Origin of the sequence: Ralstonia chuxiongensis, assembly GCF_024158925.1 — a bacterium.
GTDB classification, from domain to species: domain Bacteria; phylum Pseudomonadota; class Gammaproteobacteria; order Burkholderiales; family Burkholderiaceae; genus Ralstonia; species Ralstonia chuxiongensis.
Map to the genome: position 1 here is coordinate 56,744 of NZ_JAMYWC010000004.1, position 56,808 is coordinate 113,551.

At 63.1% G+C, this 56,808-nt stretch carries 54 protein-coding genes, 1 tRNA gene and 1 riboswitch (2 of these 56 only partly in view); of the genes, 25 read left to right on the forward strand and 30 right to left on the reverse strand.

What is annotated here, in order from left to right; genetic code table 11:
* The 15 genes from nuoG to NKG59_RS13770 form a co-directional block, all read right to left on the reverse strand.
* A protein-coding gene (gene nuoG, locus NKG59_RS13700) for an NADH-quinone oxidoreductase subunit NuoG (RefSeq protein ID WP_253537686.1) crosses the window boundary here: on the reverse strand, window positions 1–962 show its 5' portion. The gene continues 1,390 nt to the left of window position 1, outside the view; the window shows 962 of its 2,352 coding nt (coding positions 1–962); its start codon is at window positions 960–962; its stop codon lies beyond the left edge, outside the window.
* A 12-nt stretch (window positions 963–974) separates the two neighbouring features.
* Complete coding sequence (nuoF, locus tag NKG59_RS13705; RefSeq protein WP_004630799.1) at window positions 975–2,270, reverse strand: NADH-quinone oxidoreductase subunit NuoF; 1,296 nt, start codon at window positions 2,268–2,270, stop codon at window positions 975–977.
* Window positions 2,271–2,774 (reverse strand): NADH-quinone oxidoreductase subunit NuoE, encoded by a 504-nt coding sequence (gene nuoE, locus NKG59_RS13710; RefSeq protein WP_045206189.1) that lies wholly within the window; start codon window positions 2,772–2,774, stop codon window positions 2,271–2,273. It lies immediately after the preceding gene.
* Window positions 2,775–2,889: 115 nt separating this feature from the next.
* Window positions 2,890–4,143 (reverse strand): NADH-quinone oxidoreductase subunit D, encoded by a 1,254-nt coding sequence (locus NKG59_RS13715; protein ID WP_024975292.1) that lies wholly within the window; start codon window positions 4,141–4,143, stop codon window positions 2,890–2,892.
* A 13-nt stretch (window positions 4,144–4,156) separates the two neighbouring features.
* Window positions 4,157–4,759 carry an NADH-quinone oxidoreductase subunit C gene (locus NKG59_RS13720; protein WP_253537689.1) on the reverse strand — a complete coding sequence of 201 codons (603 nt, stop codon included), beginning with the start codon at window positions 4,757–4,759 and terminating at the stop codon, window positions 4,157–4,159.
* Between the two features lies 1 nt (window position 4,760).
* On the reverse strand, window positions 4,761–5,243 hold the full coding sequence (locus NKG59_RS13725; RefSeq protein ID WP_004630808.1) for a NuoB/complex I 20 kDa subunit family protein: 483 nt from the start codon (window positions 5,241–5,243) through the stop codon (window positions 4,761–4,763).
* A 6-nt stretch (window positions 5,244–5,249) separates the two neighbouring features.
* On the reverse strand, window positions 5,250–5,609 hold the full coding sequence (locus NKG59_RS13730; protein WP_004630810.1) for an NADH-quinone oxidoreductase subunit A: 360 nt from the start codon (window positions 5,607–5,609) through the stop codon (window positions 5,250–5,252).
* 163 nt (window positions 5,610–5,772) lie between these two features.
* Window positions 5,773–5,857: transfer RNA gene (locus NKG59_RS13735), tRNA-Leu, on the reverse strand.
* 179 nt (window positions 5,858–6,036) lie between these two features.
* Window positions 6,037–6,399: a preprotein translocase subunit SecG gene (gene secG / locus NKG59_RS13740; RefSeq protein ID WP_045206187.1), complete on the reverse strand. Its 363-nt coding sequence runs from the start codon at window positions 6,397–6,399 to the stop codon at window positions 6,037–6,039.
* Window positions 6,400–6,461: 62 nt separating this feature from the next.
* The gene (gene tpiA / locus NKG59_RS13745) at window positions 6,462–7,208 is read right to left on the reverse strand and encodes a triose-phosphate isomerase (protein ID WP_045206186.1); all 747 of its coding nucleotides are present in this window, start codon (window positions 7,206–7,208) and stop codon (window positions 6,462–6,464) included.
* Between the two features lie 79 nt (window positions 7,209–7,287).
* Window positions 7,288–8,292 (reverse strand): NAD(P)H-quinone oxidoreductase, encoded by a 1,005-nt coding sequence (locus tag NKG59_RS13750; protein ID WP_253537692.1) that lies wholly within the window; start codon window positions 8,290–8,292, stop codon window positions 7,288–7,290.
* A gap of 39 nt (window positions 8,293–8,331) precedes the next feature.
* Window positions 8,332–9,285, reverse strand: coding sequence for an HAD family hydrolase (locus NKG59_RS13755; protein WP_253537695.1), 954 nt, complete (start codon window positions 9,283–9,285; stop codon window positions 8,332–8,334).
* 100 nt (window positions 9,286–9,385) lie between these two features.
* Complete coding sequence (gene pnp / locus NKG59_RS13760; RefSeq protein WP_253537698.1) at window positions 9,386–11,554, reverse strand: polyribonucleotide nucleotidyltransferase; 2,169 nt, start codon at window positions 11,552–11,554, stop codon at window positions 9,386–9,388.
* Window positions 11,555–11,886: 332 nt separating this feature from the next.
* Window positions 11,887–12,156, reverse strand: a complete 270-nt coding sequence (rpsO, locus tag NKG59_RS13765; RefSeq protein ID WP_012436069.1) for a 30S ribosomal protein S15 — start codon at window positions 12,154–12,156, stop codon at window positions 11,887–11,889.
* 163 nt (window positions 12,157–12,319) lie between these two features.
* Window positions 12,320–13,579 carry a branched-chain amino acid ABC transporter substrate-binding protein gene (locus tag NKG59_RS13770; RefSeq protein ID WP_253537701.1) on the reverse strand — a complete coding sequence of 420 codons (1,260 nt, stop codon included), beginning with the start codon at window positions 13,577–13,579 and terminating at the stop codon, window positions 12,320–12,322.
* 160 nt (window positions 13,580–13,739) lie between these two features.
* Here NKG59_RS13770 and NKG59_RS13775 point away from each other — a divergent pair, with 160 nt between their 5' ends.
* Entirely contained in the window at window positions 13,740–14,207 is a 468-nt protein-coding gene (locus tag NKG59_RS13775) for a hypothetical protein (protein ID WP_253539079.1), read from the forward strand.
* Window positions 14,208–14,451: 244 nt separating this feature from the next.
* On the opposite strand, the gene NKG59_RS13780 is transcribed toward NKG59_RS13775, so the two are convergent.
* From NKG59_RS13780 to NKG59_RS13805, 6 genes are all read right to left on the reverse strand, one after another.
* Entirely contained in the window at window positions 14,452–15,993 is a 1,542-nt protein-coding gene (locus NKG59_RS13780) for a 2-isopropylmalate synthase (RefSeq protein ID WP_253537705.1), read from the reverse strand.
* Between the two features lie 317 nt (window positions 15,994–16,310).
* Window positions 16,311–17,183 carry a CDP-diacylglycerol--serine O-phosphatidyltransferase gene (pssA, locus tag NKG59_RS13785; RefSeq protein ID WP_024975283.1) on the reverse strand — a complete coding sequence of 291 codons (873 nt, stop codon included), beginning with the start codon at window positions 17,181–17,183 and terminating at the stop codon, window positions 16,311–16,313.
* Between the two features lie 13 nt (window positions 17,184–17,196).
* Entirely contained in the window at window positions 17,197–17,844 is a 648-nt protein-coding gene (locus NKG59_RS13790; RefSeq protein WP_004630830.1) for a phosphatidylserine decarboxylase, read from the reverse strand.
* A gap of 150 nt (window positions 17,845–17,994) precedes the next feature.
* Entirely contained in the window at window positions 17,995–19,011 is a 1,017-nt protein-coding gene (ilvC, locus tag NKG59_RS13795; protein WP_004630832.1) for a ketol-acid reductoisomerase, read from the reverse strand.
* A gap of 55 nt (window positions 19,012–19,066) precedes the next feature.
* A complete protein-coding gene (gene ilvN, locus NKG59_RS13800) occupies window positions 19,067–19,558 on the reverse strand; it encodes an acetolactate synthase small subunit (protein WP_004630835.1) in 492 nt (163 codons plus the stop codon).
* Window positions 19,558–21,315 (reverse strand): acetolactate synthase 3 catalytic subunit, encoded by a 1,758-nt coding sequence (locus NKG59_RS13805; RefSeq protein WP_045206179.1) that lies wholly within the window; start codon window positions 21,313–21,315, stop codon window positions 19,558–19,560. Before NKG59_RS13805 ends, ilvN begins: the two co-directional genes overlap by 1 nt.
* Before the next feature lie 359 nt (window positions 21,316–21,674).
* On the opposite strand from NKG59_RS13805, the gene NKG59_RS13810 reads away from it, so the two are divergent.
* From NKG59_RS13810 to NKG59_RS13860, 11 genes are all read left to right on the forward strand, one after another.
* On the forward strand, window positions 21,675–22,241 hold the full coding sequence (locus tag NKG59_RS13810; protein ID WP_253537708.1) for an RNA polymerase sigma factor: 567 nt from the start codon (window positions 21,675–21,677) through the stop codon (window positions 22,239–22,241).
* Window positions 22,238–22,678 (forward strand): DUF3619 family protein, encoded by a 441-nt coding sequence (locus NKG59_RS13815; protein ID WP_253537723.1) that lies wholly within the window; start codon window positions 22,238–22,240, stop codon window positions 22,676–22,678. Before NKG59_RS13810 ends, NKG59_RS13815 begins: the two co-directional genes overlap by 4 nt.
* An 11-nt stretch (window positions 22,679–22,689) precedes the next feature.
* Window positions 22,690–23,529, forward strand: a complete 840-nt coding sequence (locus tag NKG59_RS13820; protein ID WP_253537726.1) for a DUF3106 domain-containing protein — start codon at window positions 22,690–22,692, stop codon at window positions 23,527–23,529.
* A gap of 97 nt (window positions 23,530–23,626) precedes the next feature.
* Window positions 23,627–24,151 (forward strand): RDD family protein, encoded by a 525-nt coding sequence (locus NKG59_RS13825; RefSeq protein WP_253537729.1) that lies wholly within the window; start codon window positions 23,627–23,629, stop codon window positions 24,149–24,151.
* A 30-nt stretch (window positions 24,152–24,181) separates the two neighbouring features.
* A complete protein-coding gene (locus tag NKG59_RS13830) occupies window positions 24,182–25,198 on the forward strand; it encodes an esterase/lipase family protein (RefSeq protein WP_253537732.1) in 1,017 nt (338 codons plus the stop codon).
* Window positions 25,199–25,441: 243 nt separating this feature from the next.
* On the forward strand, window positions 25,442–26,392 hold the full coding sequence (locus tag NKG59_RS13835; protein WP_253537735.1) for a UDP-2,3-diacylglucosamine diphosphatase: 951 nt from the start codon (window positions 25,442–25,444) through the stop codon (window positions 26,390–26,392).
* 86 nt (window positions 26,393–26,478) lie between these two features.
* A complete protein-coding gene (locus NKG59_RS13840; protein ID WP_253539082.1) occupies window positions 26,479–27,522 on the forward strand; it encodes a glycosyltransferase family 4 protein in 1,044 nt (347 codons plus the stop codon).
* Window positions 27,523–27,534: 12 nt separating this feature from the next.
* Complete coding sequence (locus NKG59_RS13845) at window positions 27,535–27,999, forward strand: diacylglycerol kinase (protein ID WP_253537738.1); 465 nt, start codon at window positions 27,535–27,537, stop codon at window positions 27,997–27,999.
* Window positions 28,000–28,134: 135 nt separating this feature from the next.
* The gene (locus NKG59_RS13850) at window positions 28,135–28,845 is read left to right on the forward strand and encodes a TetR/AcrR family transcriptional regulator (RefSeq protein ID WP_253537741.1); all 711 of its coding nucleotides are present in this window, start codon (window positions 28,135–28,137) and stop codon (window positions 28,843–28,845) included.
* A complete protein-coding gene (locus tag NKG59_RS13855) occupies window positions 28,842–29,426 on the forward strand; it encodes an LOG family protein (protein ID WP_045206171.1) in 585 nt (194 codons plus the stop codon). The genes NKG59_RS13850 and NKG59_RS13855 overlap by 4 nt, the downstream gene beginning before the upstream one ends.
* Before the next feature lie 6 nt (window positions 29,427–29,432).
* The gene (locus NKG59_RS13860; RefSeq protein ID WP_045206170.1) at window positions 29,433–30,029 is read left to right on the forward strand and encodes a LysE family translocator; all 597 of its coding nucleotides are present in this window, start codon (window positions 29,433–29,435) and stop codon (window positions 30,027–30,029) included.
* 19 nt (window positions 30,030–30,048) lie between these two features.
* Here the strand turns inward: NKG59_RS13860 and NKG59_RS13865 are convergent, their stop codons facing one another.
* The 4 genes from NKG59_RS13865 to NKG59_RS13880 are packed head-to-tail and all read right to left on the reverse strand — an operon-like array spanning window position 30,049 to window position 34,807.
* Window positions 30,049–30,627 (reverse strand): DUF924 family protein, encoded by a 579-nt coding sequence (locus NKG59_RS13865; RefSeq protein ID WP_253537744.1) that lies wholly within the window; start codon window positions 30,625–30,627, stop codon window positions 30,049–30,051.
* Window positions 30,628–30,676: 49 nt separating this feature from the next.
* Window positions 30,677–31,081, reverse strand: coding sequence for a group II truncated hemoglobin (locus NKG59_RS13870; protein WP_253537747.1), 405 nt, complete (start codon window positions 31,079–31,081; stop codon window positions 30,677–30,679).
* A gap of 34 nt (window positions 31,082–31,115) precedes the next feature.
* Complete coding sequence (locus tag NKG59_RS13875; RefSeq protein ID WP_253537750.1) at window positions 31,116–33,650, reverse strand: ABC transporter permease; 2,535 nt, start codon at window positions 33,648–33,650, stop codon at window positions 31,116–31,118.
* Window positions 33,651–33,706: 56 nt separating this feature from the next.
* Window positions 33,707–34,807, reverse strand: a complete 1,101-nt coding sequence (locus NKG59_RS13880; RefSeq protein WP_253537767.1) for a substrate-binding domain-containing protein — start codon at window positions 34,805–34,807, stop codon at window positions 33,707–33,709.
* A 158-nt stretch (window positions 34,808–34,965) separates the two neighbouring features.
* Here NKG59_RS13880 and NKG59_RS13885 point away from each other — a divergent pair, with 158 nt between their 5' ends.
* Window positions 34,966–35,814: an ABC transporter substrate-binding protein gene (locus NKG59_RS13885; protein WP_414708550.1), complete on the forward strand. Its 849-nt coding sequence runs from the start codon at window positions 34,966–34,968 to the stop codon at window positions 35,812–35,814.
* 40 nt (window positions 35,815–35,854) lie between these two features.
* Here NKG59_RS13885 and NKG59_RS13890 read toward each other — a convergent pair whose 3' ends face one another.
* Window positions 35,855–36,802 (reverse strand): LysR substrate-binding domain-containing protein, encoded by a 948-nt coding sequence (locus NKG59_RS13890; RefSeq protein WP_024975264.1) that lies wholly within the window; start codon window positions 36,800–36,802, stop codon window positions 35,855–35,857.
* 213 nt (window positions 36,803–37,015) lie between these two features.
* On the opposite strand from NKG59_RS13890, the gene xdhA reads away from it, so the two are divergent.
* From xdhA to NKG59_RS13920, 6 genes are all read left to right on the forward strand, one after another.
* A complete protein-coding gene (xdhA, locus tag NKG59_RS13895) occupies window positions 37,016–38,530 on the forward strand; it encodes a xanthine dehydrogenase small subunit (RefSeq protein WP_253537773.1) in 1,515 nt (504 codons plus the stop codon).
* Between the two features lie 4 nt (window positions 38,531–38,534).
* Window positions 38,535–40,901, forward strand: coding sequence for a xanthine dehydrogenase molybdopterin binding subunit (gene xdhB, locus NKG59_RS13900; RefSeq protein WP_253537777.1), 2,367 nt, complete (start codon window positions 38,535–38,537; stop codon window positions 40,899–40,901).
* Between the two features lie 13 nt (window positions 40,902–40,914).
* Window positions 40,915–41,949: a xanthine dehydrogenase accessory protein XdhC gene (gene xdhC / locus NKG59_RS13905; RefSeq protein ID WP_253537780.1), complete on the forward strand. Its 1,035-nt coding sequence runs from the start codon at window positions 40,915–40,917 to the stop codon at window positions 41,947–41,949.
* Between the two features lie 2 nt (window positions 41,950–41,951).
* Window positions 41,952–42,989: an adenosine deaminase gene (locus NKG59_RS13910; protein WP_253537783.1), complete on the forward strand. Its 1,038-nt coding sequence runs from the start codon at window positions 41,952–41,954 to the stop codon at window positions 42,987–42,989.
* A 17-nt stretch (window positions 42,990–43,006) separates the two neighbouring features.
* Window positions 43,007–44,341: a guanine deaminase gene (gene guaD, locus NKG59_RS13915; RefSeq protein WP_253537786.1), complete on the forward strand. Its 1,335-nt coding sequence runs from the start codon at window positions 43,007–43,009 to the stop codon at window positions 44,339–44,341.
* Between the two features lie 13 nt (window positions 44,342–44,354).
* Window positions 44,355–44,524: riboswitch (yybP-ykoY riboswitch) on the forward strand.
* A gap of 54 nt (window positions 44,525–44,578) precedes the next feature.
* Window positions 44,579–45,151, forward strand: coding sequence for a TMEM165/GDT1 family protein (locus tag NKG59_RS13920; protein ID WP_045206159.1), 573 nt, complete (start codon window positions 44,579–44,581; stop codon window positions 45,149–45,151).
* Window positions 45,152–45,366: 215 nt separating this feature from the next.
* Here the strand turns inward: NKG59_RS13920 and NKG59_RS13925 are convergent, their stop codons facing one another.
* The gene (locus NKG59_RS13925; RefSeq protein ID WP_253537789.1) at window positions 45,367–46,614 is read right to left on the reverse strand and encodes a urate hydroxylase PuuD; all 1,248 of its coding nucleotides are present in this window, start codon (window positions 46,612–46,614) and stop codon (window positions 45,367–45,369) included.
* A gap of 17 nt (window positions 46,615–46,631) precedes the next feature.
* Entirely contained in the window at window positions 46,632–46,985 is a 354-nt protein-coding gene (gene uraH / locus NKG59_RS13930) for a hydroxyisourate hydrolase (protein WP_253537792.1), read from the reverse strand.
* Between the two features lie 376 nt (window positions 46,986–47,361).
* Between uraH and NKG59_RS13935 the strand changes: the two genes are divergently transcribed.
* From NKG59_RS13935 to NKG59_RS13960, 6 genes are all read left to right on the forward strand, one after another.
* Window positions 47,362–48,120: a GntR family transcriptional regulator gene (locus NKG59_RS13935; protein ID WP_045206157.1), complete on the forward strand. Its 759-nt coding sequence runs from the start codon at window positions 47,362–47,364 to the stop codon at window positions 48,118–48,120.
* A gap of 216 nt (window positions 48,121–48,336) precedes the next feature.
* Complete coding sequence (locus NKG59_RS13940; protein WP_253537795.1) at window positions 48,337–49,746, forward strand: nucleobase:cation symporter-2 family protein; 1,410 nt, start codon at window positions 48,337–48,339, stop codon at window positions 49,744–49,746.
* A gap of 4 nt (window positions 49,747–49,750) precedes the next feature.
* Window positions 49,751–51,169, forward strand: coding sequence for an 8-oxoguanine deaminase (locus tag NKG59_RS13945; protein WP_009241105.1), 1,419 nt, complete (start codon window positions 49,751–49,753; stop codon window positions 51,167–51,169).
* Between the two features lie 111 nt (window positions 51,170–51,280).
* Complete coding sequence (gene puuE, locus NKG59_RS13950; RefSeq protein WP_253537797.1) at window positions 51,281–52,243, forward strand: allantoinase PuuE; 963 nt, start codon at window positions 51,281–51,283, stop codon at window positions 52,241–52,243.
* Entirely contained in the window at window positions 52,240–52,764 is a 525-nt protein-coding gene (gene uraD / locus NKG59_RS13955; RefSeq protein WP_253537801.1) for a 2-oxo-4-hydroxy-4-carboxy-5-ureidoimidazoline decarboxylase, read from the forward strand. Before puuE ends, uraD begins: the two co-directional genes overlap by 4 nt.
* Before the next feature lie 151 nt (window positions 52,765–52,915).
* A complete protein-coding gene (locus tag NKG59_RS13960; protein ID WP_253537803.1) occupies window positions 52,916–53,986 on the forward strand; it encodes a porin in 1,071 nt (356 codons plus the stop codon).
* A gap of 98 nt (window positions 53,987–54,084) precedes the next feature.
* Here NKG59_RS13960 and NKG59_RS13965 read toward each other — a convergent pair whose 3' ends face one another.
* Window positions 54,085–56,406, reverse strand: a complete 2,322-nt coding sequence (locus NKG59_RS13965; protein ID WP_253537806.1) for an NADP-dependent malic enzyme — start codon at window positions 56,404–56,406, stop codon at window positions 54,085–54,087.
* Window positions 56,407–56,699: 293 nt separating this feature from the next.
* On the reverse strand, window positions 56,700–56,808 hold the 3' end of the coding sequence (locus NKG59_RS13970) for a DUF4136 domain-containing protein (RefSeq protein ID WP_253537809.1). 536 nt of this gene lie beyond the right edge of the window; only the last 109 of its 645 coding nucleotides appear in the window; its start codon lies off the right edge, out of view; the stop codon is at window positions 56,700–56,702.

Genomic DNA, 56,808 nt, shown 5'->3' on the forward strand with positions numbered 1-56,808 from the left:
CTGTGCGGGCTGGCCAATGCACCAATCTGCTCAGCGCCATGGTCACGCTTGATTTCGTTCAGGCCGTTGGCGACGTATTCCAGCGCCGTAGTCCAGTCGACGGCTTTCCACTGACCGCCTTGCTTGAGCATCGGCTGGGTCAGACGATCGTCGCTGTTCACGCCTTCATAGGCGAAGCGATCCTTGTCGGAAAGCCAACATTCGTTGATGGCTTCGTTGTCCAGCGGCAGAACGCGCATGACGCGCTGGTTCTTGGTCTGGACGATCACGTTCGCGCCCAGGCCGTCGTGCGGCGACACCGACTTGCGGCGTGCCAGCTCCCACGTGCGGGCCGAATAACGGAACGGCTTGCTGGTCAGCGCGCCGACCGGGCACAAGTCGATCATGTTGCCCGACAACTCGGAGTCAACGGTTTGACCAACGAACGTCGTGATCTCGGAATGCTCGCCACGGTTGAGCATGCCCAGTTCCATCACGCCGGCAATTTCCTGACCAAAGCGGACACAACGCGTGCAGTGAATGCACCGCGTCATCTCTTCCATGGAGATCAGCGGGCCCACGTTCTTGTGGAACACCACACGCTTCTCTTCCTGGTAGCGCGATTCAGACTTGCCGTAACCCACGGCCAGATCCTGCAGTTGGCACTCGCCACCCTGATCACAGATCGGGCAATCCAGCGGGTGGTTAATCAGCAGGAATTCCATCACGGACTTCTGCGCCTTCACCGCCTTTTCGGAGTTTGTGAAGACCTTCATGCCCGCAGTGACGGGCGTGGCGCAGGCGGGCAGCGCCTTGGGCGCCTTCTCGACTTCGACCAGGCACATCCGGCAGTTGGCCGCGACCGACAGTTTGCGGTGATAGCAGAAGTGAGGAATGTAGGTGCCCGTCTGGCGAGCCGCCTCCATCACCAGGCTGCCTTCGGCAACCTCAACCTTCTTGCCATCGATTTCGATTTCAACCATGTTCTGCCACGCTTAAATGTAGGTGGGCACCATGCACTGCTTGTGTTCGACGTGATACGCGAACTCATCCCAGTAGTGCTTGAGCATGCCACGGACCGGCATCGCGGCGGCATCGCCGAGCGCGCAGATGGTCCGACCCATGATGTTTTCGGCCACGTTGTTCAGCAGGTCCAGGTCTTCCTGGCGGCCCTTGCCGTGCTCGATGCGGTCGACCACGCGGTACAGCCAGCCGGTGCCTTCACGGCACGGCGTGCACTGGCCGCACGACTCTTCGAAATAGAAGTACGACAGGCGCAGCAGCGACTTCACCATGCAGCGCGTTTCGTCCATCACGATCACAGCGCCCGAGCCCAGCATCGAACCAGCCTTGGCGATCGAGTCGTAGTCCATGTCGGAGGCCATCATCAGGTCGGCCGGCACCACCGGCGCCGACGAACCACCCGGGATGACCGCCTTGAGTTTCTTGCCGCCGCGCATGCCGCCGGCCAGCTCCAGCAGCTTGGAGAACGGCGTGCCGAGCGGAATCTCGTAGTTGCCCGGACGCTCCACGTCGCCGGACACAGAGAAGATCTTCGAGCCGCCGTTGTTCGGCTTGCCCATCTTCAGATAATTGTCCGGACCGATGGCCAGCAGGAACGGCACCGCAGCAAAAGTTTCGGTGTTGTTGATGGTGGTCGGCTTGCCGTACAGGCCAAAGCTCGCCGGGAACGGCGGCTTGAAGCGCGGCTGGCCCTTCTTGCCTTCCAGCGACTCAAGCAACGCGGTCTCTTCGCCGCAGATGTACGCGCCATAGCCATGGTGCGCATGCAGTTGGAAGTTGAAACCAGAGCCCAGGATGTTGTCGCCCAGGAAGCCCGCAGCACGCGCTTCTTCAAGCGCCTGCTCAAAGATCTTGTATTCGTTCCAGATTTCGCCGTGGATATAGTTGTAGCCCACGGTGATACCCATCGCGTAACCGCCGATGGCCATGCCTTCGATCAACGCGTGCGGGTTGTAGCGGATGATGTCGCGATCCTTGAACGTACCCGGCTCGCCTTCGTCGGTGTTGCAGACCAGATACTTCTGGCCCGGGAACTGGCGCGGCATGAAGCTCCACTTCAGGCCGGTCGGGAAACCTGCACCGCCACGGCCGCGCAGGCCCGACGCTTTCACGTCAGCAATGACCTGTTCGGGGGTGATCTTCTCGGTAAGGATGCGCTTGAGCTGTTGATAGCCGCCGCGCTTGACGTAATCTTCAAGATGCCAGTTGTCGCCGTTCAAGCCGGCGAGAATCAACGGCTGGATATGTCGATCGTGCAGAGAGGTCATTTACTTGCCTGCTCCGGTGGTCGGCGCCTTCGACTGGAGGTCAGCGATCAGCGCGTCGAGCTTCTCGTTGCTCATGAAGCTGCACATGTGGGTGTTGTTGACGATCATGACCGGCGCATCACCGCACGCGCCCATGCACTCGCCTTCCTTCAGCGTGAAGTTGCCGTCGGCCGTGGTTTCGTTGAAACCGATGCCGAGCTTCTTTTTCAGGTAATCGGCCGCGCGCTCGCCGCCTGACAACGCACACGGCAAGTTCGTGCACACCGACAGCTTGAAGCGGCCCACCGGCTTGGTGTCATACATGTTGTAGAACGTCGCCACTTCCTCGACCCACACCGGCGGCATTTCGAGGTACTCGGCCACGAACTGCATGACTTCGGGCGAGACCCAGCCTTTCTCGCTCTGCGCGACCGCCAGCGCCGCCATCACGGCGGATTGCTTCTGGTCGGCGGGATATTTCGCGACCGCCCGGTCGATTTCCTTGAGAGCTTCTGCTGATAGCATGTTCGTTGCGATTGGTGCGGGACGCGGGGCGTGCTACCTAGCAGCCATACCCCGGCGTGCGTCCTCGTTTCACAGCCGCGCTTGCCTGCGCGTCAAACCGTTGTTTCTTGCGGGTTCAGCGATCGATCTCGCCAAACACGATGTCTTGCGTACCGATGATCGTCACTGCGTCGGCAATCATGTGGCCCTTCGCCATTTCGTCGAGCGCGGCCAGATGAACAAAGCCAGGTGCGCGGATCTTCAGACGGTACGGCTTGTTGGCGCCGTCGGAGATTGCGTAGATGCCGAACTCACCCTTCGGGTGCTCAACGGCGGCGTATGCCTCACCTTCGGGCACGTGCATACCTTCCGTAAAGAGCTTGAAGTGGTGAATCAGCTCTTCCATGTTGGTCTTCATGTCAACGCGCGACGGCGGCGCCACCTTGTGGTTATCGGTGATCACCGGGCCCGGGTTCTTACGCAGCCACTCGATGCACTGGCGAATGATGCGATTGCTCTGGCGCATTTCTTCCACGCGCACCAGATAACGGTCGTAGCAATCGCCGTTCACGCCAACCGGGATGTCGAAATCGACGCGGTCGTACACTTCGTACGGCTGCTTCTTGCGCACATCCCATTCGATGCCCGAACCACGCAACATCGCACCGGAGAAACCTTTGTTAAGGGCGCGCTCGGGGCTCACCACGCCGATACCAACCAGACGTTGCTTCCAAATCCGGTTGTCGGTCAACAGCGTTTCGTACTCATCAACATACTTCGGGAAGCGGTTGGTGAAGTCTTCAATGAAGTCCAGCAGCGAACCCGAACGCGTTTCGTTCAGGGCGGCCAGGGCCTTCTCGTTGCGCACCTTGGATGCCTTGTATTGCGGCATCGTGTCAGGTAGGTCGCGATAGACACCGCCCGGACGGTAGTAGGCTGCGTGCATGCGCGCGCCCGACACCGCCTCATACATATCGAACAAGTCTTCGCGCTCGCGGAAGGCGTACAAGAACACCGCCATGGCGCCCACGTCCAGCGCGTGCGAACCGATCCACATCAGGTGGTTCATGATCCGAGTGATCTCGTCGAACATGACGCGGATGTACTGCGCACGCAGCGGCACTTCGAGACCCAGCAGGCGCTCGATTGCCATCACGTAAGCGTGCTCGTTGACCATCATCGACACGTAGTCGAGGCGATCCATGTACGGCACGCTCTGAATCCAGGTCTTTTGCTCGGCGAGCTTTTCAGTCGCGCGGTGCAGCAGGCCGATGTGCGGATCGGCACGTTGAATGACTTCGCCGTCCAGCTCGAGCACCAGGCGCAGCACGCCGTGTGCGGCCGGGTGTTGCGGACCGAAGTTCAGGGTGTAGTTCTTGATATCTGCCATGATCGGGCGCCCTTCAGTGCTTCAGACCACCGTATTGATTCTCGCGGATCACACGCGGCGTAATCTCGCGCGGCTCGATGGTTACCGGCTGGTAGACCACGCGGCGCTGCACCGGGTCGTAGCGCATTTCAACGTAACCCGACACGGGGAAGTCTTTGCGGAACGGGTGACCGATGAAGCCGTAGTCAGTCAGGATGCGGCGCAGATCCGGGTGGCCCTCGAATACCAGACCGTACAGGTCGAACGCTTCGCGCTCGAACCAGTCAGCGGAACTCCAGATGGTCGTCACAGACGACACCACCGGCAGGTCGTCGTCCGGCGCAAACACGCGTACGCGAACGCGCCAGTTGTGCGTGATCGACAGCAGATGCGACACAGCGGCAAAACGCGGACCGTTCCAGGCACCGTCGCCGTAGTCGGCATAATCGACGCCGCACAGATCCATCAGTTGCTCAAATTTGAGCGAAGCGTCATCGCGCAAGGTGCGCATGACCTCGTGGTAATCGGCAGCCTTCACCACGAGGGTGAGTTCACCGACCGATTCGGTCAGGCTTTGAACGCGATTGCCCAGCGCCTTTTCCAGCGCGGCCTTCAGGGTGGCGAGCTTGTCGGTCATGTCAGGCCTTGCGCGCGATGGTATTGGTGCGACGGATCTTGGCCTGTAGCTGGATGATGCCGTAGATCAGTGCTTCTGCCGTCGGCGGGCAGCCCGGCACGTACACGTCGACCGGCACGATGCGATCGCAGCCGCGCACGACAGAATACGAGTAGTGGTAGTAACCGCCGCCGTTCGCGCACGAACCCATCGAGATGACCCAGCGAGGCTCGGCCATCTGGTCGTACACCTTGCGCAGCGCGGGCGCCATCTTGTTGCACAGCGTGCCGGCCACAATCATCACGTCAGACTGACGCGGCGACGGGCGAAACACCACGCCGAAACGGTCCAGGTCATAACGCGATGCGCCGGCGTGCATCATTTCGACAGCACAACAGGCCAAGCCGAACGTCATCGGCCAGAGTGACCCAGTACGGGTCCAGTTGATTAGCTTGTCAGCGGTGGTCGTGACAAAGCCTTCATTGAGTACGCCTTCGATCGCCATTTCACATCACTCCCAATCGAGCGCGCCTTTTTTCCAGATGTAGACGAAGCCCACGAGAAACTCGAGAAGAAACACACCCATCGCGAAGAACCCAGGCCAGCCGATCTCACGCAGCGCCACGCCCCAGGGAAACAGGAACGCAGTCTCCAGATCGAACAGGATGAACAGGATGGCGATGAGGTAATAGCGCACGTCGAACTTCATGCGCGCGTCTTCGAATGCTTCGAAGCCGCACTCGTACGGCGAGAGCTTGTCAGGATCGGGATTGTTCGGACCGAGGACTCGGCCGATGGTCATCAGAGCAAGGCCAAGGCCAACGCCGACAACGATGAACAACAGTACGGGGAAATAGGCTTCGAGGTTCAAGGGACGCCCGCCTTTTTGAATGGTTGCAACAGCACTGCCCGCAGGCGGCGCCTTGTCGCCCCATCGAAGGCGCCGGGTCCGCAGCCTTACGACGCCTCGACTACGCGTCGTCTTGCGGAGGGGCCTGCGCGGAACATCCCGTTGAACAGACCCCGAATTTGATTGGTGCCGACGGCGAGACTCGAACTCGCACAGCTTTCGCCACTACCCCCTCAAGATAGCGTGTCTACCAATTTCACCACGTCGGCTGGGGGAAGAAACTTTATCAGGAAGCCGGTTGAGACTTAACGCCCTCGCCGTTCCCCGCGTTGTTTCAAGCCTTGCATTCTACCGCAAAGCAACGCTTTTGTTCAATGCACAAACAAAAATCTTATGCCTCGCGACGCACCGGAAAACCTCAACGGCACGCCGCGATCATTACATCAAGTTACTTGGGCACAGCCGGCGCCGAAGCAGCGCCCGGAGCGGCAGCAGGAGCCGACGCGGCCGGGGCGGAGGCCGTCGACGTAACAGGCGCGACCGAACCCATCACACCTGCCGACACGCTACCCTTGTTGGTGCCGATCAGCGTCAGCGCCAGCGTGGCAATAAAGAACACGGTGGCCAGCACGGCCGTCGTGCGCGAGAGGAAGTTTGCCGAGCCGGTAGCGCCAAACAGGCTACCCGATGCGCCAGAGCCAAACGCCGCCCCAACGTCCGCGCCCTTGCCGTGCTGCAAAAGCACCAGGCCGATCACGCCGAGCGCGCTCAGAATTTGCGCCACCAGCAGTAGAGTCTTCAGAATTGCCATTTCGTTTCTCTCAATAATATGTTGCAGTCGCACATGTGTGACATGACGACTCGATCCGTCGTTTATGCGCGACCAATCGCCAGGAAATCTTCTGCCTTCAGCGATGCGCCGCCGATCAGGCCGCCATCGATGTCCGCCATTGCAAACAACTCGCCGGCATTGTCCGGCTTGACGCTGCCGCCGTACAGAATCGCCAAGCGCTGCGCCACACCTGCGTCGCGGGCAGCAACGCGGGCGCGCAGGAATGCGTGCACTGCCTGCGCCTGCTCGCTGGTTGCCGTCTTGCCCGTGCCGATTGCCCAAACCGGCTCATACGCCACGACGATACGACCCAGTTGCTCAACCGACAGCGTTTCCAGCACCGCATCCAGTTGACGGGCAACCACCTGCTCGGTCTCACCAGCTTCGCGCTGCGCAAGCGTTTCGCCCACACAGACGATTGGGGTGATGCCATGTTCCAGTGCACGCAGCGCCTTGGTCGCCACTTGCGCGTCGGTTTCGCCGTGGTACGAGCGACGCTCGGAGTGACCGACGATCACGTAGCCGCAGCCAAATTCCGACAGCATCGACGCCGCCACTTCGCCGGTGAAGGCGCCTCGCGTTTCAGCCGACACATCCTGTGCACCCCAACCCACCGCCGAACCGGCGAGCAAGGACTGGCACTGTGCCAGGTACGGGAATGGCGCACATACGGCCAGCGTGGCGTTGGTTTTGCCTGCCGACTTGATCTGTTCAAGCAGCGCGGCGTTCGCGCTCAGGCTGCCATGCAGCTTCCAGTTGCCCACCACCAGCTTCGGTCTTGCGTTCACGTTTTGCCCGGTCGACTGTCAAATAAACCCGGCATTCTACCGTGGCGACAAAAACAGGGTCAATTTTGGCGTCTTGGAATCAATCCCAAACCAACATGATCTTGCCGATATGGGCGCTCGATTCCATCAACGCGTGCGCCTGCGCCGCTTGCGCGGCTGGCATAACCTCGTGGACAACCGGCTTGATGCGCCCTGACGCCAGCAACGGCCAGACCGTTTCATACAGATTGGCCGCAATGGCCGCTTTGAATGCAACCGGACGCGGGCGCAACGTCGAGCCGGTCAGCGTAATGCGACGGCGCAGAATGTCGCCCAGTGGCACCTCGGCTTTCGCGCCGCCGAGCAACGCGATCAATACGATGCGGCCGTCATCGGCGGTGCAGGCAATTTCGCGCCCAACATAGCTGCCGCCGACCATGTCGAGCACCACGTCGGCGCCGCGTCCAGTCTCGGCCTTGACGATCTCGACGAAATCTTCGGTCTTGTAGTTGATGGCGCGCGTGGCCCCGAGGTCGACACAGGCCTTGCACTTGTCGGCGCTGCCCGCGGTGGCGAACACGCGGTGACCCAATGCAGAAGCGATCTGAATCGCGGTCGTGCCAATGCCGCTGGAGCCACCCTGCACGAGCAACGTTTCATCGGCGCCATGCGCGCCCTGCCCCAGCAAGCCGCGGTCGAACACATTCGACCACACGGTGAAATAGTTCTCGGGCAATGCAGCGGCTTCGACATCCGACAAGCCGGCCGGCACCGGCAGGACTTGGCCCAGCGGCGCCGTGCAGAACTCCGCATAGCCGCCGCCTTGCACCAGCGCGCAAACACGATCACCCGCCTTCAGGCCGTAGCGATTGTCGGCGTGTGCCAGATCGCCACCGACGATTTCGCCAGCAACTTCAAGCCCCGGAATATCGGAGGCACCGGGCGGCACCGGATAGTTTCCCGTGCGCTGGAACACATCGGGCCGGTTCACGCCCGCTGCGCGCACACGGATCAGCACCTCGCCGCTCTTGGCCTCCGGCATCGGGCGCTCGCCAAGCTTCAAGACTTCAGGGCCACCGTATTGGGTGATTTCAATCGCTTTCATGGGAATCGGATCGATGAGGGTTACGACGCTGCGCGCGCGTTACGAGACGCTACGCTTCGGTTCAACAAAGTGCTGCGGAATGCCGCGCGTGGTTTCGCGCATGATTTCTTGTTTGCCGTGAACAATGCCATCGGCGATCTTGCCGATATGCAACTTGAGCCACATCTCCGTCGGCGAGCCAGCACGATAGTCGGCCGGGCCGAGCATGTCGACGCGATCATCGGCACGCAAGTTGTCGGCCTGCTCGAATGAACGAGGGCTCTCCGGGTTGTAGACCGCATAGGTGCGGCCACCACCCTTGCGCGCGACCGAAAACGCCGGAATATCGCTCGGCCCGTCGGCCACGTAGATCATGTTGGCGAACGGCACGCGGCGCTCGTCCTCGGCAATCGACGAGTTCACACTCACCGCTTCCGGGTGTTTGTTGACGCCCTTGTTGATCTCAAACAGTGCGCGCGTCTTGGTGGTGTTGTCGATGGCGTAGATGACTTCCGAGATGACCCGTCGGCCGTTCGCGTTTTTGTCGGGTCCCTCCAGGAATTCGCAGCCCCACACGCCGTCGATGTATGGGGCGATGGGCGAGCCCTTGATCATCTCCGTCAGGCCGGTGCTGACGATGTAGTGCTCAAGCTTGATGTCGAACGCTTGGTAGGTTGCGTTGTCGCGCACCCACGCCTTGCTGCGCTCGAAGAAATCGGTCACGCCGGGGAAGAATTCGAGTTCGGCGCCCAGCTCGCGGAGCGTGGCGTTGTCGAGACCGCCCATGCGGCCGTCGCGCACATGGCGCAGCAGCACATTGAGGTAGAACGTTTCGTGGTTGACCTTCTGGCCGCGCGATTCGATTTCGCGCGAGCCTGCGGCCACTTCGTCCCAGAAAGCCTGCTCGGAGATGTTGAAGCGATCGAACAGCGGCACTTGCATGTAGCGCGGAATCAGCGTCTTGTCGAAATCCCAGACGATGGCGATGCGATTTTGCTCGAACAGGCGGCTCATGATGGGGCGCGAAAGGGCAACGGGAGGAACTCGCGACGCAGTGTAAACAAAAAAACGGCTGGACATTGTCCAGCCGTTTTTCATGGCGAAAACCGCTCGCTTACTGCTGTTGTTGCTGCTGCTGTTGCGAGGCAGCGTCGCCTGCACCCGGTGCTTGCGGGGCAGCGGCCGGCACGTCGCCTTCTTCAGCCTTGGCAGCCTTGATCGACAGACGCATACGGCCCTTCTCGTCGGTGCTCAGCAGCTTCACGCGCACAGCCTGGCCTTCCTTCACATAGTCGGAAACCTGGTTCACGCGCTCGTTGGCAATTTCCGAGATGTGCAGCAGACCGTCCTTGCCCGGCAGGATGTTCACGATTGCGCCAAAGTCGAGCAGCTTGAGCACGGTGCCGTTGTAGATCTTGCCCACTTCGGCTTCTGCCGTGATGCCTTCGATGCGGCGCTTGGCTTCCGCCATGCCTTCCGACGACGTCGACGCGATGGTGATCGTGCCGTCTTCCTGGATGTCGATCGTGCAGCCGGTTTCCTTGGTCAGCGCCTGGATGGTCGAACCGCCCTTGCCGATCACGTCGCGGATTTTCTCCGGGTTGATCTTGACGGTGATCATGCGCGGAGCGTGCTCCGACAGCTCGGTCCGTGCGCCGCCCATGGCAGCCTGCATCTTGCCCAGGATGTGCAGACGGCCTTCCTTGGCTTGCGCCAGCGCCACTTGCATGATTTCCTTGGTGATGCCCTGCACCTTGATGTCCATCTGCAGTGCGGTGATACCAGCGTCGGTACCAGCAACCTTGAAGTCCATGTCGCCCAGGTGATCTTCGTCACCCAGGATGTCGGTCAGCACGGCGAACTTGTTGCCTTCCAGGATCAGGCCCATGGCCACGCCAGCCACGTGCGCCTTGATGGGCACGCCAGCGTCCATCAGCGACAGCGAGCCGCCGCAGACCGAAGCCATCGACGAAGAACCGTTCGACTCGGTAATTTCGGACACCAGACGGATCGTGTACGCGAATTCATCGTCCTTCGGCAGCACCGGAATCAGCGCACGCTTGGCCAGACGGCCGTGGCCGACTTCGCGGCGCTTCGGGCTGCCCACGCGGCCGGTTTCGCCCGTAGCGAACGGCGGCATGTTGTAGTGAAGCATGAAGCGGTCACGGTACTCGCCTTGCAGCGCGTCGATGATCTGCTCGTCGCTCTTGGTGCCCAGGGTCGCCACCACCAGCGCTTGCGTTTCACCGCGCGTAAACAGGGCCGAGCCGTGCGCACGCGGCAGCACCGACGAACGGATTTCGATCGGACGCACCGTGCGGGTGTCGCGGCCGTCGATACGCGGTTCGCCGTTCAGGATCTGGCCGCGCACGATCTTCGCTTCCAGCTCGAACAGGATGTTGTCGACTTCCACGCCGTCGGCTTCCACGCCGGCTTCGGCCAGCTTGGCGGCAACCGACTTGTAGACTTCCTTCAGCTTCTGGCTGCGGGCCGACTTTTGGCGCAGTTGGTACGCGGCTTGCAGATCAGCCAGGGCCAGCTCGGAAACCTTGGCGGTCAGCGTCTCGTTCTTCGGAGCCGCTTGCCAATCCCACTCGGGCTTGCCGCCGTCGCGCACCAGCTCGTGGATCGCGTTGATGGCGATCTGCATTTGCTCGTGGCCGTACACGACGGCGCCCAGCATGACTTCTTCCGACAGTTGCTGCGCTTCGGATTCGACCATCAGCACGGCACGCTCGGTACCGGCCACAACCAGGTCCAGATCCGAGTGCGCCAGTTGCGCGCGGTTCGGGTTCAGCAGGTACTGGCCATCTTTGTAACCCACGCGGGCAGCGCCCACCGGGCCGTTGAACGGCAGACCCGACACAGCCAGCGCAGCCGAAGCAGCGACCAGCGCCGGGATGTCGGCCGGCACTTCCGGGTTGATCGACAGCACGTGGATGACGACCTGGACTTCGTTGTAGAAGCCTTCCGGGAACAGCGGACGCAGCGGGCGATCGATCAGGCGCGAGGTCAGCGTTTCGTTTTCCGACGGACGGCCTTCACGCTTGAAGAAGCCACCCGGGATCTTGCCGGCAGCGTAGGTCTTCTCGAGGTAATCGACGGTCAGCGGGAAGAAGTCTTGACCCGGCTTCGGGTTCTTGGCGCCCACCACGGTAGCGAGCACAACGGTGTCGTCCATGTCGAGCAGCACAGCGCCGCTCGCCTGGCGGGCGATCTCACCCGTTTCCATGCGGACCTTATGGCCGCCCCACTGGAATTCTTTGACGATCTTATTGAACATGTTTTCTCCTGTTCGGTATTCGCGGCACCGACGATTCAAAGTCGATTCCATTTACGCCGCGACAAACACGTTCCGGAAGACGGTGCGGTTGCAGAGGTGTGTTTTATGCCATTCCAGCGCCGCGCTGGCACCAACGCCGCGCTGGAATGACACAAGGCCCTGCTTCCTGCCGCCTCCGGTCCTTGGCAGCCGCTTCATCGATTGAATCGGCCGGCTGCCATCACTCACCGGTTGCCCGGCGCGGCCACAAACGCGGCCGCCAAAAACAAAATGCCTGCATCAGCACGCTGACGCAGGCACTTTTCATCACGCGCAGTGCGTGATACCCACCATTACTTACGCAGACCCAGCTTTGCAACCAGCGCGGTGTAACGGTCAGCGTCCTTGCTCTTGAGGTAGTCCAGCAGACGGCGACGACGGCTCACCATGCGGAGCAGGCCGCGACGGCTGTGGTGATCCTTCATGTGCGCCTTGAAGTGCGGCTGCAGTTCGTTGATGCGGGCGGTCAGCAGTGCAACCTGCACTTCCGGGCTACCCGTGTCGTTGGCGCTGCGGCCGTTATCTTTGACGATGTCTTGCTTCTTGATGTCAGCGACGGACATTTTGATTCCTTTAACTTGCGGACACTGCAGCGCCTGAATAGCCGCCGTTGGTGCCGTGTTGAACAATGATCTTGCCACCCACCCGATCCAAAACCGGTCTGGACAGCAAGACCGCGATTATAGCCCAGAACCCCGTCCTGACGACAGTTCTGTGTCATCCCGCTCAGTAGCGCACCATTTTGCAGGTCGTAGGCAAAGCGGTTTGCGAAGCTGGAATCACTTTAAGCGTACGAAAACCGTAGCCGGAACCCTCGATATCGAAGGACGCGCCGGGCGAGCCCGCCCGCTCCATCTGCGTGACGATAAGCGGTTGGATGGCCTGGTGATCCTCCGCTCGCAAAGTGATGCGGTGGAAGCCGTTGTCGAGTGAGGCGCCTTCCAGTGCACGTGCCACTGCTGCAGCTTCCGTGGAGCCCGCCCGCTCGATGGCGGCGGCCAGCATGTTCACCATCAACTGGTCGCGCAGCAGTGGGTAATCGTCGGCCGGTGCCGGATAGCGGGCGCGGAAGGCCTTATAGAACGCATCGGACTTCGCGCCACCCAGGTTCGGGTGCCACTCTGCCACGGCCACCACGCGACCGACACCGGCTTCGCCCATCGCGCCTGGTGCGCCGAGCGAGTTGCCATAAAACGTAAAGAAGCGCGCCTTGAGCCCGGCATCCCGTGCGGCCTTGACGAGCAACGTCAGATCGTTGCCCCAGTTGCCGGTGATGACCGTATCCGCACCCGACGCGGCAATCCGGGCCACGTACGGCGCAAAGTCCTTCACCTTGCCGATCGGGTGCAGCACCTCGCCAACGATCGCTATGTCCGGCCGTTTTTCACTCAACTGCTGGCGCGCCGATTGCGCCACTTGGCGACCGAACGTGTAGTCCTGCCCAATCAGGTAGACCCTTTTGATGGCCTTGTCCGCGCGGATCACTTCCGTGAGCGCGTGCATGCGCATGTCGGCCGACGCATCGAAGCGGAAATGCCAGAAGCTACATGCCTCGTTGGTCAGCGACGGATCGACGGCGGCGTAGTTCAGAAACAGCACGTGCGCGTCCGGATGGCGGTCGTTGTAGCGCGAAATCGACGTCGACAACGCGGCCGCGGCCGCCGAACTGTTGCCCTGCAGCACGAAACGGATACCCGCATCCGTGGCGGCCTGCAATTGCAGCAACGATTCGTCGACGGTGTTCTTGCTATCGAAGCGCACGAGCACAAGCGGATGACGGCCATCGGGCAGCTTCACACCGCCGCGCGCATTGACGTTCTCAATGGCCATGCGCAGATTGCGATCCACTGCCTCGCCCGCATTGGCAAATGGGCCCGACAACCCTTCAATCAGGGCCAGCCGGATGGGCGCGGCTTCAGGCTGGGCAGTTGCTGCGCCACACAATCCTATAGCCGCCAGCGCGGCCACAAACCAACGAAACACCATGGCAAATCTCCGTGAAGCGCGGATGGTAAAGCGCCGTTGCATGTCGGCACAAGCCAGCACCACTCGCTCGGGCTCCTACACTGAAAGCCCCGGGAGAATCATTGTGAACATTCGATCGACGTGGCGCAGCGCGGCGCTCCTCGCCACAGCGCTGATATCAATGTGCGCGTGTACCGTGCTTGCGCCCGTACCAACGGGCGAAGCGCTAGTCGGCCAACCCGCTTCGGCTGTGGAAGCTCGCTTCGGCAAACCACCCGAGCGGTATCCGCGTGCGGATGGCGGCACGCGCTGGCTATATCCGACGCAGCCCTATGGGCAATTTACTTATGCCGCCGACTTCGACGCCAGCGGGAAGCTCGTCTCGTTCCGGCAGATTTTGACCACGATGGATTTTGCGCAGATCCGCGTCGGCACAGCGACGCGAGTTGATGTGCTGCAGGCGTTCGGCAAGCCCGAAGAGACCGCCTATTTCCGGCTGATGGATCGGCAGGTGTGGTCGTATCGCTTTAGGCACGAGGGCGTGTGGCCATCGCTGATGAACTTCTATTTCGATCGCGACGGCATCGTGCGCCTCACGCAGGTCAGCCCCGACCCGATGTACGACCACGATCACGATTCCAGCCGGTAAGCCAGGGCTAAACGCCAGAACGGCAACATCCACGCGAGGCGCATCGCCTGGCGTGGACATTCGGGTCGGCCATGTCGTGGATCGCACAGACATCGCTCTCAAAGACGGCTGGCATGGCACACGCTCCTGACGTGTCCGGTGCCGCCGCACCCGCTTCGCGTTCCGGTGGATAACCGGGTGCGCGCTCAGTGGCAATCGTGTTGGGGTCTGGGCTGACTCCTGCGTGTGTTGGCAGAACCCGCGATCAGATCTGCGGGTTGAGTTTTTCGCTGCTCTTGTCTTGCAGCTTGTTCAGCGCGGCAAGGTAGGCCTTGGCCGAGGCTGCGACGATGTCCGGATCGGTACCCACACCGTTGACGATACGGCCCGACTTGGACAGCCGTACCGTCACTTCGCCCTGCGCCTGCGTGCCCGTCGTGATGGCGTTGACCGAATACAGCAGTTGCTCGGCGCCGCTGGCGACCTTGCTCTCAATCGCGTTGAGCGTCGCGTCAACCGGGCCATTGCCCTCCGCCTCGCCCGTCACTTCCTTGCCGTCCACAACGAAGACGATGCGCGCGTGCGGACGCTCGCCGGTTTCCGAACGCTGGGCCAGCGACACGAAACGGAAGTGCTCACCCTCGCTGTGCTGTGCTTCGTTCGAAACGATAGCGACGATGTCCTCATCAAAGATCTCGGCCTTCTGATCGGCCAGCTCCTTGAAACGGGTGAAGGCTGCGTTCAGTTCGGCTTCCGATTCAAGCTCAATGCCCAGCTCCTGCAGGCGCTGCTTGAACGCATTGCGACCCGAGAGTTTGCCCAGGACGATCTTGTTGGCCGACCAGCCCACGTCTTCGGCGCGCATGATTTCGTACGTGTCGCGCGCCTTGAGCACGCCATCCTGGTGGATGCCCGAAGCGTGCGCAAACGCGTTGGCGCCCACGACCGCCTTGTTCGGCTGCACGACGAAACCGGTGATCTGCGAGACCAGCTTGGACGCCGGCACGATCTGCGTGGTATCGATACCAACGTCGAGATTGAAGTAGTCGCGACGCGTCTTCACTGCCATCACCACCTCTTCGAGGCTGGTGTTGCCGGCACGCTCGCCCAGGCCGTTGATCGTGCATTCGATCTGGCGTGCGCCGCCCAGTTTGACAGCGGCCAGGGAGTTCGCGACCGCCATGCCAAGGTCGTTATGGCAATGCACCGACCAGACCGCCTTGTCGGAATTCGGGATGCGCTCGCGCACCGAGCGGATCAGCGCGGCATAACCTTCCGGCACCGCGTAGCCCACCGTATCCGGCAGGTTGATAGTGGTCGCGCCCTCGGCGATCACGCCTTCCAGTACGCGGCACAGAAAATCCATGTCGGAGCGGCTGCCATCTTCCGGCGAGAACTCGATGTCGTCGGTGAACTGGCGTGCGAAGCGCACCGCCAGGCGCGCCTGCTCGTACACCTGATCCGGCGACATGCGCAGCTTCTTCTCCATGTGCAACGCCGATGTGGCGATGAACGTGTGGATACGGAACTGGCCGGCCGGCTTGAGCGCCTCGGCGGCGCGGGAAATATCGCGGTCATTCGCGCGAGCCAGCGAGCAAATACGCGAATCCTTGACCGACTGCGCAATCGCCCGGATCGCCTCGAAGTCACCGTTGGAGCTGGCCGCGAAGCCGGCTTCGATCACATCCACCTTGAGCCGCTCAAGCTGCTTGGCGATGCGGATCTTCTCTTCCTTGGTCATCGAAGCCCCAGGGGACTGCTCGCCGTCGCGCAAGGTGGTATCGAAAATGATGAGTTTGTCGCTCATGGCGGCTCCTTGGTGGGGGTGACGTTTTTGGCGTCGGTCTTAGTGGATGTCTCGAATGGTTTTTTGCGGCGCAGAATGCAAAACGCCCCGGCGTGCATGGTTGCAGGCCGGGGCGCTGTGAATTCTGGTTCGCGAAAACTTGGCGGTTTGTGCTTGCCTTGTCTTGCGATTTCCTATGCGCGTGTCCCGACCTGACGACCTAGTAGGCCACCAATCGAGACTAGCGTAATCAGAATGGAAATCGGGTGCGAAAGCATGCAAACGACTATAGACGAATTCAAAAATCGGCGCAAGCGCACATTGGTGCAGCGCATCGGTCACTCATGCGCGTCGCCCGATGCCTGTTTCGGCAAGCGCGGGCTGCCCTGTTGGCCGTGCAGCGCACGCCAGCCCCACAGCAGATAGCCCGATACCGCGTAACCAACAAACAGGCCAAACAGCGCAACCGGCGGATCGCTCGATATCACCACGAACAACACCAGCACGAGCACCATCACGCCAAACGGCACGCGGTGACGAACGTCGAGCGCCTTGCCGCTATAGAACGGCGCGTTCGACACCATCGACAGCCCTGCATACAGCGTCAGCCCGAAGGCCACCCACGGCATCCACAGCTCTTTGACCGGCAGCTTGTTGTCGATCGCGAGCCAGACAAAACCCGCGATGAGCGCTGCGGCTGCCGGGCTCGGCATGCCCTGGAAAAAGCGCTTGTCGACCGACCCGATGTTCGTGTTGAAGCGTGCGAGACGCAATGCCGCGCCAGCGCAATACACGAACGCCGCGAGCCAGCCCCACTTGCCCAGGTCGCGCAGAATCCATTCGTACATGACCAATGCCGGCGCGACGCCGAACGACACCATGTCGGACAGCGAATCGTATTGCTCGCCGAACGCGCTTTGCGTATTGGTGATTCGGGCGACGCGACCATCCATGCCATCGAGCACCATCGCCGCGAAGATGGCGATCGCAGCCGTCTCAAAGTTCAGGTTCATCGCCTGCACAATCGCGAAAAAGCCGGCGAAAAGCGCTGCGGTCGTGAATGCGTTGGGCAGCAGATAGATGCCGCGACGGCGCGGACGCACGATCTCAAGATCGTCGTCATCCGAACGCGGCTGGTTGTGCCGCAGCGGACGCAAGTGCGTCACGTTGCCGGCGGTAAAACGCTTCTTGCGTCGGTTGAACGCGGGCATGGCGGCCTCCGGATCAGTCCAGCTCTGCAAGCACCGTAAGCGTGGCGGATACTTTCTCGCCGATGGTCACGCGCGGGCGTGCCGTCAGCGGCAGGTACACGTCAACGCGCGAGCCAAAGCGGATGAAGCCATAGCGCTGGCCACGCGTGAGCACTTCGCCTGCCTTGGTATAGCAAAGGATGCGCCGCGCGATCAATCCGGCCACCTGCACCGAAGTGACGAGCTGGCCATCAGCGCGACGCAGCACAATGGCGTTGCGCTCGTTTTCGAGCGACGCCTTGTCCAGGTCCGCATTGACGAACTTGCCCGGGAAGTACTGCACCTGTTGCACCGTGCCGTCGACCGGCGCGCGGTTTGAGTGCACGTTGAACACGTTCATGAACACGCTGATCTTCAGCGAGTCGCGATCGGCGTACGGGTCACGCACTTGCTCGACGGCGACGATGCGGCCATCGGCCGGCGACAGAATCGCATTGGCCTGCGTGGGCACAGCGCGCGCCGGATCGCGGAAAAACTGCAGCACAAACAGCGTCAGCACCCAGAACGGCCAAGCCCAGCCGAAGCCGGCGGCGGCCTGCACGATGAGCGTGACGATGAAAATCCCGCCCAGGTACGGCCAACCCTCGCGGGCGATGATGGGATGCGGATACGTGTTGTTCAAATCAGACCTCGACAGCGTCTTGAAGGAAATGCGGCATTCTAGCCGACACGGGGCCGCGCCAGCACTTGAAACAATGTTTGCCGCCCTGGAATCAGCATAAAAAAAAGCCAGCCCGGAGGCTGGCTTCTTCTCGCACAAGTCGCGGGACGATCAGTTCTTCGTCTGGTCGACCAGCTTGTTCTTGGCGATCCACGGCATCATCGCGCGCAGCTTGGCGCCAACTTGCTCGATCTGGTGCTCTTCGGTCAGGCGGCGGCGCGAGATCAGCGTCGGCTGGCCTGCCTTGTACTCCAGCAGGAAGCTCTTGGCGTATTCGCCGGTCTGGATGTCCTTCAGGCATTGCTTCATGGCCTTCTTGGTCTCTTCCGTCACGACGCGCGGGCCGGTGACGTACTCGCCGTATTCGGCGTTGTTCGAGATCGAGTAGTTCATGTTGGCGATGCCGCCTTCATAGATCAGGTCGACGATCAGCTTCAGCTCGTGCAGGCACTCGAAGTAAGCCATTTCCGGAGCGTAACCGGCTTCCACCAGCGTCTCGAAACCAGCCTTGATCAGTTCGACGGTACCGCCGCACAGCACGGCTTGCTCGCCGAACAGGTCGGTTTCGGTTTCTTCGCGGAAGTTCGTCTCGATGATGCCGGCACGGCCGCCGCCGTTGGCGGTGGCGTACGACAGGGCGATATCACGTGCGGCGCCCGACTTGTCCTGGTGCACGGCGATCAGGTGCGGCACGCCGCCACCTTGGGTGTACGTGCCACGCACGGTGTGGCCCGGAGCCTTCGGGGCAATCATGATGACGTCCAGGTCGGCACGCGGGATCACGGCACCGTAGTGCACGTTGAAGCCGTGGGCAAATGCCAACGCGGCGCCTTGCTTGATGTTGCCGTGCACTTCGTTCTTGTACACGTCGGCGATCTGCTCGTCCGGCAGCAGGATCATGACGACGTCGGCTTCCTTCACAGCCTCGGCCACTTCCTTGACCTGCAGGCCGGCGTTGACAGCCTTGTTCCACGACGCGCCATTCTTGCGCAGACCGACGGTCACCTTCACGCCCGAGTCGTTCAGGTTGAGGGCGTGGGCGTGGCCTTGCGAGCCATAGCCGATGATGGTGACGTTCTTGCCCTTGATCAGGGAGAGGTCGGCGTCCTTGTCGTAAAACACTTTCATGTTGATGTCCTAATTTTCAAATATCGATGGGGTCCGGCAGCACGCACGCGCCGGCTCAAACCTTCAGAATGCGCTCGCCGCGGCCGATGCCCGAGCCGCCCGTACGGACGGTCTCAAGAATGGCAGTGCGATCGATGGCATCGAGAAACGCGTCGAGCTTGCTGCCGTTGCCGGTCAGCTCGATCGTGTAGGTCTTCTCGGTCACGTCGATGATGCGGCCGCGGAAGATGTCCGCCGTACGCTTCATCTCCTCGCGCTCCTTGCCGACCGCGCGCACCTTCACGAGCATCAGCTCGCGCTCGATGTGCGCACCTTCGGTCAGGTCGACGACCTTGACGACTTCCACCAGGCGGTTCAGGTGCTTGGTGATTTGCTCGATGATGTCGTCCGAACCGGTCGTGACGATCGTCATGCGCGACAGCGAAGCGTCTTCAGTCGGGGCGACCGTCAGCGTCTCGATGTTGTAGCCACGCGCAGAGAACAGGCCGACCACGCGCGACAACGCACCCGGTTCGTTTTCCAGCAGGACGGAAATGATGTGGCGCATTAGAGGTCCTCCGCGCCGAGCAGCATTTCAGAAATGCCCTTGCCTGCTTGGACCATCGGCCAGACGTTTTCTGTCGGGTCGGTCTGGAAGTCGAGGAACACGGTGCGATCCTTGAGTCGGAAGGCTTCGCGCAACGCGGGCTCGACGTCAGACGTCTTCTCGATGCGCATGCCAACGTGGCCATACGATTCGGCCAGCTTCACGAAGTCAGGCAGCGCCTGCATGTAGGAGTGCGAGTAACGATTGTCGTACTCGATTTCCTGCCACTGACGCACCATGCCCAGGTAGCCGTTGTTGAGCGAGCAGATCTTCACCGGCGTGTCGTACTGCAGGCAGGTCGACAGTTCCTGGATGCACATCTGGATTGAGCCTTCACCGGTGATGGTGACAACTTCCTTGTCCGGGAACGCCTTCTTGATGCCCATCGCGTACGGCAGGCCCACGCCCATCGTGCCCAGGCCGCCGGAGTTGATCCAGCGGCGCGGCTCGTTGAACTTGTAGAACTGCGCGGCCCACATCTGGTGCTGACCGACGTCGGAGCAGACGAAGGCGTCGCCATTGGTCAGTTCCCAGATTTTCTCGACCACGTACTGCGGCTTGATGATCTCGGAGGTGCGGTCGTACTTCAGGCAATCGACGCTGCGCCACTGCTCGATCTGTTCCCACCACTTGGCCAACGCCGTCTTGTTCGGCTTGGCTTCGCCAGACTGGATCTGGGCGATCATCTCCTGCAGCACGTCCTTGACGTTGCCGACGATGGGGATGTCGACCTTCACACGTTTGGAAATGGACGACGGATCGATGTCGATGTGAATGATCTTGCGCGGCTGCGACGAGAAGTGCGCCGGGCTGCCGATCACGCGATCATCAAACCGCGCACCGATGGCAATCAGAACGTCGCAGTTCTGCATCGCCATGTTGGCTTCGTACGTGCCGTGCATGCCTAGCATGCCCACGAACTGCTTGCTGGTGCCAGGGAACGCGCCCAGGCCCATGAGCGTATTCGTCACGGGGTACCCAGTCAGCGCAGCCAGTTGGCGCAGTTCTTCGCTGGCCTCCGCAAGCACCACGCCGCCACCCGAATAGATGTACGGGCGCTCAGCCTGCAGCAGCAGACTGACCGCCTTGCGGATCTGACCCGAATGGCCCTTGTTGACCGGGCTGTACGAGCGCATCTCGATGGTCTTCGGATACTCGTACTTGCAGAGTTCGCGCGAGACATCCTTGGGGATATCCACCACCACCGGACCCGGACGGCCCGTTGCGGCGATGTAGAACGCCTTCTTGATGGTCGAAGCGAGATTGCGCACGTCCTTGACCAGGAAGTTGTGCTTGACGATCGGGCGGGTAATGCCGACGGTGTCGCACTCCTGGAAGGCGTCCTGGCCGATGGCATGCGTCGGCACGTTGCCGGTGATGATCACCATCGGGATCGAATCCAGGTAAGCGGTGGCGATGCCAGTCACGGCATTGGTCACGCCCGGGCCGGACGTCACGAGGGCGACACCGACCTTGCCCGTGGCGCGCGCATAGCCGTCAGCCGCATGGACTGCCGCCTGTTCATGGCGCACCAGGATGTGTTCGATCTTGTTTTGCTTGTAGAACGCGTCGTAGATATAGAGCACCGCGCCGCCGGGGTAACCCCAGACGAACTCGACGCCCTCTGCCGCGAGCGCATTGACGAGGATGTCAGCCCCCATCATGTCGGCAGATGAACCGCTATTGGCGTGGGAAAATTCCGCGCTTGGCATATTCATGTCAGTCCTTTGCAATTTTCGGCAAAAAATTGTTTGGATGCTCTCTACCGGGCTTGTGGCGCGGATTTGAGCGGTGCGCGTCTGCATGGATGGTCCGCCTGATGGGCGGCCAGATGAGACAAACCACAGATGTTGTGAACCGAGGATAATACTGCAATGCCGCATGGCGGTCCAGCGCTGGCGCGACACGCCTCTCTGGGCGGAGCACCCGGCAGCCGGACTGTCCGCGGAGCCGCATTTTTGCTAGCATCGCAACATTTTTCACGGCCAAGGCCGTTGACGCCACGCGGCGTGATCATCACATCCTGTGAATGTGAATTTTCGCGCGGCTGCCTCACAGGATTCGCACCCGCCGTTGTATGGCCTCTGAACAGGAACTGTCGGCCTTTCTTTTAAGCGTCGAAAAACGCGCCTTTAAGCAGGCGGTCTTCGCGGTCCGAGACGACGATTCCGCGCTCGACATCGTGCAGGACGCCATGATCAAGCTGGCCGAGAAATACGGCGACAAGCCAAGCGCCGAGCTGCCGCTGCTGTTCCAGCGCATTCTGCAGAACACGATTCACGACTGGTTTCGCCGCTCCAAGGTGCGCAACACCTGGGTGAGTCTGTTCTCCAGCTTCCGCACCGACGCCGACGGCGACGACACCGACCCGCTTGAACTGATCGAAAGCGAAGCCGGCACCACAGCGGCGGAAAGCAGCGCCGACAAATTCGAGCGCTCGCAGATGCTGGAAATCCTGGAACGCGAAATCGAGAAGCTGCCCACGCGTCAACGGGAGGCCTTCCTGATGCGTTATTGGGAGGACATGGATGTTGCCGAGACAGCCCAGGCAATGGGCTGTTCCGAGGGCAGTGTAAAGACGCACTGCTCGCGGGCAACACACGCCCTGGCCCAAGCGCTGCGGGCGCGAGGGATCCGACTATGAATAAGGTAGAACTCCGAGAACGCCGTTTTGTGCATGCCGTCCGAACCGCTCTGAATGAGTCGGCCGGACAGTTGCCGCCCGACGTACGCGACCGCCTCGCAGCGGCACGCCGGACAGCGCTCGCGCACAAGAAAGCGGAAGTGCCCAGCACAGTGCGCTCGCCCGCCTTGGCCATGCCGGGCGTCGGCTCCGTGTCTTTCGAGTCGGAAGGCGAAACGCCCTCCCCGCTGCAACGCGCCGCCGCAGTCCTGCGTCGCCTCGGCCTGCTGTGGCCGACCATCGCTCTGGTGGCGGGCCTCGCAGGCATCTATCAGTGGCAACAGCAGCAACGCGTGGACGAACTCGCGGAGGTCGATGCCGCGATGCTGCTCGATGATCTGCCGCTGGCCGCTTACGCCGATCAAGGCTTCCATCAGTACCTCAAGCACGATCAGTGAAAGGCTGATCGATGAGCAACTTCCAACACACCCCCGGCCAAACACCGCGAGGCGCAAAGACCCTGTGCCTGCGTGCCAGCATCGTTACGTTGATCGGTGCCGCCAGCCTGATGGCAGGCCTTGCGATCGCGCAGGTTCCTGCCGCTTCGGCGCCAGCAGCTGCGCCGGGCGTGACAGTCAACGCGCCGGTTGATCTGCCGACACCGCCCGCGACCAATCCGCTGCCCGCCGTCCACCCAAACTGGGCCGAGTTGACCATCGTGCAGCAGCGCATCTTCGCGCCGCTGGCCCCGGAATGGAACGGCCTGCCGGAACTGGCCCGCCAAAAGTGGCTGCAGATCGCCCGGGTATATCCGAAGTACACACCGGCTCAGCAGCAGCGCCTGCAAACGCGCATGGCGGATTGGGTCAAGCTCACACCGGAGCAACGCCACCGCGCGCGTGAGAATTTCCAGACCACCAAGTCGCTGCCAGTACAGAAGAAGAGCGAGGCCTGGCAGAGCTACCAGCAACTGACTGAAGAGCAGAAGAAAGCGTTGGCTGCCGCGGCCAAGGCGCAAAAGCATCCGACAGCAGTGACAGCGCTGCCGGGCGGAGCACGCTTGGCGAAGGACGCGGCCAAATCCATCCATCACGGTGCGCGCACCAAACCGGGTACGACCAAGTCGGCGCCGACGAGCAAGCCGACCGCTACGGCATCCGCGCCGGTTGCAGCCCCTGCGCCCGAACCTGCCGCTACCGCACCTGCACCTGCAAGCGCGCCGCTCACGCCTGTGCACCCTGTTGCACCTTCCACGACCACCGGTGGAGAATCAGGCAATCCGCCACCCTCCACGGTGTTGGGCGGCTGAGGCCGGCAAACCCTTTGGCATAATCCGAACCACGTGCCACGCGACCCTGCTCGCCGGCACATGATGGACTGCGCTGACGGCGCTCACACTCTGTTCGATGGCCACCTCCGTTTCCTCATCTTCACCCGTTGCGGCGCCTGATCCGCTTGCCGCGCCCACGCTGCGCCGCCGTCTTGCCGCGATGCTCTACGAGGGCCTGCTGTTGTTTGGCGTGATGTTTGGCGCCACGGCTGTCTTTCTGCTCCTGCGTCTGATCGTGCCGCCCCTGGCGCGCACCGGCGATGTGGGGCTACAGGTATGGGGCTTTTTGGCGCTGGGTCTGTACTTCGTTTGGTTCTGGCGCAAGCGCGGCCAGACGCTGGCGATGCAGACGTGGCGCATGCGCGTGGTCAACGCCGATGGATCCCGTATTTCGCTGGGCCGCGCAGTTGCGCGCTATCTGCTGGCGTGGGTGTGGGTGGCCGTGGCAGTCGGCGTGATCCACCTGAGCGGGGCGTCCCGCTGGGCTGGTGCGGGTGTCGCTCTGGCGTGCCTGCTGGCTTGGGGCGCGCTGGCGTGGCTCGATCCGCAGCGCCAGTTCCTGCACGATCGGCTGGCCGGCACGCGGCTGGTGCGCGACTGATCGGTTTCACGCGCAGCGGCGACCTCCACCATGACGCGCGCCGATCTGCCCACCTCGCCTGTTCCCCTCGCCTTCCTGACCGCGGCCACTGCGCGCCGCATTGCCGTGGCGCTGCAATGTGCGGCGACGCTGGCGGTTGGCTGGGCGGCGCATTACTGGGGCGGATGGAGTTGGCCGGCTGCGAGTTTGCTCGCTGGTGCGGCGCTGGTGCTGGGTTATCTCCTTTCGGTCGGATGGGCGTTCTTGGTGTCGCTGAAGAGCCTGGGCACTGCGATACCGGACGACCCTGTGTGGGACCGCATGCCCGTCCCGCGCGGACACCGCATCGGCGTCACCGGCTTCATCGGGTGTTGGCTGCGCGAATGTGTATCCGTGGCGTGGATGTTCAATGTGCTGCAACCGTTCCGGGCGCACGCTGCGTTCCAAGCGCCAGCGGGCGATGGCAACCGCGTGCCTGTGCTGATGATCCACGGCTACGGCTGCAATCGCGCGGTGTGGTTGCCAATGCAGCAATACGTGGCCGCCGCCGGGCACCCCACCGATGCCATCGATCTCATGCCGCTGCTGGGCGACATCGACGACTACGCCCGCGACATTGCGGCTGCCGTCGCGCGCCTGACGCGCATGCATGGCCGCGCACCCGTTCTGCTCTGCCACAGCATGGGCGGGCTCGCCGCGCGAGCGCTGCTGCGCCAATCGGATCCCGGCTCCGTTGCTCACATCATCACGCTAGGCACACCGCATCGGGGCACGGCAATGGCGCGTACCGGGCGCGGTCATAACGTTCGCCAGATGGCTTGGGCAAGCCCTTGGCTGCGCCAGCTTGCAGCGGCCGAAACGCCTGAGGTGCGCGCACGCATCACGTCGATTTTTTCGTGGCACGACTCCATCGTCGGCCCGGCCGGTGCGTCCTGGCTGCAAGGCGCGCGGCACATTCCGTTTGCGGGCATCGGCCATGTGTCGCTGCTATGCGACGCACGCGTGCGCGACGCTGTGCTGACGGAACTCGCACGCATTGAAGGCATCGCCGCGATCCCCTCAGCCTGAAACGCGCGCCCGGCGCAGGTCTCGGGCGCACGCCACCCCCTTCCCGGCAAACACGTCATGTGACGGTCATGTTTCTGACACGGCGCTTTCATGCGGCGATGGCGAAATCCGTCCAACGCAGCCTCTGTTGCCGACATGGTCCTGCCAAATCTGCCATCGCGCCCTGGTTTCCTCCGCCGCCTCGCGCAACGCTTTCGCGCTGCTCCCCTCACCGGTTCCGACTGGAACGCTCCACCGCCTCTGATGCAAATGGCTGCCGGACTCGCCGCTGCCGGCGCGCTGGGCTCGGCTGTGCCGGCGGGCCGCGGCGATGTGCGCGAGCACGAAGCACCGGTCGCCACGCCGGCTTCCACGTTGGCGCCGGACCACTCGGCTGACTCGGACACTGACCCGCTCGCCGAAAAGATCCAGCGCTACCGCACGATCTGGCTGTCGGACATCCATCTCGGAACGCCGGGCTGCCAGGCCGATTACCTGCTCGACTTTCTCAAGCACCACGAGTCCGACACGCTGTACCTGGTGGGCGACATCGTTGACGGGTGGCAACTGCGCAAGGGCTGGTACTGGCCCCAGGCACACAACGATGTGGTGCAGAAGGTGTTGCGCCGCGCGCGCAAAGGCACCCGCGTGGTGTTCATCCCGGGCAACCACGACGAGATGGCGCGTCAGTTCCACGGCCTGAACTTTGGCGATATCGAAGTCGCTGAAGACGCGGTGCACGTAACCGCCACCGGCAAGCGCCTGTGGGTTGTGCACGGCGACCTGTTCGACGGCGTGATGCAGCACGCGCGCTGGCTGGCCTACGTGGGCGACTCGCTCTACACCTTCATCCTGGCGATGAACCGGCACTTCAACCGCATTCGCGTGCGGCTTGGCTTTCCGTACTGGTCTTTGTCGCAATACCTGAAGCATCAGGTCAAGAACGCAGTCAACTTCATCAATTCGTTCGAGCGCGTGATGACGGACGAAGCGCGCCGCCGCGGCTGCGACGGCGTGGTCTGCGGGCATATCCACAAAGCCGAGATCCGCGAGATCGACGGCCAGCTTTACTGCAACGACGGCGACTGGGTGGAGAGCCTTTCTGCCCTGGTCGAAACCATGGAAGGCGAACTGCAGATCGTCTACTGGACGCATCTGCTCGATGCGCCGCGCACTTCCCGCCGCGCACGCCGTGCCGCTGCGGCCGCCGCCTAATGGACGCCCCTATGACCAACATCAGCATCGACCTCGTGCAGCCCCCCGCAGCCCAACCTACCCCCCAAGGAGAGCCTGTGAAAGTCATGATCGTCACCGATGCCTGGGAACCGCAGGTCAACGGCGTCGTCCGCACCCTCACCCAGACGCGCCGCGAACTGGAAGCCATGGGGCACATCGTCGACATGATCACGCCGCTGGAATTCAAGACGGTGCCGTGCCCGACGTATCCGGAAATCCGCCTGTCGATCCTGCCGGCCAAGCGCGTGCGCGAGCGCATCGAGAAGTTCGCCCCGCAGGCGCTGCACATCGCCACCGAAGGGCCGCTGGGCCTGGCCGCACGCGCCTACGCACTGCGCCACAAGCTGCCCTATACGACGGCGTACCACACGCGCTTTCCGGAGTACGTGCAGGCGCGCTTCGGCATTCCTCTGGCGTGGACGTATCGCTTTCTGCGCTGGTTCCACAGCCCTGCCCAGGCGGTGATGGCGCCAACACCCGTAGTGCTGAAAGACCTCGCCGACTACGGCATCACCAACGGCGTGCTGTGGACACGCGGCGTCGATCTGGACATCTTCACCGCCCAGCGCAGCAACGTGCTCAACACGGCCCATCCGATCTTCCTGTACGTCGGCCGTGTGGCCGTGGAGAAAAACGTCGAAGCCTTCCTGGAACTGGATCTGCCGGGCTCCAAATGGGTCGTGGGTGAAGGCCCTGCACTGGCCGGGCTGAAGGCGAAGTACCCGAACGCCAGCTACCTCGGCGTGCTCAAGCAACCGGAACTGGCCAAGGTGTATGCCTCGGCCGACGTGTTCGTCTTCCCGAGCCGCACCGACACGTTCGGCCTGGTCCTGCTGGAGGCACTGGCCAGCGGCCTACCGGTTGCCGCGTATCCGGTGACGGGTCCGATCGACGTGCTGGGCGATTCGCCGGCTGGTGCGCTGCGCGAAGACTTGCGCGAAGCCTGCCTGGAAGCGCTGCGTATCGACCGCGCCACGGCGCGTGCGCATGCAGAGAAGTTCTCGTGGCGCGCGGCCTCGGAGCAATTCCTCGCGCACCTGCGCCCGATGCCCGCCACGCCGGCCGGTAACACCAAGGCCGCCGCGCCGTCCACTGCCGCGGGTGCTTGAGCGTTGCGTTCCATGAAGCCCACCACCCCGCCAGATCAGCGACTGGAAAATCCGGCCGCACCGCCTGCTGCCGGGGCGTACTCGCCGGCCGACAACCCACATAAAGGCAATCGCGGCATCACGCGGGCGTGGTTTGCGCTCAAGAACTCCATCAGCGGCATCCGCTTCGCCATCGACGAGGAAAGCGCGTTCCGCCAGGAACTGACGCTATGCGCAATCCTGCTGCCGTGCGCGTTCGTCATTCCCGCCACGGTGGTCGAGCGCATTCTGATGCTCGGCACGCTGGTGCTGGTGCTGATTGTCGAGCTGCTCAATTCGAGCGTGGAAGCGGCGGTCGACCGTATCTCGCTGGAGCAGCACGGGCTGTCCAAGCGCGCCAAGGATTTCGGCAGCGCAGCCGTCATGCTGGCCCTGCTGCTGTGCGCGGGGACGTGGTTGGCGATCGCCTGGCCATGGGTGGCGTCGCTGTTGCATTAGGAACACCAGCGAAAACCGGCGACAACGTTTGGTAATGTCTGCCCCACGGCATGTTGGGGTCGTTGCACGGGCACGATCTCTTATAATCCGGGCACCAATACGCCACGGAGACAGGGCCACCGGCCTTGGCAGTCAATGGAAACCAAGCAGCATTCCACCGGCCCGCGCCGCACGCGCGATCGCATCCTCGAAGTGTCGCTGCGCCTGTTCAACGACCTGGGCGAGCCCAACGTCACCACCACGACGATCGCCGAAGAGCTGGAGATCAGCCCGGGCAACCTGTACTACCACTTCCGCAACAAGGACGACATCATCAACTCGATCTTCGTGCAGTTCGAGCAGGAGATCGCGCGCCGTCTGAAGCTGCCGGATGACCACAAGGCCACACTCGACGAGACCTGGGGCTACCTGCAGTACATGTCGGAGTTCCTGTGGAACTACCGCTTCCTGTACCGCGACATCAACGATCTGCTCGCACGCAACCGCATGCTTGAATTGAACTTCAAGCGCATCGTCGAGCAAAAGCGCCACTTCGCCATGGACATCTGCCACCAGTTCATCGAAGACGGCGAGATGGAAGCCACGGCCGAGCAAGTCGACGTCATCTGCACCAACATCGTAGTGATCGCCACTTACTGGCTGTCGTTCCAGTTCGTGCAGCACCCGCGCCAGTACAACGACCAGAACGCGATCCGTGACCACCTGCACGGCGCGAGCTACCACATTCTGTCGATCCTTGCGCCTTACCTGCGCGGCAAGCCGCGGCGGGCGTTCGATTTGCTGGCGGTGAGCCGCAGCAACGATCCGCCCATCGGCACCCCCAGCAACAACACGCCTGCTCAATGAAATCGATCTGCGTCTATTGCGGTTCAAGCCCGGGCGAGCGCCCGGAATACAAAGCCAATGCCATCGCGCTGGGCAACGAGATGGTCAAGCGTGACCTCACGCTCGTCTACGGCGGCGGTAACGTCGGCCTGATGGGCGTGGTGGCCGACGCGGTGCTGCAAGGCGGCACCCCGGTCATCGGCATCATCCCGAAATCGCTGGTGCGCAAGGAGGTCGGCCATAAAGACCTGACCGAGCTGCACATTGTCGACAGCATGCACCAGCGCAAGCAGATGATGGCCGATCGTGCGGATGCCTTCATCGCCATGCCCGGCGGCGTTGGCACGTATGAAGAACTCTTCGAAACGTTCACGTGGCTGCAGCTCGGCTATCACAACAAGCCGATCGGCCTGCTGAACGTGGCGGGCTTTTACGACAAGCTGCTCGCCTTTATCGACCATGCTGTGCAGGAAGGCTTCCTCAAGCGCCACCACGCTGACCTGCTGCACGTAAGCGACGACCCCGCCGCGTTGATCGACATGCTGGCGCGCGCCCCGCGCGAGACGGTCGACAAGTGGTCGGAGCGTCGCGAGCGCACGTAGGGCGGCATGCAAGATTCGTTACTTACGATGGCGCTGTACGCGTCTCTGGTGCTGATCATGCCGGGGCCGACGAATACGCTGCTGCTTTCGTCCGGCCTCAAGGTGGGCGTGCGGCGGACGAGCCCGCTCATTGCCGTAGAGGCGCTGGGCTATGTCACTTCAATTTCGCTGTGGGGATTTTTCCTGACCGCCCTGTCGGTCAGTCAGCCGTGGCTGCCGGCCGTCGTCAAGCTGCTGAGCTCCGCGTACATCCTCTACTTGGCCGCAAAGATCTGGCGACAAAGCGGTGCACTGCAGCACGTTGCGGCGAATCCCGTCAGCTTGCGCGACATGTTCTTCACCACATTGATGAACCCAAAAGCGCTGCTGTTTGCAAGCACACTCTTTCCGCTCGCAGCATTCCAGTCTGCAGCCGATTTTGGGCGGACCATCGCCACGTTCCTAGTCGTGCTGGTGCCCATTGCTATCGGCTGGTCGTATTTGGGCATGCTGCTCACCGCACGGCGCACGTGGGCGTCTCACACGCCCAAACTGCTGCGCGGTGCAGCGCTCGTACTGCTCACCTTCTCGGGAACGCTGATGTATTCGGTGCTGAGCCGTTGAGCGGAAAGGCGCCGTTGGCCTAAAACGACGACCCTGGCTGGGTCAGAAACGCAAACTCCTCGGGAGTGGAAACGCGCCCGAGGGCTTCGTTGCGATGTGGAAAACGCCCAAAGCGCGCCACGATCTCGCGGTGCCTCTCCGCCCAGATGAGCGAGTCCGCATCACCTTCCTGATCGCGCAGGCGCGTGTAGAGGCGAATCGATTCGTCCTGCGCAGACAGCGCCTCGCTATGCTCGAACGGCAGGTAGCAGAACATGCGGTGATGGCGCGTCGGCAGTCGCGCATCCCAACCTGCGGCCACGACGATCTGCGCGGTATGCAACGCAGCCGCGTCGCTGGCAAACGCGCGAGCACTGCCGCGAAACATGTTGCGCGAGAACTGGTCGAGCACGACGATGCGCGCGATGGCATCGAGCGGCGCGCCCATCCAGGTGTCTGCGTCTCCCGTGGAAAGCGCTTCCCACAGCGGCAAGAAGCGCGCGCGGATCTCGGCATCGAACGCGTCGGATTTTGTGAACCATTCCGGCCGTGCGTCGATCAGCGGCGCGTTACCGAACCAAAACGCGAGCACGTCGTCGGCGGTGGGCAAACCGATCATCGGGGTCTCCTTGAATCTGTTTTTGTACGGTGCGCTCTAGCGCGGCACCTTAACGCTGCACGTTCCGCATCCAGTCGGCGGTCTGCCAGAACGCCTGCATCAGTCGCAGCTGCAGGGCTTCGTCCAAGCCGACGTCTTGCATGGCGAGTGCCATGCAGCGCATCCACTGATCACGCTCCTGCGTGCCGATCTCGAACGGCAGATGGCGCGCGCGCAAGCGCGGATGGCCAAAGCGCTCGATGAAATGATTCGGGCCGCCCAGCCAGCCGCACAGGAACCAGAACAGCTTGTCGCGCGATCCATCCAGGCTTTGCGGGTGCAGCGAGCGCAGCACGGCAAATTCGGGCTCCAGATCCATCAGGTCGTAGAAACGGTCAACGAGTTCGCGCACACGCGCTTCGCCGCCAATGAGGTCAAACGCCAGGGGTTCCTGGCCGGAAGTTGCGTCAGTCATACAGCGTCAGTCACATCAAAAAATTCGGGCGTCGTCATGCGTCACGAAGCGTTGCCATGGCCGGGCGACGCAGCACGTCGCGCAAGCCCAGCCAGCCGCCGATGAAAGCGCACGCCATGCCGCTCACGATGCCCACCGGCAGGATCGCCGGGTTGAAACGATACGGAAAATCGAACACGTGCGCCGAGAGCACCCAGCCGATGGCGATTGCGCCCACGCCGGCCATCAGCCCGGCCAGGCCGCCAACGATCAGCACTTCTGCATACTGCGTCTGGCGCACCACGGCGGAGCCCGCGCCAAGCGCGCGCAGAACGCCGGCATCGCGTAAGCGCTCGTCACGCGAGCCGGAGAGCGCGGCATACAGCACCAACACACCCGCCGCCAGCGTGAAGACGAAGAGGAATTCCACCGCCGCCGTGACCTGATCCAACACGCCCTGCACCTGCTGCAGGATCAGTTCGGTATCGACCACCGTGAGGTTCGGAAACTCACGCACGAGCTTGGCCGGCAGATCGGCCTGGCCGGCAGGAATGCGGAACGCGGTCACATACGTCTGCGGCATGTCGTGCAGCGCCACGGGCGGCAGGATCACGAAGAAGTTCACGCGCATCGAGCTCCAGTCGAGCTTGCGCAATGACGTGATGGGCGCATCCACCGTCTGCCCGGCGACGTCGAAACGCAGCACGTCACCCAGGTGCAGGTTGAGCGTCTTGGCAATGCCCTCTTCCACCGAGGCCTCGGGCTTCTGCCCGCTGAACCATCGGCCGGAGACGATGCGATTTTCAGGCGGCGGCTCGGTAGCGTACGACAGGTTGAATTCGCGTTCGATCAGGTTGCGGGCGCGCGATTCAGCATAGGTCTGGCGGTCGATCACCTGGCCATTCACCTGCGTCAGTCGCCCGCGCACCATGGGGTAGAGCTTCGGGTCGGCCACGCCGGCCTGGGCCAGGGCTTGCGCGACGGGTGTCACCTGATCGGGCTGGATATTGATGATGAAACGGTTGGGCGCATCGGCAGGGGTGGCGTTGTGCCACGAGCGGATCAGGTCATTGCGCGTCATGGCAAGCAACAGCAGCGCCATCAACCCGACGGCAAGCGCCACGGTTTGCAGCACGCTTACGCCACGACGGCGCTCCAGTACGGCCAGCGCAAAGCGCCAACCCACGCCGAGCGCACGACCACGTCCCAGCGACACCGCCAGCGCGCGCAATCCGCCGGCAGCCAGGAGCGCAAACACAACGATGGCGCCGGCAAACCCGGCGGCCGTCAGCGCACCGAGCTTCACGTCGCGCGCAGATACCACGAGCAACGCGAAGAATGCCGCCGCGCCCAGCGCATAGCCAATCCACGCAGCGACGGCGCGCTCCGCTACATCTCGCCGCAGCACGCGCAGCGGCGCCACGCGCACGAGGCTCAGCATGGGCGGCACGGCAAAACCAATGAGCAGCACCAGCCCCGCCGTCACGCCCACGACCGCAGGCCAGACAGATGGCGCGGGCAATGTCACCGTGACCAGATCACCGAGCGACGCCAGCAACAACCAGTGCGCGCCATAACCCAGCGCCACGCCCACGGCCGAACCCAGCACGCCGATCAACAAAAACTCCAGCGCGAATGTGCCGAGAATCTGCCCCTGCTTGAGCCCCAGGCACTTGATGACGGCTACCGCATCGGTATGCCGCGCGGTGTAGCGGCGCGCGGCCATGGTGATGGCCACTGCGGCAATCATCGCGGCCAGCAAGGCGACGAGCGAGAGGAAGCGCTCGGCACGGTCCAGCGTTTCGCGCATCTGCGGCTGGCCGTTCTGCAACGATTCAACGCGCACGCCACGTAGCTGGCGCGTTTTCGCTTCGTTCTCGGCCCAGGTGCGGTACGCGCTGGCAGCGGCATCGGGGCCAGCCACCAGCAGGCGATACGTGACGCGGCTGCCGTAGGTGACGAGGCCCGTCGAACCCAGATCCGACATCGGCAGCATCACCCGGGGGGCGAAATTCATGAAGCCGGCGCCGCGATCAAGTTCCTGGGTGATGACGTGAGCGATCTTGAAGGTGCGCGTGCCCAGGCGTATCGCATCGCCCACGCGCATGCCGAGCGCCTCGAGCAGCGGTGCGTCCACCCACACCGTGCCTGCGGCAGGAATGCCCTGGAAGGGCGCGCCCACGGTATCGCGCCCGTCATCGCTCACTTTGAGGGTACCGCGCAGCGGGTAGCCGGCGTCGACGGCCTTGATGGCGGCGAGTTGCGATACCGGTTCGCCCGAGGCGCCCTTGGCCAACGTGCTCGCCATGCTGGGGAAGGTGGCGGTGTGCGTGACTTGCAGGCCGCTCGCGCGCGCATGCGCCTCGATGTCGGGCGGCAACGGCTGGTCGGACACAATCAGCACATCCGCGCCGATCAGCTGACGCGCATCGCGCTCCAATCCGGCATGCATGCGGTCGGCCAGGAAACTGACGGACACCAGCGCGGCCACGGCCAACACCAGCGCGACGAGCAGGAGGTTCAGTTCACCGGCGCGCCAGTCGCGGCGCAGCATGCGCAGGGCTTGGGTCCAGACGGAGAAACGTGACATGTGCAGAGCATGGGCGGGGCGCTCGATGGAGCAAACCCCGCCATGTTCGCACGACTTCAGCGTGCCAGCGCGCGGGCCTCGTCAGCGTGCCAGGGCAGCGCCTGCTCTGCGGTCAGCAGCGAAACGTGCTCGGTCGGCCGGTAGCCTGCGAGGTGGCCCAGTCCTTCGCGAAAGGCCGGCTGACCGATGCGCTCGATCAGCTCGCGCACCCAGGGCGACAGCGCGTCATTGCGGCGCACCGCCAGGTAATACGTTTCGCGCGTCAGCGGCACAAAATGCAGGCCATGGGCTTCGGCGCCCGGGCGCAGGCCGAAGCCGACGTCCGCCCGACCTTCCTGAACGGCCACGGCGACCTTGTCGCTGGAGAATTCCTGCTCGTCATACCCGTGGATCTGGTCGGGATACAGCCCCGCAGCCACCAGCAACTGATCGAACAGCAAACGCGTGCCCGAACTGCGCTGGCGGTTGATGAAGCGCGCCTGGGTACGCGCCAGGTCGCCCAATGACTGCACCCGCCCGGCCCATTCCGCCGACATCATCAGCCCCTGCTCGCGATCGGCCAGGGCGATCAGGCGCACGGCTGTCGGGCGCAACCACTTGCGCAACGTCTGATGCGCGATCGAGCCCGCACCCTGCTGCGGGGCCACATAGAAGCCGGCTACTTCGCATTGTTTTTCCTGCAGGCAGATCAGCCCTTCAACGGCGCTGCAGAACACCGTATCGATGTGTGCCCCGTGGCTTTGCCGCGCAAACGTCTCGGCCAACACTTCCACGGCCGGGTCGTGGCTGCCCGAGAAACGGATGCGCGCCTGCGACTGGGATGCGTCTTCCAGCTCCGATAGGAACTGGCCCATGGCTTGGTGCAGCGCCGGATCGAGCTGCTCGCGCAGGCGCATCTCGGCGCGCAGCATGCGCTCGCCAAAGAGCGTGAGCGAAGCCCCCCGGCCACGCTCCATGTCGAGCAGCGAGCGGCCGAGCATTTCTTCCCACGACCGCATCACCCCCCAGGCGTGCCGGTACGACAGCCCCACCTGCTTCGCCGCCCGGTGCAGCGACCCCGTCTCGCGCACCGCCCGCAGCAACTGAAACACCTTGCCGTTGGCGCGCGGGTTGTCGTCCGGCCCCACCACCGGAAATACTTCGAACTGGAATGTCATTATGTTTATGGTTTCCTATTTACTTCCGCCGTGGCCCGGGAGAACAATCCTGCTCATCCCCGGGGCGGGCATATCGTGGCCGCTGACCGCCCCCGACGTTGCTGCCATCATGCAGCATCCGACATAAAGCGTCCACGCCTTCCCGCTACCCCCACAACATGCCCGGATTGTCCCAAACCCTTCGGCTGTCTGCAGTCATCTGCATGACACTCGCGCTCGCCACCACTGCATATGCTGGCGATCTCCGCATGGCCACCACCACCAGCACCGAAAATTCCGGGCTGCTGAAAGTCCTGTTACCGAAGTTCGAAGCGGCCACCGGCATCCATGTGCAGGTGATTGCCGTTGGCACCGGCAAGGCGGTCAAGCTGGGTGAATCGGGGGACGTGGATGTGGTGCTCGTGCACGCCCGCCAACTGGAAGACGCCTTCGTCGCCTCAGGCGGCGGCATCGACCGCCGCGACGTGATGTACAACGACTTCATCCTCGTCGGACCCGAGGCGGACCCGGCTCACGTACGCGGGCAGAAAAACGTCATCCAGGGGATGGAAACCATTGCCGCGGCGGGCGAAAAAGCCGGCGCCAAGTTCATCTCGCGCGGCGACAACTCTGGCACCGACGTCATGGAAAAGGCTTACTGGAAGACAGCCAACATCGATCCGAAGGGCAAGCCGTGGTACGTCAGCGCGGGGCTCGGGATGGGTGAAGTGCTGAACATGGCCGCGCAGATGAACGCCTACACGCTCTCGGACCGCGCAACCTACGGCGCCTACCGTGCCAAGACCGGCCTCGACATCGTGCTGGCCGGTGACCCGCGCATGTTCAATCCCTACGGCATCATCGCCGTCAACCCGAAGAAATACCCCAGCGTCAACTACACTGATGCGACTAGGCTGATCGAATGGATCACGTCACCCGAGGGTCAGCAGGTGATTGCCGGCTTCAAGGTCAACGGGGAACAGGTGTTTTTCCCGGACTATGGGAAGGCGGTCGCAAGCGGAAAGTAGCCCCCGCGCGGCGGCATAGCAGAGCAGCGGCGGTGCAGCTTCAGGCCACCGCCGATTCCAACTGCGAATGCTGCGGCAACTCGGCCGCCACCTCGCCGATCATGCGGCGCAGCCACATCACATCGGGCGCGGCATGGCTGCGTTCATGCCAGAGCTGGTAGAAGCGCATCTTCGGGAACGCCATGGGCGTCGGCAGGATGCGGATCGGCAAATACTGGGCGCAGTGCGCAGCGAACTGGCGGCCGGTGGTGAAGACCAGATCGGTGCGCATCAGCACATATGGCACCAGCCCGAAGTACGGCAGTGACACCTGGATCTGCCGCTTCAGCCCCTGCTCCGCAAGTGCCTGATCGATCATGCTGCGCTGCATGACGGCATACGGCGCGGGCGCCAGATGTGGCATTTCCACGTAGTGCTTGAGCGAGATCCCCTTGCGCGCCAGGGGGTGCTGCGCCCCCAACATACAGACGACTTCATCGTCGAACAACGGCGAAATGTGCAGATGTTCGGGCGGTGACAGCCAGTTGCCGATCACCAGGTCCATGCCGCCCTGCTCCAGCGCGGCAAGGTAATCGACGCCCGCATTGAGCGGATGCACCACCAGCTTGGCCTGCGGCGCCTGCTTGCGTAGACGCTCGACGATGTTGGGCAGGAAAAAGGCATCAAGGTAATCCGGCGCACCGAGGTGAAACGTGCGGGTGGTGTTGCCGGGGTCGAATTCTTGCGACGGGCGCGCGATGCGCTCCATCGCCTCCAGGCTCTGCTGCGCGAGCGCCAGCAAATCATGGCCGCGCTCGGTCGGCACCATGCCGTTCTTGCCGCGCACCAGGATGGCGTCGCCGGTGATCTCGCGCAGGCGCTTGAGCGTGTTGCTGATGGCCGGCTGCGACTGGCCGAGCTTGACCGCCGTACGCGTCACGCTCTGCTCGGTGAGCAGCGTGTAGAGAACGCGCAGGAGGTAGGTATCGAGGTGATCTTTGCCGTGCATCTGGAGGCGGGTATCGGCTGCGCCGATCCTTCTAAAAGAAGTGCTTGGGGACGCTGTCAGTGTATGTCACCTGCACGCCGCGCCGCCAGACCGCTACTGGCGGGTATACCCCGGATTTTGGCTTTCCGATGCGGGTTATCACATGGGCCAAATATTGCATTCCTGGCCCGGTGCTATGGTTCCGTTACACACACAAACAGGCGTAGAACCCCCATGGAGACTCAGCCCATCCGCTTCTTCCACCGCGGCCAGGTCCGCACCGTCACGGACGCCCCGATCACCCGGACGGTGCTTCAATACCTGCGTGAAGACGCACACTGCACCGGCACCAAGGAAGGGTGCGCCGAGGGCGATTGCGGTGCTTGTACCGTCGTGCTCGGTGAACTGCAGGAAGACGGCAGCGTCGGCCTGAAGGCCGTCAACGCGTGCATCCAGTTCCTGCCCACGCTCGACGGCAAGGCGCTGTTCACCGTGGAAGACGTGCGTGGCAAGGATGGCACGCTGCACCCGGTGCAAGAGGCCATGGTGGAGTGCCACGGGTCGCAGTGCGGCTTCTGCACGCCGGGCTTCGTGATGTCGCTCTACGCCCTGTACGAGAACACCGGCAATCAGGCGCCAATTCCCTCGCGCCAGACCATCTGCGATTCGCTCACCGGCAACCTCTGCCGCTGCACTGGCTACCGCCCGATCATCGACGCCGGCGAACGCATGTTCGAGCTGCCCTCCCCGGCCGGCATCGATCGCACGCAATTGGCCGACACGCTGCGCAAACTGCAGCGCAAGGACACCTTCAGCTATGCGCCGGTCGGCGCCGAAAACGCACCGCGCTTCTACGCACCGCGCACCGCATCGGCCTTTGCCGCCATCAAGGCCGCGCATCCGAACATCCGCATCCTGGCCGGCAGCACCGACGTCGGCCTGTGGGTCACCAAGCAGTTCCGCGATCTGGGCGACATCCTGTACATCGGCCAGGTAGCCGACCTGTACGCACTGGAAAAGCGTGACGGCTGGATCGAGATTGGCGCCGCTGTCTCGCTGGAAAAGGCCTACGAATTCCTGGCTGCGGACTACCCTGAGGTGACGGAATTGTGGAAGCGCTTTGCCTCGCTGCCGATCCGCAATGCCGGCACGCTGGGCGGCAACGTCGCAAACGGCTCGCCGATTGGTGACTCCGCGCCTGCGCTCATCGCCATCGGCACGCGTGTCGTGCTGCAACGTGGTGAAGCGCGCCGCGAGCTGCCACTCGAAGACCTCTACCTCGCCTATCAGAAGAACGCGATGGAAGAAGGGGAATTCGTTGCTGGCCTGCGCATCCCCGCGCGTGCGGGCCGTGATGCTCTGCGCTTCCGCACGTACAAACTGTCCAAGCGCTTTGACGAGGACATTTCTGCCGTGTGCGCGGCGCTGGCCATCGAACTGGACGGTGACATCGTCCGCAGCGCACGCATCGCTTACGGCGGCATGGCAGCAACGTCCAAGCGCGCGACAGAGACGGAAAACGCCATCGTCGGCCAGCCGTGGAACGAAGCGACCGTGCGTGCTGCCATGGCAGCCATGTCGCGCGACTACACCCCGCTGAGCGACATGCGCGCAACCGACAACTACCGCCGCATATCGGCTGCCAACACGGTGTACCGCTTCTGGCTGGAAACACGCACCGATGCGCCGCTCGCGCCCGAACAGATCAATGTGCGCGCGGTCGAATTGAATACCCTCACAGCAGCGTAAGAACATGAACAAGCAAACCGAAGCCTTCCTGCTGGCTGAAGCTGATATTGCTGCGGCCATGCCTGGCCAGCGCGGTGCTGTGGTGGGAATTTCGCGCCCGCACGAATCTGCGCATCTGCATGTTGCGGGCACCGCCACGTACACCGACGACATTCCTGAGCTGGCCGGCACGCTGCACGCGGCGCTCGGCATGAGCACGCAGGCGCATGCGCGCATCGTCAACATGGATCTGGACCGCGTGAAGGCCGCGCCCGGCGTGGTGGCGGTGTTTACATCTGCCGACATTCCCGGCACGAACGATTGCGGCCCGATCATTCACGACGACCCGATCCTCGCCACCGACACGGTGCACTTCATCGGCCAGCCGATGTTCATCGTGGTGGCCACGTCGCACGATGCGGCGCGCCGCGCGGCGCGTCTGGGCAATATCGAATACGAAGTTCTGCCCCCGTTGCTGACGCCTGAAGAAGCGCGTGCCGCCGGCAAGTCGGTGCTGCCGCCGATGCACGTCAAGCGCGGCGAACCGGCTGAGCGCATCGCCGCAGCACCCCACTCTGAAGCCGGCAAGATGTCGTTGGGCGGGCAGGAGCAGTTCTACCTCGAAAGCCAGATTTCGTACGCAGTGCCGAAGGAAGACAACGGCATGCACGTGTGGTGCTCGACGCAGCATCCGACCGAGATGCAGCACATGGTGTCGCACATGCTGGGCTGGCACGCCAATCAGGTGCTGGTCGAATGCCGCCGCATGGGCGGTGGTTTCGGCGGGAAGGAATCGCAGTCGAGCCTGTTCGCCTGCTGCGCTTCGCTGGCGGCATGGAAACTCGCCTGCCCCGTCAAGCTGCGTCCGGACCGCGACGACGACATGATGATCACCGGCAAGCGGCACGACTTCCGCTTCGCCTATGAAGCCGGCTATGACGACGACGGACGCATCCAGGGCGTCAAGGTGGACATGACGTCGCGCGCCGGTTTTTCGGCCGACCTCTCGGGCCCCGTGATGACGCGCGCCATCTGCCACTTCGACAACGCCTACTGGCTGCCCGAAGTGGAGATCGACGGCTTCTGCGCGCGCACCAACACGCAGTCGAACACGGCCTTCCGCGGTTTCGGCGGCCCGCAGGGCGCATTTGCCATCGAGTACATCATGGACAACATCGCGCGCTCGGTCGGCAAGGACGCGCTCGATGTACGCCGCGCCAATCTGTACGGCAAGGACACGAACAACGTCACGCCGTACGGGCAGACCGTGGAAGACAACGTCATCCATGAACTGCTCGACGAGCTGGAGGCAACGTCCGACTACCGCGCCCGCCGCGAAGCGATTCGCGCATTCAATGCGACGAGCCCCGTGCTCAAGCGCGGCCTGGCGCTGACGCCGGTGAAGTTCGGCATCTCGTTCAACGTGAAGCACTTCAACCAGGCCGGCGCGCTGGTGCATGTCTACAACGACGGCTCGATCCTCGTGAACCATGGCGGCACCGAAATGGGCCAGGGCCTGAACACCAAGGTTGCGCAGGTCGTGGCACACGAACTGGGCGTGTCGTTCACGCGCATCCGCGTGACGGCCACGGATACCAGCAAGGTGGCCAACACATCCGCTACGGCTGCATCGACCGGCAGCGACTTGAACGGCAAGGCCGCTCAGGACGCTGCACGCCAGATCCGCCAGCGTCTGGTCGCGTTTGCCGCAGAGCATTACGAGGTGCCTGTGGAGACTGTGGCAATCGTGGGCGACCATCTCGAAATTGGTGCACGCCGCGTGCCGTTCAACGAACTGATCGGTAAGGCCTACGTTGCCCGCGTGCAATTGTGGTCCGACGGGTTCTACGCCACGCCCAAGCTGCACTGGGATCAAGCCAAGCTCAAGGGCCGTCCGTTCTACTACTACGCCTATGGCGCAGCGGTGTCGGAAGTGGTGGTCGACACGCTCACCGGCGAATGGCGCCTGCTGCGCGCCGACGTGCTGCACGACGCCGGCCGCTCGATCAACCCTGCCATCGACATCGGCCAGGTGGAAGGCGCGTTCATTCAGGGCATGGGCTGGCTGACGACCGAAGAGCTGTGGTGGAACAAAAACGGCAAGCTGATGACGCACGCGCCGTCCACCTACAAGATCCCGACGGTCAATGACTGCCCGACGGACTTCCGCGTGCACCTGTTCAACAACGCCAACGTGGAAGACAGCATCCACCGCTCCAAGGCGCTGGGTGAGCCGCCGCTGCTGCTGCCGTTCTCGGTGTTCTTCGCCATTCGCGATGCGGTGGCTGCCGTGGGCGATGGCCGCACGAGCCCACCGCTGAATGCACCGGCCACCAGCGAGGAAATCCTCAAGGCCGTCGACGCCATCCGCAGCGCCCCGCTGTCCGCCTGAGTTGGGAGCCCCCATGGACCACACGCAACTGCGCCCCTTCCGCTTCGCCGATGTGCTTGCCACCGTGCAGGCAGGGCAGCCGTGCGTGCTGGTCACGGTGACGGACGTGCAGGGCTCTGCCCCGCGCGAGCCAGGCACGCTCATGCTGGTGGGCACCGACGGTTTCTTCGGCACCATCGGCGGTGGCCATCTGGAATGGCGCGCGATGGAAATCGCCCAAGCCATGATTGACGCGCCTGAAGCCACCGGCGAAGCACGCCGCCAGTTCGTGCGCATCCCCCTCGGCCCCGCCCTCGGCCAATGCTGCGGCGGCGTGGTCCGCCTGTCGCTTGAACGACTCGACGCGCGCGATGTGGAGTGGATCGCAATGGCCGACGACGCCATGCGCCAACGCCGCAGCCTGCGCCGCTTCGTCTGTGCTGATCCCGCGGTGGCCGTTGAAGCAAGCGTAGGCGACGCAGCCGCGGCCGGCGTGCAACTGGACGCCAGCGGCTTCACGCAAACCGTCCTGCCGCCCGACATGTCGATCGTGCTCTGCGGCGCGGGCCATGTCGGGCACGCCATCGTGCGCGCGCTGGCGCATCTGCCCTGCCGCGTCACGTGGGTGGACGAGCGCGATGCGATGTTCCCCTTCCCCACGGAAGTGCCGTCGAACGTCGTCATCGAATCCACCGATACGCCGGAAGCCGTGATCGACCAAGCGCCCGCCGGCAGCTACTTCCTGGTCATGACGCACAACCATGCGTTGGACCTTGCGCTGTGCGAACGCATCATGCGCCGCACGGACTTTGCCTACTTCGGCCTGATCGGTTCCAAGACCAAGCGCGCGCGCTTCGAGCACCGCATGGTCGAGCACGGCGTGGACCCGGCCCGCCTGCCGGAGATGGTGTGCCCGATTGGCGTGGCGGGCATCGTGGACAAGGCGCCGGATATCATTGCGGTATCCGTCGTCGCGCAACTTCTGCAGGTGCGAGAGCTGCAACAGCATGCGCTCACCAGCGCCAGCAGCGGCGCGGCGGTCCCTTACCGAGTCCCCACGCCTGTCTAATCATGCCGATCTCTTCCGCGCTTGCAGAACGCATCGCCACCAGCCCCAAAGCTGAACTGCACATCCACATCGAAGGCTCGCTCGAACCCGAACTGATGTTTGCGCTGGCCGAGCGCAACGGCGTGAAGCTGCCGTATACGTCGGTTGAAGAAGTGCGTGCCGCCTACGCCTTCGACGATCTGCAATCGTTTCTCGACCTGTATTACGCGGGCGCCAGTGTGCTGCTCACCGAGCAGGATTTCTACGACATGACGGCCGCTTATGTGGCGCGCGCGCTTGCCGACAACGTCCACCACGCCGAAATCTTCTTCGACCCGCAGACGCATACCGCGCGCAACGTGCCAATGCATGTGGTCATTCACGGCATCGTCCGCGCCCTGGACGACGCGGAGCGCGAGCATGGTTTCTCCAGCGCGCTGATCCTCTGCTTCCTGCGCCATCTGAGCGAGGAAGACGCATTCGACACACTTGAAGCTGCGCTGCCCTATATCCAGGACCCGACCAACCGCATCATCGGCGTCGGCTTGGATTCGTCTGAGCGCGGCAACCCGCCGGAGAAGTTCGCGCGCGTGTTCGCACGCTGCAAAGAGCTTGGCCTGCGCCTCGTCGCCCACGCCGGTGAAGAAGGCCCGGCGCAATACGTGATCGACGCCCTCGACATTCTCAAGGTGGAGCGCATCGATCACGGCGTACGCGCTATCGACGATGCCGCACTCGTCAAACGTCTCGCCGCCGAACGTATTGCGTTGACGGTCTGCCCACTGTCGAACGAAAAACTGAAGGTTTATCCGGACCTGCGCGACCACTCGCTCAAGCAACTGCTGGACGCCGGCTGCGCAGTGACGCTGCACTCCGATGATCCGGCCTACTTTGGCGGCTACATGAACACCAACTGGCTCGCCACCTTCAATGCCCTCGACCTGTCTGCGGCCGATGCGCACACGCTCGCACGCAACAGCTTCGAGGCGTCCTTCCTGCCCGAACAGGACAAAGCCCTGTGGCTTGCCAAGGTCGACGACCACTGGAAAGCCACACACTAAAAATCCACGAAACGACGATGACCACGATGCCCCCGATTTCCAACAACGTTCACGCTTACCGCGGCCGCGTGCTGCATTTCCTGCACGATCCGCAGTATCGCGAGCGCGATGCTTATGAGTACTGGGAAGACGGCTTGCTCGTGGTCACGGGTGGCAAGGTCGTGCAAGCCGGCGACTACGCCGCACTGCGCGAAAACCTGCCCGCCGGCACGCAACTGCACGACTACAGCGGCAAGCTGATCGTGCCCGGATTCATCGATACGCATATCCACTTCCCGCAGACGGACATCATCGCGTCGCCGTCGCCGGGCCTGCTGCATTGGCTCGAGACATACACCTTTCCGGAAGAGCGCCGCTTCGAGAGCGAGCAGTACGCCGCCGGCGTCGCATCGTTCTTCCTCGACGAACTGCTGCGCAACGGCACGACCAGCGCCATGGTTTGGAGCACCGTGCATCGCAGCTCGGCCGAGACGCTGTTCACGCAAGCACGACAACGCGGCATGCGCATGATCACCGGCAAGGTGATGATGGACCGCAATTGCCCGGAATATCTGCGTGACACGGCTGAATCTGGCGCGCGTGACACGGCTGACCTGATCTCGCGCTGGCACGGCAAGGACCGGCTGGCCTACGCCATCACACCGCGCTTTGCGCCCACGTCGAGCGAAGCCCAGCTGCAAGCCTGCGCAGAACTCGCCAAGCAATACAAGGACGTCTTCATCCAGACGCACGTCGCAGAAAACCCCGACGAAGTGAAATGGGTGGCCGACCTGTTCCCGAATGCGCGCAGCTACCTGGACGTCTACGACCGCTACGGCTTGCTGCGCAAAGGCGCCTTCTACGGCCACGCCATCTGGCTGGACGACGGCGACCGCCAACGCATGGCCGAATCCGGCGCGGCCGTGGCGCATTGCCCCACGTCCAACCTGTTCCTGGGCAGCGGCCTGTACAACTTCCACAAGAACGACACGTACCGCCTGGCGCTCACGCTCGCCACTGACGTTGGCGGCGGCAGCTCGTTCTCGATGCTGCGCACGATGGGCACGGCGCATAAGGTCGCGCGCATGGGCGGCTATCACCTGACTGCGCTGCGCATGTTCTACCTGGCCACGCGCGGCGCTGCCGAAGCGCTGGGCTGGGAAGACCGCATCGGCAGCTTCGTGCCGGGCGCGGAGGCCGACTTCATCGTGCTGGACCCAGCGGCCACACCGCTGCTGGCCCGTCGCAATGCGCGCTCGGAAACGCTGGAAGAGTTGCTGTTTTCGTTGGCGCTGCTGGGCGAGGATCGTGCGGTATCCGCCACTTACGTGCAGGGTGAACCCGCGAAATTTGCGGTTGGCGCCAACGCTTGATGCACTTATAATCGCGAATTCCATTGGGGAGTAGCCGCTCGAAGTCGTCACTTCGAGGGCCACGTCAACAGACTTGACCGCCGTCGCAACGACAGGTGGTTATGGCGTGGTCAGCCGCACTCAGGGTGCCACTCCGGCACCCGGTGACGAGCCTGGCGAGACCGATGACAACCCACTGCGGACAGGGCCGGCAGTGGCGCGTCATTGGTTCGCACACGGCCCGGACACCACAACAACATGGAAGCCTTTCTCGTCTCCACCGGCATCGTCGCGCTCGCTGAAATCGGCGACAAGACGCAGTTGCTGTCGATCTTGCTGGCTGCGCGTTTCCGCAAACCAGTGCCGATCATCCTCGGCATCTTCATCTCCACCCTCGTCAACCATGCCTTGGCCGGCGCCGTCGGCGGTTGGATCACGCACATGCTTGGCGAGAACGTCCTGCGATGGATCCTGGGCGTGGGCTTTATCGCCATGGCCGGGTGGATGCTGATTCCCGACAAGCTCGACGACGAAGAGGCGCCTTCAACTGCGCAGCGCGGGCTGGGCATTCTCGGCACTACCATCGTCGCGTTCTTCTTTGCCGAGATGGGCGACAAGACTCAGATCGCGACCGTGGCACTGGCGGCGCGCTTTAACGACGTGTTCTCGGTCGTGGCAGGCACCACCGTCGGCATGCTGCTGGCAAACGTGCCGGCTGTGCTGATGGGCAACAAGTTTGCTGCGCGCATGCCGATCACACTGGTGCATCGGATTGCGGCGCTGATCTTTCTGGTGCTGGGTGTACTGGCGTTGCTGGGGGTCGGGAAGTAAGTCGTCAATCCGAGGCTCTGGGGCTGCCCTGCCGGCGCCCCTTGCGGCCGGTGAGGCAGCGGCGAATCGAGCCCAGCCAAGGACACATCGCTGCAGACGCTTTAGGCGAAAAAAAACGGGGCCGTAGCCCCGTTCAACCCTCACCGGTCATGCCACCCGCTAGGGAACGAATGGCATGCTCCGATAAACCTTTCTGTTGTTGCTCAGCGTGCGCCTCAGTTCGTCTTGGCGCCGCCTTCGAACCATTTGGCGATGATCGCGCGCTCGTCATCGGTAATCTGCGTCACGTTGCCCAGCGGCATCAGCTTCTGCTGCACGACCTGCTGGTAGACGAGCTGCGCATGCTTGCCCAGTTCTTCCGCCGTATCGAGCAACACGCCCTTAGCCGGCGAAGGCATCAGGGTAGGGTGAGCCGAGTGACATTGGTAGCACCGTGCGGTAACGACTGCCTGTACTTTGGCGAAATCCGAGCCGCCAGCGGCTGTCGGGGTGGCCGCTGCGGCCGTACCCGTCGCTGCTGCAGCAGGCGTGCTTTCGGCGGCAGGCACTGCCGGACGCGACACCGGAGCAAGCCACACCGCAACACCCAGCAGCACTGCCACGCCTGCTGCCGGATAGCCCCAGTTCACGACGCCCTTGTGCTTGAGGATGAAGAACTGACGGATCAGCACCCCAGCCAGCATGATCAGCACCAGCACGGCCCAGTTGTACTTGGCGGCGTACGTCATGCTGTAGTGGTTCGACAGCATTGCAAACAGCACCGGCAGCGTGAAGTACGTGTTGTGCACGCTGCGTTGCTTGCCGCGCTTGCCGTGGATCGGGTCCGGCTTCTCGCCTGCCTTGAGCGAAGCGACCACCTTGCGTTGCCCCGGAATGATCCAGAAGAACACGTTGGCGCTCATGATGGTCGCGATCATCGCGCCGATCAGCAGGAACGCTGCACGGCCCGAGAACAGGTGGCACGCCGCAAACGCCGCGATCACCACGTAGATCGCCACGAGAATACCCACCACGCGGTCGTTCTTGCCGAACACGCGGCAGATGGTGTCGTACACCAGCCAGCCGACCACCAGGAAGCCCAGCGCCAGCAGCACAGCGGTCGTCGCCGTCATGTCGAACACGCTGTGATCGATCATGTAGACGTTGGCATTGAACAGGTACACCACCGTCAGCAGGGCAAAGCCCGACATCCAGGTCGAGTACGACTCCCAGTAGAACCAGTGCAGATGATCGGGCAGTTGCTTCGGTGCCAGCAGGTACTTCTGCGGGTTGTAGAACCCGCCGCCGTGCACGGCCCACAGTTCGCCATCGACGCCCTTGTCCTTCAGGTCCGGTGCGCTCGGCTTGGTCAGGCTGTTATCGAGCCAGACGAAGTAGAACGACGAACCGATCCACGCGATCGCGACGATCACGTGCAGCCAACGCAAGAGCAAGTTGGCCCAGTCGAGGATATAGCCTTCCATGATGACTCCCTGCCCTGTTAGCTGCCGCGATAGGTCGAATACGACCACGGCGACACCAGCAACGGCACGTGGTAGTGCGCGCTGATATCGGCCACGCCAAAGCGCAGCGTCACCACGTCCAGGAACGCGGGCTCGGGGAGTTTGACGCCGGCTGCGCGGTAATACTCGCCCACGCCGAAGTCCAGTTCATACACGCCAGCCTGCAGCGCGTCGCCTTCCAACAGCGGCGCATCGCAACGGCCATCGTGATTGGTGCGAACCGATTTGATCGGTTGCCGTTGATTGTCGACAATTTTGAACAGTGCGATCGCCAGGTTTTGACCCGGCGTGCCTGCGGCGGTGTCGAGCACATGGGTGGTCAAGCGTCCCATTTGTCTTCCTCTGTAGTTCGAATTTTCAGAAGCGCCGCTGCCTCCACTTGCACCTCGCGCCAAACCCTTGTGTGACAAGGGCTGGCGTCGGGGCCCGCTCGGTACGTGCTGTGCACGCATCCCGGCGCGCGTCCAGCCGGTTTACGCCTGCCCTCCATTGGGGAAGGGCATACCAAACCGGCAAAGCCGTCGCTCGTTCTGGGTCCGACGCCGTGTCTCTGCTGTGTCCCTAGACCAGGCTCGAAACAGGGATTTCCCTAGTTTGTCGGATTACCGAACGCATTTTGTTGACAATATTGAAGGCGGCTATGAATAATTGTCAACAGGTTTTCGCAGTGCCTCATGCCGCGGCGCACTAATGAAAGGCAGGTCTGCCATGTCCAAGAATCTCAAGCTGGTCTCCACGGAAGTGGCGTCGAAGTCGGGCGCCAAGGCATCGGGGGCAACACGCATGTCGGTCGAAGAACGGATGTATCACGAGATCTACGACGCGATCATGGAACACCGCCTGCCCCCGCGCACGAAGCTGACGGAGCATGCGCTTTGCGAAATCTATGCCACCGCCCGTCATACGGTGCGCAAGGTCTTCTCGCAACTGGCCGCCGACGGTCTGGTTGACCTGGAGCCGAACCGCGGCGCGTTCATCGCAGCGCCCTCCATCGACGAAGCCCATGCCATGTTCGAGCTGCGCCAGATCCTGGAGCGCGCGGTGCTCGACAAGGTTGGCCATAGCAGCAACCCCAAGGCGGCCGTTGCGCCCCTGATGGAACTCGTCAAGCAGGAGCGCCAGGCGTTTGTCACGCAGGATCGCCCGCGCTGGATTCGCCTGTCTGCGGAGTTTCACGTGGCGCTGGCCGAGCAATCGGGCAATCCGCTGGTGGTCGAAATGATGCGCCGGCTGGTGTCGCGCACCACGCTGATGATCGCCAGCGTCGAGGCCCCGGGCAACAACGCATGCTCGTTCGACGAACACCTCGACATCCTCAATGCCCTGGAGCGCGGCGACGCCAGCGCTGCACAGGCCCACATGGCCCAGCACTTGCAATGTTGCGCCGATCGCGTGCGCCCCGAAGCGCCCGCTGATTTCGATCTGCGTTCGGTATTGGGCCCGCGCGGCGGGAAGGACAAAGTCTAGGACCGGTTTTGCTGTTTCGGGCGAGCTGGCACGACAGAGGCCGGCCGTCCAAGAACCTGTTCATGATCCGCAGCAACCACCCCAAGGTTGGCCCCGGAAACACAGCCCTGCATGCGCACGGCGGGTGTCACAAGGCCAAGCCAGGGGTCGCGCAGCAGAAACGTGGGCAGGCTCCAAGCCGGACGCCGTCCGGCTTACCACCCAAAGGAGACCTTTATGGCAAGCAGTACCATCGCCGCCCCCACGGCGGACCTGACCAATGAGCGCGTGGCGTACGGACGCCTGCTCGCATTGGGCCTTCAACATGTATTGGTGATGTATGCAGGCACCGTGGCAGTGCCGCTAATTGTGGGCGGTGCACTGCATCTGCCCAAGGAACAGCTTGCGTTCCTGATCAACGCAGATCTCTTTGCCGCCGGCCTTGCCACACTCATCCAGGCCTTCGGTGTGTGGAAGTTCGGCATTCGCATGCCGGTCATGATGGGCGTGACCTTCGCATCGGTAGGCCCGATGATCGCCATCGGCACTGACCCGAGCATCGGCCTGCTGGGCATTTACGGCGCTGTGATTGCGGCGGGGATATTCGGCATCATCGTCGCGCCGCTCATGGGGCGCGTGCTTGGGCTCTTCCCGCCGGTCGTGACGGGCACCGTGATCACGCTGATCGGCATGTCGCTGATGGGCGTGGGCATCAACTGGGCTGCGGGTGGCCAGCCGACCATGAAGACGATGGTCGATGGCGTGCTCAAGACCGTGCCCAATCCGGCCTACGGTGATCTGAGCGGCCTGGGCATTGCGCTGGCAGTGCTCGTCATCATCCTGTTGCTGACGAAGTACGGCCGCGGCCTGATCGGCAACATCGCCGTGCTGCTGGGCATCGTGATCGGCACGTTCATCGCCATGGCGTTCGGCAAGGTCAGCTTTGCCGGCATTACGGAGGCCGACTGGGTGGCCGTGATCACGCCGCTGCACTTCGGCATGCCCACCTTCCACTTCGGCGCCATCGCTTCGATGTGCATCGTGATGATGATCACGCTGGTCGAATCGACCGGCATGTTCCTGGCGCTGGCGGAAATCACCGGCAAGAAGCTCTCCACCGATGACCTCACGCGCGGTCTGCGCGCCGATGGTCTGGGCACCGTGATCGGCGGCCTGTTCAACACATTCCCGTACACCTCGTTCTCGCAAAACGTGGGGCTGGTGACGGTCACGGGTGTGCGTTCGCGCTTCGTGGCAGCCATGGGCGGCCTGATCCTGATCGCGATGGGCCTGTTCCCGAAGATGGCGCACATCGTGGCGTCGGTTCCCTCATTCGTGCTGGGTGGCGCGGGCATCGTGATGTTCGGCATGGTGGCCGCCACGGGCGTGCGCATTCTCGGTTCGATCGATTTCAACAAGTACCGCCACAACCTGTTCATCGTGGCAATCTCGATCGGCTTCGGCATGATCCCGACGCTGGCACCGACCTTCTTCCAGTATCTGCCGCATTGGCTGGAACCGGTCACGCACAGCGGCATCGTGCTGGGCACGCTCGTCGCGGTCATCCTGAACCTTTACTACAACGGCATGCAGTCGGCCGAGCACGCAATGCGCGACGCTGCTGCCAACACCCACGGCACGGAGTAATTGCATGAACGCCACTGTCGCGCACAACGACCCGCTTCTGATCGCCCGTCATGCCGACGTGCTGGTCACCATGGATGCGCAACGCCGCGAGATCCCCGACGGCGCGCTGGTTGCGCGCGGTGGCGTGATCGAATGGGTCGGCGCCACGGCGGATCTGCCGTCGCAGTATCGCGAGGCCATCGGCCAGCCCAACGTGCGCGTGATGGAGCTGCGTGACCACGTGGTCACGCCGGGCTTCGTCAACACGCACCATCACATGTATCAGAGCCTGACGCGTGCCCTGCCCGCCGCGCAGGATGCGGAACTGTTCGGCTGGCTGACGAACCTGTATCCGGTGTGGGCAGGCCTCACACCGGAAATGGTGCGCGTGTCCACGCTCACGGCGATGGCAGAACTGCTGCTCTCGGGGTGCACGACCTCCAGCGACCATCTGTACCTGTATCCGAACGGCAGCCGACTCGACGATTCCATCGAAGCCGCGCAGCAGATCGGCATGCGCTTTCACGCAGCGCGCGGCAGCATGAGCGTCGGCCGTAGCCAGGGCGGTCTGCCGCCGGACCGCGTGGTCGAAGGCGAAGAGGCCATCCTGAAAGAAACGCAGCGCCTGATCGAAACCTGGCACAACGCCGATCGCCATTCGATGCTGCGTGTGGTGGTGGCGCCGTGCTCGCCCTTCTCCGTCTCGCGCGACCTGATGCGCGAATCGGCCAAGCTCGCACGCAGCTATGGCGTGTCGATGCACACGCACCTGGCCGAGAACGATAACGACATCGCGTATTCGCGCGAAAAGTTCGGCATGACGCCGGCGGAATACGCGGAAGACCTAGGCTGGGTCGGCCGCGACGTCTGGCATGCGCACTGCGTGAAGCTCGACGCGCACGGCATCGACGTCTTCGCACGCACCGGTACCGGCGTCGCGCATTGCCCGTGCTCGAACATGCGGCTGGCCTCTGGCATTGCGCCCATCCGCACCATGCGTGATGCCGGCGTGCCGGTCGGCCTGGGCGTGGATGGCAGCGCGTCGAACGATGGGGCGCACATGCTCGGCGAAACGCGCCAGGCCATGCTGCTCGCGCGCGTCGGCTTTGGCCCCGCGGCGATGAGCGCGCGCGAGGCGCTGGAGATCGCCACGCTCGGCGGCGCACGCGTGCTCAACCGCGACGACATCGGCGCGCTCGCCCCGGGCATGTCGGCCGACTTTGTCAGCTTCGATCGTCACCAAGTCGGTTTTGCCGGCGCCGACCACGACCCGGTCGCGGCGCTAGTGTTCTGCGCCCCATCCAATGTGGCGCACAGCGTGATCAACGGGCGTGTGGTCGTCGAAGACGGCCGCCTGACCACGCTTGAACTCGACGCCCATCTCACGGTTCACCGGAGGCTCGCGCTGGAACTGGCGCAGGCTGCCCGGGCAGTTCCGGCCTGACGCGATGGTGCTTTCTCTTGTTCATGACGCCGCTGTGATGTCGTGAATTTGGAAAGCCGCATTCCACGGTCTGACCGGTGTTGTATGAAGTCTCCTCGACATGAAAAAACCATGACAAACAATAACTATCCGCGCGATCTCATCGGTTACGGCAAGAACCCGCCCAACGCCAATTGGCCGGGCGGCGCGCGCGTAGCACTGCAGTTCGTCCTCAACTACGAGGAAGGCGGTGAAAACTGCGTGTTGCACGGTGACGCCGGCTCCGAGCAGTTCCTCTCCGAAATCATTGGCGCTGCGGCCTACCCCGACCGCCACATGAGCATGGAGGGCATCTACGAATACGGCTCGCGTGCAGGCGCCTGGCGCATCCTGCGCGAGTTTGAAAAGCGCGGCCTGCCGCTGACGATCTTCGGTGTGTCGATGGCCCTGCAGCGCCATCCGGACCTGACCCAGGCCTTCGTTGATCTGGGCCACGAAATCGCCTGTCACGGCTGGCGCTGGATCCACTACCAGAACATCGACGAAGCCACCGAGCGCGAGCACATGCGCATCGGCGTCGAGATCATCCGCGAGTTGACTGGCAATGCGCCGCTTGGCTGGTACACCGGCCGCGACAGCCCCAACACGCGCCGCCTGGTGGTCGAGCACGGCGGCTTTGCCTACGACGCCGACTACTACGGCGACGACCTGCCGTTCTGGACCGAAGTCCAAACCTCGTCTGGCGAGCGCAAGCCGCACCTGGTGGTGCCGTACACGCTCGACACCAACGACATGCGCTTCGCCAGCCCGCAGGGCTTCAACACGGCCGACCACTTCTACCAGTACCTGAAAGACGCCTTCGACGTGCTGTACGAAGAAGGCGATCCCAACGGGCTCGCGCAGCCGAAGATGCTGTCGATCGGCATGCACTGCCGCCTGCTGGGTCGCCCAGGGCGTTTCCGCGCGCTGCAGCGCTTCCTTGACTACGTGCAATCGCACGACAAGGTGTGGATCTGCCGGCGCATCGACATCGCGCAGCACTGGATCCAGAACCATCCGTATGCAAAGCAACCCGTTTTGAGCACCGCAGTATGAGCCAGACCACCTACACCCTCTCGCAACTCAACAGCATGGACGCAGTGCAGTTCGTGCAAGTCCTGGGTGGCATCTACGAGCACTCGCCGTGGGTTGCTGAACAGGCCGCCACGCAGCGCCCGTTTGCTTCGGCCGAGGCGCTCGCGGCCGCCATGCGCAATGCCGTGGATACCGCCGGCATTGAGCCTCAGCTCAAGCTGGTGCGCGCCCACCCGGAGCTGGCCGGCAAGGCCGCCGTGCGCGGTGAACTGACCGCCGAGTCGACGCGCGAACAAAGCGGCGCGGGCTTGAACCTGTGCACACCGGAAGAGTTTGCGCGCCTGCAGGCGCTCAACACCCAGTACAACGAGAAGTTCGGCTTCCCGTTCATCCTGGCGGTGCGCGGCTATGACCGCCACGGAATCATCGAGAACTTCAGCAAGCGTGTGGAGAACGACCGCGATACCGAGATGCGCACGTCGCTCGAACAGATTCATCGCATCGCAGGTTTCCGCTTGACCGACTTGATAGCAGCAAACTGATTTTTCAGGTTCATCAGCAAAAACAACGCTGTGGGCGCGGTGTCATGGGGCATGGGACACCGATCGGCATGGAGCCTGACCAGCCGGCCTGCGACCGCATCAAAGAATGCGGCGCAACCCGCAGTGATCTTCAACAACAAAGGAGGTAGCAATGCAGTCGAAATTCAAGCGTGGCGTGGCCGCGCTGGCAGTGGCATCGGCACTGGGGGCAGCAAGTGCCGGTGCGCAAGCGCAATCGTCCGTCACGTTGTACGGCCAGGTGGACGCCTGGGCCGGCGCCACCAAGAGCCTGGGCGCATCGGATCGCGCCTGGGGCGTCAACTCGGGCGGTATGTCGACCTCGTACTGGGGCATGAAGGGCAGCGAAGATCTGGGCAACGGCCTGAAGGCGATCTTCACGCTGGAAGCGTTCTTCCGCCCGGACACCGGCAAGTACGGTCGCTTTGACGGCGACACGTTCTTCGCCCGCAACTCGTTCGTGGGCCTGCAATCGAGCTCGTGGGGTTCGATCAAGCTCGGCCGCCTGACGCCGCCGTACTTTGTCTCGACGATCCTGTTCAACCCGTTCATCGATTCGTACACGTTCTCGCCGATGGTGTTCCACACCTATCTCGGCAACGGCCTGAGCGGCCCCGGCGGCATCTCGGGTCTGGTGGGGGATTCGGGCTGGAACAACTCGATCATGTACTCCACGCCGGACTTCAACGGTCTAACCGCCAACTTCATCTACGGCGCGGGCGAGCAAGCCGGCCACAATGGCCAGAACAAGTGGGGCGGCAACTTCCTGTACTTCCATGGCAACTTCGCGGCCACGGCAGCCTTCCAGCAAGTGCGCTTCGACGGCGCGCCGGGTGACCTGAACGCGCTGGTGGCAGGCTTCTCGCGCCAGACGGCCGCGCAGCTGGGCGCCACGTACGACTTTGGCGTGGCCAAGGTGTACGGCCAGTACCAGTACATCAAGAACGCCATCAACTCGGGCGACGCGAAGAGCAACGGCGGCCAACTGGGCGTGTCGGTGCCGGTGGGCCCGGGCAGCATCCTGGCGTCGTACGCGTACACGAAAACCTCGGGTGCCGCTGACGTGAAGCGCAACACCTGGGCGGTCGGCTACGACTACTCGCTGTCCAAACGCACCGATGTGTACGCCGCGTACATGCGCGACAAGGTGACGAACCTGAGCTCGGCAGACACCTTCGGCGTGGGCATCCGCGCAAAGTTCTAAGCAGTCGGCAGCAAAGAAAAACGGCGCCTGGACTTTCCCCAGGCGCCGTTTTCTTTTGGGCCGTGAATCTTCAGCGGCCCAACAGTCGGATCAACCGATCAACGCGTAGCCGACACATCCGCCACAGCCAGCGCCGTCATATTGACGATGCGGCGCGATGTGGCCGACGGGTTCAGGATGTGCACCGGCTTGGCCGCGCCCAGCAGGATCGGCCCCACCGTCACGCCCTGCCCGCCCGTGATCTTGAGCAGGTTGAACGCAATGTTGGCGGCGTCGAGCGAGGGCATCACCAGCAGGTTTGCGCTGCCAGAGAAGGCGCTCTTCGGCAGGAAGTGGTGGCGGATGTCTTCCGACAACGCTGCGTCACCCTGGATCTCGCCTTCCACTTGCAGATTCGGCGCTTCGGTCTTTAGCAGGTCATACGCCGCGCGCATGCGGCGGGCCGATGCGTTTTTCGACGAGCCGAACATCGAGTGCGACAGCATCGCCACCTTCGGCTCCTGGCCGAAACGACGCACTTCTTCCGCCGCCAGCTTGGTGATGTCGGCCAGCTCTTCTGCGCTCGGCATCTCGTTGACGAACGTATCGGTGATGAACAGCGTGTGCTTCTCCAGCATCAGGCCGTTCATGGCGGCGAACACCTTGGCGTTCGGCGCCAGACCGATCACGTCGCGCACGTGTTCCAGGTGGGCATCAAAGCGGCCGACCGTGCCGCACAGCAGCGCATCGGCATCCCCCAGACGCACCAGCAGTGCGCCGATCAGCGTGTTCGAACGGCGCAGCGCCGACTTCGCCATGTCCGGCGTCACGCCGTTGCGGCCCATCAGCTCGTGGTAAGCGGTGTGGTACTGGTGATAGCGGCGGTCGTCTTCCGGGTCCACCAGCTCGAAATGCACGCCCGGCTTCAGACGCAGGCCCGCCTTCTGGATACGCATTTCAATCACGTGCGGACGGCCGATCAGGATCGGCTTGGCCAGGCCTTCGTCGACCACCGTCTGCACGGCGCGCAGTACGCGCTCTTCTTCACCTTCGGCGTACACGACGCGCTTCGGGTTGGCCTTGGCGGCCGAGAACACCGGGCGCATGGTCAGGCCCGTGTGATACACGAAGTCGCTCAGCTGGGCGCGATAGGCATCCAGATCCTTGATCGGGCGCGTGGCTACGCCGGACTCTTCCGCGGCCTTGGCGACGGCCGGTGCGATCTTCTCGATCAGGCGCGAATCGAACGGCTTCGGGATGATGTAATCCGGGCCGAAGGTCAGGTCCTGGCCGGCATAAGCCTGAGCCACTGCGTCGTTCGTTTCGGCTTCCGTCAGTTCCGCGATGGCCTTCACGCACGCAAGCTTCATCTCTTCCGTGATCTTGGTGGCGCCGCAGTCGAGCGCACCACGGAAGATGTACGGGAAGCACAGCACGTTGTTGACCTGGTTCGGGTAATCCGAACGGCCCGTGGCGATGATGCAGTCCGGGCGCGCGGCCTTGGCCACTTCCGGGCGGATTTCCGGCTCGGGGTTGGCCAGTGCCAGGATGATCGGCTTCGGAGCCATGGTCTTGACCATGTCGGCGGTCAGCACACCGGCGGCCGAGCAACCGAGGAACACGTCTGCATCGCGCACGATGTCGGCCAGCGTACGGGCCGACGTGTCTTGCGCATAGCGTGCCTTGTTCGGCTCCATCTTGGCGTCGCGGCCAACATAGATCACGCCCTTCGAATCGACCACGTAGACGTTTTCACGCTTGACGCCCAGGCCCACCATCACGTCCAGGCAGGCGATGGCCGCGGCGCCCGCGCCCGACACGGCCACCTTTACGCTGCCGATGTCCTTGCCGACGACCTTCAGGCCGTTGAGCAGCGCCGCCGACGAGATGATCGCCGTGCCGTGCTGGTCATCGTGGAAAACGGGAATGTTCAGGCGGTCACGCAGCTTCTGCTCGATGTAGAAGCACTCGGGCGCCTTGATGTCTTCGAGGTTGATACCGCCCAGCGTCGGCTCCAACGAGGCAATGATGTCGACCAGCTTGTCCGGATCGCGCTCCGCCAGTTCGATATCAAACACATCGACACCGGCAAACTTCTTGAACAGGCAGCCCTTGCCTTCCATCACCGGCTTGCTGGCCAGCGGCCCGATGTCGCCCAGGCCCAGCACAGCGGTGCCGTTGGTGATCACGCCGACGAGGTTGCCGCGCGAGGTGTACTCCGCCGCCAGCGACGGGTCTTGCTCAATCGCGGTACACGGATACGCCACGCCAGGCGAATATGCCAACGACAGGTCGCGCTGGTTGATCAGCGCCTTGGTCGGGCGCACCTCAATCTTGCCGCGCGTGGGGGCGCGGTGGTATTCAAACGCCGCGCGGCGCAGTTCGGCCTCGGCCCCTTGGTCTTGGGAATCCGGCGAGGCGTCGTGAAGCTTGTCGTTCATAGCAATGAATCCTGATGGGGAGTTCCGCAGATGGCGCACATGCGCTCAGGCAGAAACTCCCTGAGACGAAGTGGCAAAAAACAGTGGGAACAAAGAGAAACCGGGGGTGAGGCCGCACGCGTTGCGCAGCACCGTCAAGAGGGTAGCGACGGGGCGGAGGCAGCGCCGGCCAGGGGTGGCGGTCGGCGCGAGACGGGATGAAGTGACAACGCTCAAGCGGGGTACGGCTGGCGGCCTACAGATTAGGTCATGCATTCTAACGTAGACCGTCGGCCAAAACCCACCCTGGCGCACTACTTGGGTGCCGGTTTCACCGATGGATCAACAGGCAGCTCTACGACGATGGGCTGCGCATTCGGCGCCGGGAAATTGGCAAATGCGCTGCGTATCAGGTACGGCATC

Coding starts and splice junctions, on each gene's coding strand:
- nuoF (WP_004630799.1), bottom strand. CDS start 2,270: ATGACCTCTCTGCACGATCGACATATCCAGCCGTTGATTCTCGCCGGC.
- nuoE (WP_045206189.1), bottom strand. CDS start 2,774: ATGCTATCAGCAGAAGCTCTCAAGGAAATCGACCGGGCGGTCGCGAAA.
- NKG59_RS13715 (WP_024975292.1), bottom strand. CDS start 4,143: ATGGCAGATATCAAGAACTACACCCTGAACTTCGGTCCGCAACACCCG.
- NKG59_RS13720 (WP_253537689.1), bottom strand. CDS start 4,759: ATGACCGACAAGCTCGCCACCCTGAAGGCCGCGCTGGAAAAGGCGCTG.
- NKG59_RS13725 (WP_004630808.1), bottom strand. CDS start 5,243: ATGGCGATCGAAGGCGTACTCAATGAAGGCTTTGTCACGACCACCGCT.
- secG (WP_045206187.1), bottom strand. CDS start 6,399: ATGGCAATTCTGAAGACTCTACTGCTGGTGGCGCAAATTCTGAGCGCG.
- NKG59_RS13750 (WP_253537692.1), bottom strand. CDS start 8,292: ATGAAAGCGATTGAAATCACCCAATACGGTGGCCCTGAAGTCTTGAAG.
- NKG59_RS13755 (WP_253537695.1), bottom strand. CDS start 9,285: ATGAGCCGCCTGTTCGAGCAAAATCGCATCGCCATCGTCTGGGATTTC.
- pnp (WP_253537698.1), bottom strand. CDS start 11,554: ATGTTCAATAAGATCGTCAAAGAATTCCAGTGGGGCGGCCATAAGGTC.
- rpsO (WP_012436069.1), bottom strand. CDS start 12,156: ATGTCCGTCGCTGACATCAAGAAGCAAGACATCGTCAAAGATAACGGC.
- NKG59_RS13770 (WP_253537701.1), bottom strand. CDS start 13,579: ATGGTGTTTCGTTGGTTTGTGGCCGCGCTGGCGGCTATAGGATTGTGT.
- NKG59_RS13775 (WP_253539079.1), top strand. CDS start 13,740: ATGTGCGCGTGTACCGTGCTTGCGCCCGTACCAACGGGCGAAGCGCTA.
- NKG59_RS13780 (WP_253537705.1), bottom strand. CDS start 15,993: ATGAGCGACAAACTCATCATTTTCGATACCACCTTGCGCGACGGCGAG.
- pssA (WP_024975283.1), bottom strand. CDS start 17,183: ATGCCCGCGTTCAACCGACGCAAGAAGCGTTTTACCGCCGGCAACGTG.
- ilvC (WP_004630832.1), bottom strand. CDS start 19,011: ATGAAAGTGTTTTACGACAAGGACGCCGACCTCTCCCTGATCAAGGGC.
- ilvN (WP_004630835.1), bottom strand. CDS start 19,558: ATGCGCCACATCATTTCCGTCCTGCTGGAAAACGAACCGGGTGCGTTG.
- NKG59_RS13805 (WP_045206179.1), bottom strand. CDS start 21,315: ATGAATATGCCAAGCGCGGAATTTTCCCACGCCAATAGCGGTTCATCT.
- NKG59_RS13810 (WP_253537708.1), top strand. CDS start 21,675: ATGGCCTCTGAACAGGAACTGTCGGCCTTTCTTTTAAGCGTCGAAAAA.
- NKG59_RS13815 (WP_253537723.1), top strand. CDS start 22,238: ATGAATAAGGTAGAACTCCGAGAACGCCGTTTTGTGCATGCCGTCCGA.
- NKG59_RS13820 (WP_253537726.1), top strand. CDS start 22,690: ATGAGCAACTTCCAACACACCCCCGGCCAAACACCGCGAGGCGCAAAG.
- NKG59_RS13825 (WP_253537729.1), top strand. CDS start 23,627: ATGGCCACCTCCGTTTCCTCATCTTCACCCGTTGCGGCGCCTGATCCG.
- NKG59_RS13830 (WP_253537732.1), top strand. CDS start 24,182: ATGACGCGCGCCGATCTGCCCACCTCGCCTGTTCCCCTCGCCTTCCTG.
- NKG59_RS13835 (WP_253537735.1), top strand. CDS start 25,442: ATGCAAATGGCTGCCGGACTCGCCGCTGCCGGCGCGCTGGGCTCGGCT.
- NKG59_RS13840 (WP_253539082.1), top strand. CDS start 26,479: ATGATCGTCACCGATGCCTGGGAACCGCAGGTCAACGGCGTCGTCCGC.
- NKG59_RS13845 (WP_253537738.1), top strand. CDS start 27,535: ATGAAGCCCACCACCCCGCCAGATCAGCGACTGGAAAATCCGGCCGCA.
- NKG59_RS13850 (WP_253537741.1), top strand. CDS start 28,135: ATGGAAACCAAGCAGCATTCCACCGGCCCGCGCCGCACGCGCGATCGC.
- NKG59_RS13855 (WP_045206171.1), top strand. CDS start 28,842: ATGAAATCGATCTGCGTCTATTGCGGTTCAAGCCCGGGCGAGCGCCCG.
- NKG59_RS13860 (WP_045206170.1), top strand. CDS start 29,433: ATGCAAGATTCGTTACTTACGATGGCGCTGTACGCGTCTCTGGTGCTG.
- NKG59_RS13865 (WP_253537744.1), bottom strand. CDS start 30,627: ATGATCGGTTTGCCCACCGCCGACGACGTGCTCGCGTTTTGGTTCGGT.
- NKG59_RS13870 (WP_253537747.1), bottom strand. CDS start 31,081: ATGACTGACGCAACTTCCGGCCAGGAACCCCTGGCGTTTGACCTCATT.
- NKG59_RS13875 (WP_253537750.1), bottom strand. CDS start 33,650: ATGTCACGTTTCTCCGTCTGGACCCAAGCCCTGCGCATGCTGCGCCGC.
- NKG59_RS13880 (WP_253537767.1), bottom strand. CDS start 34,807: ATGACATTCCAGTTCGAAGTATTTCCGGTGGTGGGGCCGGACGACAAC.
- NKG59_RS13885 (WP_414708550.1), top strand. CDS start 34,966: ATGCCCGGATTGTCCCAAACCCTTCGGCTGTCTGCAGTCATCTGCATG.
- NKG59_RS13890 (WP_024975264.1), bottom strand. CDS start 36,802: ATGCACGGCAAAGATCACCTCGATACCTACCTCCTGCGCGTTCTCTAC.
- xdhA (WP_253537773.1), top strand. CDS start 37,016: ATGGAGACTCAGCCCATCCGCTTCTTCCACCGCGGCCAGGTCCGCACC.
- xdhB (WP_253537777.1), top strand. CDS start 38,535: ATGAACAAGCAAACCGAAGCCTTCCTGCTGGCTGAAGCTGATATTGCT.
- xdhC (WP_253537780.1), top strand. CDS start 40,915: ATGGACCACACGCAACTGCGCCCCTTCCGCTTCGCCGATGTGCTTGCC.
- NKG59_RS13910 (WP_253537783.1), top strand. CDS start 41,952: ATGCCGATCTCTTCCGCGCTTGCAGAACGCATCGCCACCAGCCCCAAA.
- guaD (WP_253537786.1), top strand. CDS start 43,007: ATGACCACGATGCCCCCGATTTCCAACAACGTTCACGCTTACCGCGGC.
- NKG59_RS13920 (WP_045206159.1), top strand. CDS start 44,579: ATGGAAGCCTTTCTCGTCTCCACCGGCATCGTCGCGCTCGCTGAAATC.
- NKG59_RS13925 (WP_253537789.1), bottom strand. CDS start 46,614: ATGGAAGGCTATATCCTCGACTGGGCCAACTTGCTCTTGCGTTGGCTG.
- uraH (WP_253537792.1), bottom strand. CDS start 46,985: ATGGGACGCTTGACCACCCATGTGCTCGACACCGCCGCAGGCACGCCG.
- NKG59_RS13935 (WP_045206157.1), top strand. CDS start 47,362: ATGTCCAAGAATCTCAAGCTGGTCTCCACGGAAGTGGCGTCGAAGTCG.
- NKG59_RS13940 (WP_253537795.1), top strand. CDS start 48,337: ATGGCAAGCAGTACCATCGCCGCCCCCACGGCGGACCTGACCAATGAG.
- NKG59_RS13945 (WP_009241105.1), top strand. CDS start 49,751: ATGAACGCCACTGTCGCGCACAACGACCCGCTTCTGATCGCCCGTCAT.
- puuE (WP_253537797.1), top strand. CDS start 51,281: ATGACAAACAATAACTATCCGCGCGATCTCATCGGTTACGGCAAGAAC.
- uraD (WP_253537801.1), top strand. CDS start 52,240: ATGAGCCAGACCACCTACACCCTCTCGCAACTCAACAGCATGGACGCA.
- NKG59_RS13960 (WP_253537803.1), top strand. CDS start 52,916: ATGCAGTCGAAATTCAAGCGTGGCGTGGCCGCGCTGGCAGTGGCATCG.
- NKG59_RS13965 (WP_253537806.1), bottom strand. CDS start 56,406: ATGAACGACAAGCTTCACGACGCCTCGCCGGATTCCCAAGACCAAGGG.